Origin of the sequence: Streptomyces sp. NPDC005805, from assembly GCF_040630445.1 — a bacterium.
Classification (GTDB): domain Bacteria; phylum Actinomycetota; class Actinomycetes; order Streptomycetales; family Streptomycetaceae; genus Streptomyces.
The window spans coordinates 1-57,671 of record NZ_JBEXXN010000004.1 but is presented as its reverse complement, the minus strand read 5'-3'; the positions used below and the strand labels follow the sequence as shown (position 1 = coordinate 57,671).

45 protein-coding genes, 1 tRNA gene and 1 riboswitch (1 of these 47 running past the window's edge) are annotated in these 57,671 nt (G+C 74.4%); of the genes, 29 read left to right on the top strand and 17 right to left on the bottom strand.

Going from position 1 to position 57,671, the window contains the following annotated elements; translation table 11 throughout:
• A protein-coding gene (locus tag ABZ457_RS03905) for a GMC family oxidoreductase (protein ID WP_359153578.1) crosses the window boundary here: on the top strand, positions 1-1,276 show its 3' portion. The gene continues 551 nt to the left of window position 1, outside the view; 1,276 of the gene's 1,827 nt are visible here — the last part of the coding sequence; the start codon falls outside the window, past its left edge; the stop codon is at positions 1,274-1,276.
• A gap of 827 nt (positions 1,277-2,103) precedes the next feature.
• Here the strand turns inward: ABZ457_RS03905 and ABZ457_RS03900 are convergent.
• Positions 2,104-2,388 carry a chorismate mutase gene (locus ABZ457_RS03900; protein WP_359153576.1) on the bottom strand — a complete coding sequence of 95 codons (285 nt, stop codon included), beginning with the start codon at positions 2,386-2,388 and terminating at the stop codon, positions 2,104-2,106.
• A gap of 306 nt (positions 2,389-2,694) precedes the next feature.
• Between ABZ457_RS03900 and guaA the strand changes: the two genes are divergently transcribed.
• On the top strand, positions 2,695-4,293 hold the full coding sequence (gene guaA, locus ABZ457_RS03895; RefSeq protein WP_359153574.1) for a glutamine-hydrolyzing GMP synthase: 1,599 nt from the start codon (positions 2,695-2,697) through the stop codon (positions 4,291-4,293).
• 186 nt (positions 4,294-4,479) lie between these two features.
• Complete coding sequence (locus ABZ457_RS03890) at positions 4,480-5,001, top strand: DoxX family protein (protein ID WP_359153572.1); 522 nt, start codon at positions 4,480-4,482, stop codon at positions 4,999-5,001.
• Here the strand turns inward: ABZ457_RS03890 and ABZ457_RS03885 are convergent.
• Both ABZ457_RS03885 and ABZ457_RS03880 read right to left on the bottom strand, forming a co-directional pair.
• Complete coding sequence (locus ABZ457_RS03885; RefSeq protein WP_359153570.1) at positions 4,908-5,189, bottom strand: hypothetical protein; 282 nt, start codon at positions 5,187-5,189, stop codon at positions 4,908-4,910. The two genes, ABZ457_RS03890 and ABZ457_RS03885, sit on opposite strands and share 94 nt — an antisense overlap.
• The gene (locus tag ABZ457_RS03880; protein WP_359153568.1) at positions 5,176-6,495 is read right to left on the bottom strand and encodes a PspC domain-containing protein; all 1,320 of its coding nucleotides are present in this window, start codon (positions 6,493-6,495) and stop codon (positions 5,176-5,178) included. The genes ABZ457_RS03885 and ABZ457_RS03880 overlap by 14 nt, the downstream gene beginning before the upstream one ends.
• 311 nt (positions 6,496-6,806) lie before the next feature.
• Here ABZ457_RS03880 and ABZ457_RS03875 point away from each other — a divergent pair, with 311 nt between their 5' ends.
• On the top strand, positions 6,807-8,081 hold the full coding sequence (locus ABZ457_RS03875) for a PspC domain-containing protein (RefSeq protein ID WP_359153566.1): 1,275 nt from the start codon (positions 6,807-6,809) through the stop codon (positions 8,079-8,081).
• Positions 8,078-8,806: a response regulator transcription factor gene (locus ABZ457_RS03870; RefSeq protein ID WP_359153563.1), complete on the top strand. Its 729-nt coding sequence runs from the start codon at positions 8,078-8,080 to the stop codon at positions 8,804-8,806. Before ABZ457_RS03875 ends, ABZ457_RS03870 begins: the two co-directional genes overlap by 4 nt.
• 48 nt (positions 8,807-8,854) lie before the next feature.
• Here ABZ457_RS03870 and bla read toward each other — a convergent pair whose 3' ends face one another.
• A complete protein-coding gene (gene bla, locus ABZ457_RS03865) occupies positions 8,855-9,802 on the bottom strand; it encodes a class A beta-lactamase (protein WP_359153561.1) in 948 nt (315 codons plus the stop codon).
• A 159-nt stretch (positions 9,803-9,961) separates the two neighbouring features.
• On the opposite strand from bla, the gene ABZ457_RS03860 reads away from it, so the two are divergent.
• Both ABZ457_RS03860 and ABZ457_RS03855 read left to right on the top strand, forming a co-directional pair.
• Positions 9,962-10,849, top strand: coding sequence for a LysR family transcriptional regulator (locus ABZ457_RS03860; protein WP_359153558.1), 888 nt, complete (start codon positions 9,962-9,964; stop codon positions 10,847-10,849).
• Positions 10,846-11,913, top strand: coding sequence for a serine hydrolase (locus tag ABZ457_RS03855; RefSeq protein ID WP_359153556.1), 1,068 nt, complete (start codon positions 10,846-10,848; stop codon positions 11,911-11,913). The genes ABZ457_RS03860 and ABZ457_RS03855 overlap by 4 nt, the downstream gene beginning before the upstream one ends.
• Before the next feature lie 121 nt (positions 11,914-12,034).
• Here the strand turns inward: ABZ457_RS03855 and ABZ457_RS03850 are convergent, their stop codons facing one another.
• Entirely contained in the window at positions 12,035-13,150 is a 1,116-nt protein-coding gene (locus tag ABZ457_RS03850) for an NlpC/P60 family protein (RefSeq protein ID WP_359153554.1), read from the bottom strand.
• Positions 13,151-13,376: 226 nt separating this feature from the next.
• On the opposite strand from ABZ457_RS03850, the gene ABZ457_RS03845 reads away from it, so the two are divergent.
• Positions 13,377-13,730 carry a hypothetical protein gene (locus tag ABZ457_RS03845; protein ID WP_359153552.1) on the top strand — a complete coding sequence of 118 codons (354 nt, stop codon included), beginning with the start codon at positions 13,377-13,379 and terminating at the stop codon, positions 13,728-13,730.
• Positions 13,731-13,794: 64 nt separating this feature from the next.
• Here ABZ457_RS03845 and ABZ457_RS03840 read toward each other — a convergent pair whose 3' ends face one another.
• Positions 13,795-14,991, bottom strand: coding sequence for a C40 family peptidase (locus tag ABZ457_RS03840; RefSeq protein ID WP_359153550.1), 1,197 nt, complete (start codon positions 14,989-14,991; stop codon positions 13,795-13,797).
• A gap of 1 nt (position 14,992) precedes the next feature.
• Positions 14,993-15,157: riboswitch (cyclic di-AMP (ydaO/yuaA leader) on the bottom strand.
• 233 nt (positions 15,158-15,390) lie between these two features.
• On the opposite strand from ABZ457_RS03840, the gene pcrA reads away from it, so the two are divergent.
• Positions 15,391-17,874, top strand: coding sequence for a DNA helicase PcrA (gene pcrA / locus ABZ457_RS03835; RefSeq protein WP_359153548.1), 2,484 nt, complete (start codon positions 15,391-15,393; stop codon positions 17,872-17,874).
• 77 nt (positions 17,875-17,951) lie between these two features.
• On the opposite strand, the gene ABZ457_RS03830 is transcribed toward pcrA, so the two are convergent.
• Together ABZ457_RS03830 and ABZ457_RS03825 are read right to left on the bottom strand one after the other, a co-directional pair.
• Positions 17,952-19,625 carry a M23 family metallopeptidase gene (locus ABZ457_RS03830; protein WP_359153546.1) on the bottom strand — a complete coding sequence of 558 codons (1,674 nt, stop codon included), beginning with the start codon at positions 19,623-19,625 and terminating at the stop codon, positions 17,952-17,954.
• A gap of 219 nt (positions 19,626-19,844) precedes the next feature.
• On the bottom strand, positions 19,845-20,705 hold the full coding sequence (locus tag ABZ457_RS03825) for an alpha/beta fold hydrolase (protein WP_359153774.1): 861 nt from the start codon (positions 20,703-20,705) through the stop codon (positions 19,845-19,847).
• Between the two features lie 461 nt (positions 20,706-21,166).
• On the opposite strand from ABZ457_RS03825, the gene ABZ457_RS03820 reads away from it, so the two are divergent.
• Positions 21,167-21,574, top strand: a complete 408-nt coding sequence (locus ABZ457_RS03820; protein WP_359153544.1) for a cobalamin B12-binding domain-containing protein — start codon at positions 21,167-21,169, stop codon at positions 21,572-21,574.
• A gap of 196 nt (positions 21,575-21,770) precedes the next feature.
• On the opposite strand, the gene ABZ457_RS03815 is transcribed toward ABZ457_RS03820, so the two are convergent.
• Complete coding sequence (locus tag ABZ457_RS03815; protein WP_359153542.1) at positions 21,771-23,387, bottom strand: DUF5691 domain-containing protein; 1,617 nt, start codon at positions 23,385-23,387, stop codon at positions 21,771-21,773.
• A 61-nt stretch (positions 23,388-23,448) separates the two neighbouring features.
• On the bottom strand, positions 23,449-24,510 hold the full coding sequence (locus ABZ457_RS03810) for a hypothetical protein (protein ID WP_359153540.1): 1,062 nt from the start codon (positions 24,508-24,510) through the stop codon (positions 23,449-23,451).
• A gap of 265 nt (positions 24,511-24,775) precedes the next feature.
• Here ABZ457_RS03810 and ABZ457_RS03805 point away from each other — a divergent pair, with 265 nt between their 5' ends.
• The 5 genes from ABZ457_RS03805 to sucD all read left to right on the top strand — a co-directional run bounded on the left by ABZ457_RS03805 (position 24,776) and on the right by sucD (position 32,263).
• Entirely contained in the window at positions 24,776-25,888 is a 1,113-nt protein-coding gene (locus ABZ457_RS03805; RefSeq protein WP_359153538.1) for an AAA family ATPase, read from the top strand.
• Positions 25,885-28,452 (top strand): DUF5682 family protein, encoded by a 2,568-nt coding sequence (locus tag ABZ457_RS03800; protein WP_359153536.1) that lies wholly within the window; start codon positions 25,885-25,887, stop codon positions 28,450-28,452. Before ABZ457_RS03805 ends, ABZ457_RS03800 begins: the two co-directional genes overlap by 4 nt.
• Positions 28,453-28,769: 317 nt before the next feature.
• Complete coding sequence (locus tag ABZ457_RS03795; RefSeq protein WP_359153772.1) at positions 28,770-29,957, top strand: VWA domain-containing protein; 1,188 nt, start codon at positions 28,770-28,772, stop codon at positions 29,955-29,957.
• Between the two features lie 218 nt (positions 29,958-30,175).
• The gene (sucC, locus tag ABZ457_RS03790; protein WP_359153534.1) at positions 30,176-31,357 is read left to right on the top strand and encodes an ADP-forming succinate--CoA ligase subunit beta; all 1,182 of its coding nucleotides are present in this window, start codon (positions 30,176-30,178) and stop codon (positions 31,355-31,357) included.
• A gap of 21 nt (positions 31,358-31,378) precedes the next feature.
• Positions 31,379-32,263, top strand: coding sequence for a succinate--CoA ligase subunit alpha (gene sucD, locus ABZ457_RS03785; RefSeq protein ID WP_359153532.1), 885 nt, complete (start codon positions 31,379-31,381; stop codon positions 32,261-32,263).
• A gap of 234 nt (positions 32,264-32,497) precedes the next feature.
• Here the strand turns inward: sucD and ABZ457_RS03780 are convergent, their stop codons facing one another.
• Positions 32,498-33,832, bottom strand: a complete 1,335-nt coding sequence (locus ABZ457_RS03780; RefSeq protein ID WP_359153530.1) for a helix-turn-helix domain-containing protein — start codon at positions 33,830-33,832, stop codon at positions 32,498-32,500.
• Positions 33,833-33,959: 127 nt separating this feature from the next.
• Here ABZ457_RS03780 and ABZ457_RS03775 point away from each other — a divergent pair, with 127 nt between their 5' ends.
• Complete coding sequence (locus tag ABZ457_RS03775) at positions 33,960-35,609, top strand: DUF6350 family protein (RefSeq protein WP_359153528.1); 1,650 nt, start codon at positions 33,960-33,962, stop codon at positions 35,607-35,609.
• Between the two features lie 423 nt (positions 35,610-36,032).
• Here ABZ457_RS03775 and ABZ457_RS03770 read toward each other — a convergent pair whose 3' ends face one another.
• Positions 36,033-36,863, bottom strand: coding sequence for a hypothetical protein (locus tag ABZ457_RS03770; RefSeq protein WP_359153526.1), 831 nt, complete (start codon positions 36,861-36,863; stop codon positions 36,033-36,035).
• 312 nt (positions 36,864-37,175) lie between these two features.
• Between ABZ457_RS03770 and purN the strand changes: the two genes are divergently transcribed.
• From purN to ABZ457_RS03755, 3 genes are all read left to right on the top strand, one after another.
• Positions 37,176-37,793 carry a phosphoribosylglycinamide formyltransferase gene (gene purN, locus ABZ457_RS03765; protein ID WP_359153524.1) on the top strand — a complete coding sequence of 206 codons (618 nt, stop codon included), beginning with the start codon at positions 37,176-37,178 and terminating at the stop codon, positions 37,791-37,793.
• A complete protein-coding gene (purH, locus tag ABZ457_RS03760) occupies positions 37,780-39,357 on the top strand; it encodes a bifunctional phosphoribosylaminoimidazolecarboxamide formyltransferase/IMP cyclohydrolase (RefSeq protein WP_359153522.1) in 1,578 nt (525 codons plus the stop codon). Before purN ends, purH begins: the two co-directional genes overlap by 14 nt.
• Positions 39,358-39,552: 195 nt before the next feature.
• Positions 39,553-39,948: a peptidase inhibitor family I36 protein gene (locus ABZ457_RS03755; RefSeq protein WP_359153520.1), complete on the top strand. Its 396-nt coding sequence runs from the start codon at positions 39,553-39,555 to the stop codon at positions 39,946-39,948.
• An 88-nt stretch (positions 39,949-40,036) separates the two neighbouring features.
• Here the strand turns inward: ABZ457_RS03755 and ABZ457_RS03750 are convergent, their stop codons facing one another.
• Both ABZ457_RS03750 and ABZ457_RS03745 read right to left on the bottom strand, forming a co-directional pair.
• Positions 40,037-41,434 (bottom strand): protein kinase, encoded by a 1,398-nt coding sequence (locus ABZ457_RS03750; RefSeq protein ID WP_359153770.1) that lies wholly within the window; start codon positions 41,432-41,434, stop codon positions 40,037-40,039.
• A 131-nt stretch (positions 41,435-41,565) separates the two neighbouring features.
• Positions 41,566-42,327 (bottom strand): FHA domain-containing protein, encoded by a 762-nt coding sequence (locus ABZ457_RS03745; RefSeq protein WP_359153518.1) that lies wholly within the window; start codon positions 42,325-42,327, stop codon positions 41,566-41,568.
• 197 nt (positions 42,328-42,524) lie between these two features.
• On the opposite strand from ABZ457_RS03745, the gene ABZ457_RS03740 reads away from it, so the two are divergent.
• Positions 42,525-43,160 (top strand): methyltransferase domain-containing protein, encoded by a 636-nt coding sequence (locus ABZ457_RS03740; protein WP_359153516.1) that lies wholly within the window; start codon positions 42,525-42,527, stop codon positions 43,158-43,160.
• A 95-nt stretch (positions 43,161-43,255) separates the two neighbouring features.
• Here the strand turns inward: ABZ457_RS03740 and ABZ457_RS03735 are convergent, their stop codons facing one another.
• Positions 43,256-43,804 carry a hypothetical protein gene (locus ABZ457_RS03735; RefSeq protein ID WP_359153514.1) on the bottom strand — a complete coding sequence of 183 codons (549 nt, stop codon included), beginning with the start codon at positions 43,802-43,804 and terminating at the stop codon, positions 43,256-43,258.
• A 257-nt stretch (positions 43,805-44,061) separates the two neighbouring features.
• Between ABZ457_RS03735 and ABZ457_RS03730 the strand changes: the two genes are divergently transcribed.
• The 3 genes from ABZ457_RS03730 (at position 44,062) to ABZ457_RS03720 (ending at position 47,085) form a co-directional block, all read left to right on the top strand.
• Positions 44,062-44,931 (top strand): bifunctional methylenetetrahydrofolate dehydrogenase/methenyltetrahydrofolate cyclohydrolase, encoded by an 870-nt coding sequence (locus tag ABZ457_RS03730; protein WP_359153511.1) that lies wholly within the window; start codon positions 44,062-44,064, stop codon positions 44,929-44,931.
• A gap of 17 nt (positions 44,932-44,948) precedes the next feature.
• A complete protein-coding gene (locus tag ABZ457_RS03725; RefSeq protein ID WP_359153509.1) occupies positions 44,949-45,638 on the top strand; it encodes a DUF3017 domain-containing protein in 690 nt (229 codons plus the stop codon).
• A gap of 457 nt (positions 45,639-46,095) precedes the next feature.
• Positions 46,096-47,085 (top strand): malate dehydrogenase, encoded by a 990-nt coding sequence (locus ABZ457_RS03720; RefSeq protein WP_359153507.1) that lies wholly within the window; start codon positions 46,096-46,098, stop codon positions 47,083-47,085.
• A 109-nt stretch (positions 47,086-47,194) separates the two neighbouring features.
• Here the strand turns inward: ABZ457_RS03720 and ABZ457_RS03715 are convergent, their stop codons facing one another.
• The gene (locus ABZ457_RS03715; RefSeq protein WP_359153505.1) at positions 47,195-49,519 is read right to left on the bottom strand and encodes a hypothetical protein; all 2,325 of its coding nucleotides are present in this window, start codon (positions 49,517-49,519) and stop codon (positions 47,195-47,197) included.
• Between the two features lie 3 nt (positions 49,520-49,522).
• Positions 49,523-49,596: transfer RNA gene (locus tag ABZ457_RS03710), tRNA-Pro, on the bottom strand.
• An 85-nt stretch (positions 49,597-49,681) separates the two neighbouring features.
• On the opposite strand from ABZ457_RS03710, the gene ABZ457_RS03705 reads away from it, so the two are divergent.
• The 6 genes from ABZ457_RS03705 to ABZ457_RS03680 all read left to right on the top strand — a co-directional run bounded on the left by ABZ457_RS03705 (position 49,682) and on the right by ABZ457_RS03680 (position 57,606).
• Positions 49,682-50,293: a GNAT family N-acetyltransferase gene (locus tag ABZ457_RS03705; RefSeq protein ID WP_359153503.1), complete on the top strand. Its 612-nt coding sequence runs from the start codon at positions 49,682-49,684 to the stop codon at positions 50,291-50,293.
• Positions 50,294-50,410: 117 nt separating this feature from the next.
• Positions 50,411-51,898, top strand: coding sequence for an aldehyde dehydrogenase family protein (locus tag ABZ457_RS03700; RefSeq protein WP_359153501.1), 1,488 nt, complete (start codon positions 50,411-50,413; stop codon positions 51,896-51,898).
• A gap of 22 nt (positions 51,899-51,920) precedes the next feature.
• On the top strand, positions 51,921-53,486 hold the full coding sequence (locus ABZ457_RS03695; RefSeq protein ID WP_359153499.1) for a GMC oxidoreductase: 1,566 nt from the start codon (positions 51,921-51,923) through the stop codon (positions 53,484-53,486).
• On the top strand, positions 53,483-54,568 hold the full coding sequence (locus ABZ457_RS03690; RefSeq protein WP_359153497.1) for a glycine betaine/L-proline ABC transporter ATP-binding protein: 1,086 nt from the start codon (positions 53,483-53,485) through the stop codon (positions 54,566-54,568). Before ABZ457_RS03695 ends, ABZ457_RS03690 begins: the two co-directional genes overlap by 4 nt.
• 70 nt (positions 54,569-54,638) lie before the next feature.
• Positions 54,639-56,642, top strand: coding sequence for an ABC transporter permease subunit (locus tag ABZ457_RS03685; RefSeq protein WP_359153494.1), 2,004 nt, complete (start codon positions 54,639-54,641; stop codon positions 56,640-56,642).
• 1 nt (position 56,643) lies between these two features.
• Positions 56,644-57,606 (top strand): ABC transporter substrate-binding protein, encoded by a 963-nt coding sequence (locus tag ABZ457_RS03680; protein WP_359153492.1) that lies wholly within the window; start codon positions 56,644-56,646, stop codon positions 57,604-57,606.
• Positions 57,607-57,671: the final 65 nt, after the last annotated feature.

The window sequence follows — 57,671 nt, the reverse complement described above, 5'->3', positions numbered from 1 at the left end:
GGACGCCGACGGCTCGGCCCGGGCCCGCTCCGGCCAGGAGGTGCCCGACCCGTACTTCGGCGGGGCTGGTCCCGCCCGCAAGGCGTGCACCGAGTGCGGCGAGTGCATGACCGGCTGCCGGCACGGCGCCAAGAACACCCTCAACGAGAACTACCTCTACCTCGCCGAGAAGGCCGGGGCGACCGTGCACCCGATGACCTCCGTCGTCGCCCTCACCGAGGACGCGCGCGGCGGCTACGCGGTGAAGACCGTCCCCAGCGACAACCGCCGCAAGGGGCCGGGCCGTACGTTCACCGCGCGCCGGGTCGTCCTCGCGGCCGGCACCTACGGGACGCAGACCCTGCTGCACCGGATGAAGGACACCGGGCTGCTGCCCCGCCTCTCCGGCCGGCTCGGGGAGCTGACCCGGACCAACTCCGAGGCCCTGGTGGGCGCGCAGACCGACGACCGGCGCTACCGCAGGCGCCACGGCACCCCGAAGGTCGACTTCACCCGGGGGGTCGCGATCACCTCCTCGATCCACCCGGACCCGGCCACCCACATCGAGCCGGTGCGCTACGGCCGCGGCTCCAACGCGATGGGCGGGATGACGGTCCTCCAGGTGCCGTACCGGGTCCGCGGGCGGGTGCGCGGCTGGTTCGGGAACATGGCCCGGCACCCGTGGCCGGCCCTGCGGGCGCTGTCCAACCGGCGCTGGTCGGAGCGGACCATCATCGGCCTGGTGATGCAGTCCCTGGACAACTCGCTGACGACGTACCGCAAGCCCGGCGGCATCGGCAAGGGCCTGCTGACCGCCCGGCAGGGGCACGGCGCCCCCAACCCGAACCAGATCCCCGAGGCGACCCGGGCCGCGTCCCTGCTCGCGGAGGAGATCAACGGCTTCGCGGGCTCCAACATCGGCGAGCTGATGGGCACTCCGCTGACCGCGCACTTCCTGGGCGGCTGCCCGATCGGCGCCTCGGCGGAGGCGGGTGTCATCGACCCGTACCACCGGCTCTGGGGGCACCCCGGTGTCTCGGTCGTGGACGGGGCGGCGGTCTCCGCGAACCTCGGTGTGAACCCCTCGCTCACCATCACGGCGCAGGCGGAGCGGGCGATGTCCTTCTGGCCGAACAAGGGCGACGAGGACCCGCGCCCGGCACAGGGCGCGGCGTACGCGCGGCTGGCGGCGGTGGAGCCGAAGTCCCCGGCGGTGCCGGACGGGGCGTTCGGCGCGCTGCGGCTGCCGTTCCTCGGGATGCCGGCCGTGCCGCCGAAGAAGCCGCAGGACGCCTGACGGGCCGGCCGGCCCCGCGACGGAGGACGGGCGCGCGGGCCGGGAAGCCACCGGGCGGGCGGATGCGCGCCGGGAACGACGAAGGCCGCTGCACCCCCCTCCGAGTGCAGCGACCTCCTGGCATACGCACGGCTCCCGACCGCGCCCGGCGCGGGTGAAGCCGTTGTTCCGCATACATGACCTGTGACCCCTGGGGATGGTTGTCCCCGGAGACGGGAATCCCGGTGTGATGTGGATCACTCTCGTGTCGGTGACCGGTGGCGAAGGGGGTGCCACCGGGCAGCAGAGAAGGCGAAGGGCCCCGCGGGCAGTGGTCGCGGGGCCCTTCGGGCAGCACCGGCGTCAGGGCTTCACCGGTGCCGGGCACGGCGCCGGGGGCAGCGCCGCGTCGGGAGGACAAGGGTGCGGGGACAGGGAGCGGGGGAGCGAGGGGCGGGCCGTGGGCGGGCGGGACCGTATGCGGTCGGCGCCGGGCGTCCCCGGAGCCGACCGCCCTTGGGGTGACCGGGCTGCTGTCCCCTGCCGACCGGTCACGCGCGCTGGAGCGAGGTCCCACGACACACCTGCGGTGCGTCACACGCCCCAGCGGAGCCACGCGTGGATTCCTTCGGGCCCGCCCCTGGCTGGCACGGACAACGGGAACAACGAGGGGTCGCCGGGGGCGTCACGCGCCGTACGGGTGAGGGCGCACCCGAACGCAGGTGCACGCCGTACGCCCCGCCGGGAGCCGCCGCCCGGGCCCGCGCCCCGCCGGACGGACCCGCCCCGAGCCTCACCGGCCGGCTCCCACCGGGCGGACCCGGCCGCCGCCGCAAGCCGGGCCGCCGTCAGATCCGGCCCCGGCACAGCTCCAGCAGCGTCATCGCCAGCGCGGTGCCCGGCCTGCCCAGCGCCTCGCTGTAGTGCCCCAGCACCTCCATCTCCCGGGCCAGGTTCACCCGCCGGCCGCCGGAGGCGATCCGGGCGTCCTGGATGACGGCCGAGACGGCCATCCGCTCCTGGATCAGCCCGATGATCCGGTCGTCCAGCGCGTCGATGCGCTCACGGGCTCCGCCGATCACCTGCGCGGCGTCCTCGGTGCGGGCGCCGGTGCGGTCGAGTACCTCGGTCACGGGGGTCTCCTCTTCGGTTCGAGGGGCCCCGGACCGGCACGACCCGGAAAAGCCGAAGCGCCCCGGGCCTTGTCGGCCCGGGGCGCCTGGGAAGTCGCTTGTCAGTTGCTCAAGCAGCACGACCATGGCACCGGACGGGCCGGATGCCATAGGTAAAGACGACGGTGCGCTGCTGCATGGCGCCCAGTATGCCCCCCGCCCCCGCCCGGAGCGGAACCGGTTCGGATGGTGAGACGAAAAGCGCCCGCACCCGCCCCGGTAGAATCGACAAACACCGACCCTCTCCCCATCGCCGGAAGGCCGCCAGTGTCATCAGCGTCTCCCGCTGCCGCGCCCGCAACGCAACCGGACACCGTCCTCGTTGTCGACTTCGGCGCCCAGTACGCCCAGCTCATCGCCCGCCGCGTCCGTGAGGCCCGGGTCTACAGCGAGATCGTCCCGTCGACGATGCCCGTCGCGGAGATGCTGGCCAAGAACCCCCGCGCGATCATCCTCTCCGGCGGCCCGTCCTCGGTGTACGCCGAGGGCGCCCCGCGCCTGGACCGCGCCCTCTTCGAGGCCGGTGTCCCGGTCTTCGGCATGTGCTACGGCTTCCAGCTGATGGCGACCGTGCTCGGCGGCACCGTCGACAACACCGGCGCCCGCGAGTACGGCCGCACCCCGCTGCACGTCAGCAAGCCCGGCTCCACCCTCTTCGAGGGCACCCCGGCCGAGCAGCCCGTGTGGATGTCCCACGGCGACGCCTGCTCCGAGGCGCCCGAGGGCTTCACCGTCACCGCGTCCACCGACGTGGTGCCGGTCGCCGCCTTCGAGAACGACGAGAAGAAGCTCTACGGCGTGCAGTACCACCCCGAGGTGATGCACTCCACGCACGGCCAGCAGGTCCTGGAGCACTTCCTCTACCGCGGTGCCGGCATCGAGCCGAACTGGACCACGGGCAACGTCATCGAGGAGCAGGTCGCGGCCATCCGCGAGCAGGTCGGCACCAAGCGCGCCATCTGCGGCCTCTCCGGCGGCGTGGACTCGGCGGTCGCCGCCGCCCTCGTCCAGAAGGCCGTCGGCTCCCAGCTCACCTGCGTGTACGTCGACCACGGTCTGATGCGCAAGGGCGAGACCGAGCAGGTCGAGAAGGACTTCGTCGCGGCCACGGGCGTCCAGCTCAAGGTCGTCGACGCGGAGGAGCGCTTCCTCACCGCACTCAAGGGCGTCTCGGACCCCGAGGAGAAGCGGAAGATCATCGGCCGGGAGTTCATCCGGGTCTTCGAGCAGGCGCAGGCCGAGATCGTCGCCGAGTCCGCGGGCGCCGGCGAGGACGTCGCCTTCCTGGTGCAGGGCACCCTCTACCCGGACGTCGTGGAGTCCGGCGGCGGCACCGGCACCGCCAACATCAAGTCCCACCACAATGTGGGCGGGCTGCCCGAGGACCTGGAGTTCCAGCTCGTCGAGCCGCTGCGCCAGCTGTTCAAGGACGAGGTCCGGATGGTCGGCCAGGAGCTGGGCCTGCCCGAGGAGATCGTCCAGCGCCAGCCGTTTCCCGGCCCCGGCCTCGGCATCCGCATCGTCGGCGAGGTCACCAGGGAGCGCCTGGACCTGCTGCGCGAGGCCGACGCCATCGCCCGCGAGGAGCTGACCGCCGCCGGTCTGGACCGCGAGATCTGGCAGTGCCCGGTCGTCCTGCTCGCGGACGTCCGCAGCGTCGGCGTCCAGGGCGACGGCCGCACCTACGGCCACCCGATCGTGCTGCGCCCGGTCTCCTCCGAGGACGCCATGACCGCCGACTGGACCCGGATGCCGTACGACGTCCTGGCCCGCATCTCCACCCGCATCACCAACGAGGTCGCCGACGTCAACCGCGTCGTCCTCGATGTGACCAGCAAGCCGCCGGGCACCATCGAGTGGGAGTGACCTCCGGGTCCCCCTCCCGCACCATCTGCCGGTCCGTGCCGCCGTCCACCTCCGTGGGCGGCGGCACGGCCGTTCCCGGGCCCGGGGCCGTGTCACAGAATGCGCCGCTCGGCTGGTGAGCGGGGCGCGGGCCGCGTACGTATGGTCGGTTGACGGGGCAACCACCGGCGAGGGACGGGACGGGCCATGGCACACACGCACCGGTCGACAGCGGGCTACGGAATCCCCGACGAGCGCCCGGCGGGCTGGAAGGACCAGGCCGCCCGGTACGCCCTGCTGCCGCTGCGCCTCTTCCTGGGGATCACCTTCGTCTACGCGGGGATCGACAAGCTGACCGACAGCGCCTTCCTCTCGGCCACCCGGCCCGGGTCGATCGGCGAGACCATGAACGCGGTGCGGGACTCCTCCGCCGTGCCCTGGCTCGTCGACCTGGCGCTGAAGAACCCCGAGGGCTTCGGGTACGCCATCGCTCTCGGTGAACTGGCCGTCGGCCTCGGGACCCTGGTCGGTCTGCTGGCCCGGCTCGCCGCCCTGGGCGGGGCGCTGATCTCGCTGAGCCTCTGGCTGACCGTCAGCTGGCAGACCGACCCCTACTACTACGGCAACGACCTCGCCTATCTCATGGCCTGGCTGCCGCTGGTGCTCGCGGGCGCGTCCGTGTTCTCGCTGGACGCGCTGCTGCGGGCGCGCCGCCGGCGCACCCCGTAGTGCAGGGACCCGACGACCCCGGCGACGAACAGACCGCCGAAGACGACCGGGAGCGCGGTGAACCAGGGCGTGTGCCAGGCGCCCGCCGCGTCCCCCGCGTAGAGGGCGGCCGTGGCCAGCGCGCACAGGCCCGCGATCAGCCGGCCCGGCAGGAACCGGTGCCGCAGGCGCGGCTCAGGACCCGGCACGTTCCACCACCACCGATCCGATGCTCACGTTCAGTTCCAGTCGCAGGGTGCCCCCGGCCTCGGTGCCCGGGGGCACAGGCAGGGTCCGGCGCACCCGCTGCCCCGGGGCGGCGTCGCCCACCGGGTCCGTGCCCGCCGGCAGTCTGACGTCGCCGATCCCCGTCCGGGCCTCCAGGACGACGGTGACGTCCGCCGGGACGACGGCCCTCAGCTCCCCGAGCCCCAGGTGGGCGCTGGTGGACAGGGTCTCGCCCGCCGGGACCTGCACCGCCGAGAGATCGAGCGTGCCGGCGCCCGAGCCGAGGTCGTAGCGGGGCTCGACCGCGGACACGGAGGCGGGCTTCCACACGGTCTCGCGGAAATCGGTCCCGATCTCGGGCGGCAGCGCCGTCGCCCCCGCGAGGACTCCGGCCGCCGCCAGCGTCGCCAGCACCGTGCCGAGGCCCGTCCGCCCGATCAGGCTGCTGACCAGCAGGCCGGTGCCGAGGACGGCGAGGGCCGCGACCGCGCCGATCTGGAGGCTGTCGCCCAGGGGCCGCCCGTCCCAGGACGTCGCCGTGCCCACGACCGCGGCGATCACCGCGAGCAGCACCACCGGGCCGCCGATACCGCGCCGGCCCCGCGCCTGCTGCTTCTCCGGCCGGGGGGCGGCCGGGCCGCCGCCGGGGGGTCGCCGGTCGCGGGCCGCCTCGGCGACCGCGTCCTCCGGGCCCCAGAGGTACCCGGTCGCCACCGGCCCCGTGGTGCCGTCCTTGTGGATCGGGTCGCGCCACCAGGAGGGGCTGTCGGGCGCGGGCGGGGCCTTGGTCTCGGGCGGGGCCTCGGCCACCGCGTGCGCGGTCGCCGGGTCCAGCCCGGCGCCCTCGTCGGTGGCGAGGGCCCGGCGCTGGGACCAGACCGCGACCCCGGCCGTGGTGAGGGCCAGCATCGAGGCGAAGGCGAGCATGTCCGCGTTGCCGAGGGTCGTGAGGAGGAGCCCGCAGCCGATCAGCGCCAGCAGCACCGCGCTCAGCGAGGCCCGGTCCACCCGGCCGGTGAGCAGCCGGCGGAACTCGGTCTCGTCCTCGTCGGCGGCCGGGACCAGCAGCCAGGCGAAGCCGTAGAAGATCAGGCCGATGCCGCCGGTCGCCGACAGCACGCCGATCACCACGCGGAAGATCACCGGGTCGACGTCGCAGTGCCGGCCGAGGCCGCCGCAGACGCCCGCCACCAGCTTGTTGCGCGTGGAGCGGCGCAGCGGCTGCCGGGCGGGCGCCGGCGGGTCCTCGTGCGTCCCGGGGGGCGGGGCGGCGGTCGGCTGGCTCATGCCTCCATGGTGACGGGCCCGCCGCGCGGGCGGCAGCCGCCCCGACCCTGGACGTCCCCTGATTTCCACCCGGCAGGGGCGTGGGGCGCGCGGGAGCACGGGGCGGGGCGCGGCCCCGGCCGGGTCGGTGCGTGGGCCCGGGCCGGCCCGGGCACAGGCATCGGGCCGGCCGGGCCGGAACGCGGGCGCGGCCCCGGCCGGGTCGGGATGCCGGGACCGGGCCGGGGTGCAGGGCACCCGGGCGCGTCTCAGGGTCGGTTCAGGGGGCGGCCCTGATGTCCCGCCCCGGGCGCCCGTGTGACGATCGGGGCATGCCCGTCGCCGCCGCCCGTCCGACCGAGACCGACGATCCGCCCGTGCGCAGGCTGTACCGCAGCGCCGACGGCCGGCTGCTCGGCGGTGTGGCGCGCGGCCTGGCGGGCCATCTCGGGCTGCCGGTCATCTGGGTCCGGCTGGTGTTCCTGGTCCTGTTCATGGCGGACGGCCTCGGCGCACTGCCGTACGCGGTCCTCTGGATCGTCGTCCCGCTCGGCGTCGGCGGCCGGGCCGCCGAGCACCGTTCCTTCTTCGCCACCGCGTCCGACGGACGGCGCCGGCTGCGCAAGCCGGACCGGGGCCAACTGCTGGCCCTGTGCGCCCTGTTCGCCGGTGGCGTGATCTTCGTCGAGAACCTCCAGCGCAACACCGCCAACCGCTACATCGTGCCCACCCTCCTCATCGGCGCCGGTGTGGTCCTGGTGTGGCGGCAGGCCGACAACGCCCGCCGGGCGAGCTGGATTCCGGCCTCGGGCGGGCGGGGGCGGCTGATCCCGGCGGTCCGGGTGGTCGCGGGGGTCGCCCTGGCCGCCGCCGGGCTGACCCTGTTCGTCGTCGTCCGGGGCTCGGCCGCGCAGCTCGGCAACATCCTCACGGCGGTGATCGCGGTCGTCGCCGGGGTCGCCCTCCTCGCGGGCCCCTGGCTGGTGCGGATGACCCAGGACCTCTCCGAGGAGCGCACCATGCGCATCCGGGCCCAGGAGCGCGCCGAGGTCGCGGCCCATGTCCACGACTCCGTCCTGCACACCCTCACCCTGATCCAGCGCAACGCCGAGGACCCCGGCGAGGTCCGCCGGCTCGCCCGCGCCCAGGAACGGGAGCTGCGGAACTGGCTCTACCGGCCCGAGGGCACGGGCAAGGACGAGGACGCGGAGCCCGACACCTTCGCCGAGGCGGTCAAGCGGGCCGCCGCCGAGGTCGAGGACCAGCAGGGGGTGCCGGTCGAGGTGGTCGTGGTCGGGGACTGCCCGGTCGACGAGCGCCTCGGCGCCCAGCTCCAGGCCGCGCGCGAGGCGATGGTGAACGCCGCCAAGTACGGTGGCACGGGAGGGCCCGTCCAGGTCTACGCGGAGGTCGAGCCGGGGTCGGTGTTCGTCTCGGTACGGGACCGGGGTCCGGGCTTCGATCTGGACGCGGTACCCGATGACAGGATGGGCGTCCGGGAGTCGATCATCGGGCGGATGCAGCGCAACGGCGGCACGGCGCGGCTGCGGCAGGCGCCGGGCGGCGGGACCGAGGTCGAGCTGGAGATGGAGAGGGCGGACGGATGAGCGAGCCGGGCGGAACGGGCGGCGCGGGCGCCGAGGGGCAGGGCGCGGGGGAGGCGGCGGCCGGGCGGCGGGTGCGGGTCGTCCTCGTGGACGACCACCGGATGTTCCGGGCCGGGGTGCAGGCGGAGATCGGCCGGACCGAGGAGACGGGTGTCGAGGTCGTCGGCGAGGCCGCCGACGTCGACCAGGCCGTCACCGTCATCACCGCCACCCGCCCCGAGGTCGTCCTGCTGGACGTGCATCTGCCGGGCGGCGGCGGGGTCGAGGTGCTGCGCCGCTGCGCGACCCTGATGGGCGCCGCCGAGCACCCCGTCCGCTTCCTCGCGCTCTCCGTGTCGGACGCTGCGGAGGACGTGATCGGCGTGATCCGCGGGGGCGCCCGGGGCTATGTCACCAAGACCATCACGGGCGCCGACCTGGTGGACTCGATCTTCCGGGTCCAGGAGGGGGACGCGGTCTTCTCCCCGCGCCTGGCCGGGTTCGTCCTGGACGCGTTCGCCTCCACCGACGCGGTCCCGGTCGACGAGGACCTGGACCGGCTGACCCAGCGGGAGCGGGAGGTGCTGCGGCTGATCGCCCGGGGCTACGCGTACAAGGAGATCGCCAAGCAGCTCTTCATCTCGGTGAAGACGGTCGAGTCGCATGTGTCGGCGGTGCTGCGCAAGCTCCAGCTCTCCAACCGGCACGAGCTGACCCGGTGGGCGACGGCCCGGCGCCTGGTCTGAGCCTTCCCGGAGGGCGGGCCCCGGCGCCGGGGCCCGCCCTCCGCGGAGTCAGCGGCGGCCGAGTCCTTCCAGGGCGACGGTCGCGGCCCGGGCGATCAGGGCGTCCCGGCGCTCGGCGTCCTTCTCGTCGCGGCTGGACAGCACGGTGAAGAGGATCGGGTTGCCGCCGTCGTCGGGCCACACCACGGCGATGTCGTTCCGGCCGCCGTAGCCCGCGGTGCCGCTCTTGTCTGCCACCGTCCAGTCGCGGGGGAGGCCCGCCGCGATCAGGGTCTCGCCGGTGGTGTTCGTCGCCATCCAGGTGCGCAGCAGGTCCCGCTCGCGGCGCTCCAGGGCGTCGCCGAGGAGGAAGGCGCGCAGGCCGGCGGTCAACGCGCGCGGGGTGCTGGTGTCCCGGATGTCGCCCGGCTTCCCCTCGCTGAGGTCCGGCTCGATCCGGTCCATCTCGGTGACGTCGTCGCCGAGTTCCTCCAGCACCTTCTCCAGGGCGTCGGGGCCGCCGAGCTCCCTCAGCAGCACGTTGGCCGCCGTGTTGTCGCTGTACCAGAGGGTGGCGGCGCACAGTTCGCGCAGGCTCATCCCCGTGTCGGTGAAGTCCTCGGTGACCGGGGAGTAGGTGACGAGGTCGGCCTCGGTGTACCTGACCACCTTGTCGATGCCGTCCATGCCGTGGGTGCGCAGGATCGCGCCCGCCAGCAGGGCCTTGAAGGTGGACGCGTAGGCGAAGCGGCGGTCCGCGCCGTGAGCGACCTCGCGTCCGGTGCCGGTGTCCACGGCGTGCACGCCGAGCCGGGCGTCGAACTCCTTCTCCAGCGCACGGAACCGGCGCTCGGTGGTCTTCGCGGACGGGGCGGGGGCCGTCGACGACGCGGTGGCGGCGGCCGGGGCCGGGGTGCCGGGCGGGGTGGTCGCCCGGCCGCAGCCCGACAGCACGGCGAGGGTCAGGGCACCGGCCACCAGAGCGGTGGCCGGGCGGTTGCGCAGTCGGTGCGGCATGGCGGAATCCTCCGGATCGTCGGAACACGGCAGGGCGGAGCCGGGCCGGGCACACGCGCGGGGCGGGTCCTCGGCGGCGGCCACCACTCTCCGCCCGGGCGTCCGCCGCCGTCCAAGACGCGCCCGCACGCTCCCATGCTGTTTTGGCATAGTGGGTGCGTGGATCTGGTCGCGGCCTGCCGGGCGTTCGTCGGAGTGAGCGAGCACGGCAGCTTCACGGTGGGGGCCGCGGCGGTGCGCACGGCGCAGTCCGTCGTGAGCCGCCGGGTCGCCGCGCTCGAACGGCATCTGGGCGAGCGGCTGCTGAACCGGTCCTCCCGCGCGGCCACACTGACCCCCTTCGGCCGCGACATGCTGCCCCTGGCCCGCCAGCTGGTGCGGCTCGCCGACCGGCTGGAGCACGAGGCGGAGGCCGTGCGCCATCGCCCGCTGCGGCTCGCGGTGCCCGCCGCCCCGACCGGCGCCCTCGCCCGTCTGATCGCCGACGCCCACGCGGCGGAGGTGCTGATCGACCCCCGGCCCGCCGCGCCCGCGGAACGCGCCGACCTGGTCCGGTCCGGGCAGGTGCGCGCCGCGCTGCTGGCGGCGCCCCGCGCCGAGGCGGAGTGGACCGTGCCGCTGGGCGTCGCCGCCGCCGGTGACCCCGGCGGGCCCGTCCATCTGGACACCCTGCGGCCCGGCCGGGCGGATGTCGGGCGGCGGCTGCGCCGGCTGTGGCTCCAGCCGGAGGACGACGTCCCCCATGTCCGGGACCCGCTCGCGCGGCTCGGGGACGCGGTCGGGCTGCTCCCGGCGCAGCTGGCCGTGGCCCGGAGCGAGGCGGCCGCGGCGGCGGACGTGCTGAGCCGGGACGACCTGCTGCTCTGCTCGCCGGCCGAGGCGCGGGAACTCGGGCTGTACTGGCGGCCGTTGGGAGATCTGGACCGGGGCCTCGCGCGCGGGTTCGTCCTCACCGCGGCGGACGCGACGGACCCCGGCGCGGCCCGCGTCCGGGAGGTCTGCGGCCCGGGTATCGCCCGCTGCCTGGGTGCGGAGGAGCACGTATGAGCAGGACAGACCCCGCCCGGCCCGCCCCGGCGACCGCCTCCGGTCCCGCCGCCCCGCCCGGGGCCGGGTCCGCGCCGTCCGGGACCCGGGCCACCCCGCCCGGGACCGGGTCCGCGCCGCCCGTCGGGTCCGCCACCTCCCGGCTCCTCGCCGAGCTGCGGCGGAACCTGCGCGACGGCGGGCTGCACGGCTCCTTCCTCGTGCGCGACCTGGACACCGGCGAGGAACTGGGCATCGACCCGGACGTCGAACTGCCCGTCGCATCCCTGGTCAAGGTGCCCCTCGCGCTCGCCACCCTGGAACGCATCCGGCTCGGCGAACTCGACGGCGCGACGGCGGTCGAGGTGGCGCCGGGGCGGATCACCACCCCGGGGCCGACCGGCCTGAGCCGCTTCCGGCACCCGGCGCGGATCTCCGTCGACGACCTCCTCTACCTCAGCACCTGCATCAGCGACGGGGTGGCCGCCGACGCGCTCTTCGAGCTGACCCCGCCGTCCCGGGTCGCCGCGATCGTGCACGGCCTCGGGCTGCGCGGCATCTCCGTCCGCCACACCATGCGCCGGCTCAGCGAGACACCGGAGGAACGGTTCGACCGGGCCGATGTGCACCTGGCGCACGCCCTCGCGATCGACGCCGGGACCGCCGGACGCGGCCACCGGGTGCCGCAGCTCGACGTCTCCCGCGCCAACACGGGCACGGCCCGCGCCTGTGTGGACCTCCTCCAGGCGATCTGGCCGGCCTCCGCCGAGGGCGGGGACCCGCCGCCGGGCGGGGTGCACCCGGAGGTGGCCGCCCGGCTGCGCACCCTGCTCGCCGACAATGTGCTCCGCCACCGTCTCGCCCCGGACTTCGCCTCCGACGCCGCGACCTGGTCCTCCAAGACCGGCACCCTGCTCAATCTGCGCCATGAGGCGGGGGTGGTCGAGCACGCGGACGGCCGCCGGTACGCGGTGGCCGCGCTCAGCGAGTCCCGGGTGGCGGCCGGGGCCCAGCCCGGGGCGGACGCGCTGCTGGGCCAGGTCGCCCGCCGGCTCCGCGACCGGCTGCGCGCGGGGCTGGTCTGAGCGGCCTGGAGTGGCCCGCCCCGGCGGCCCGTGTCAGGCGACCCGCCTCGGGCGACCGCGCCGGGCCGGGGGTGGGCCGTGTCGGACCGGACCCGGGCGTGGCCCGCCTCGGCACCCCCCGTCAGGCGACCCGTGTCGCGCCGGCGAACGGCATCTCGGTGATGGGAGCGATGCGCACCGGCGCACCCGGCCGGGGCGCGTGGATCATCTTGCCGCCGCCGATGTAGAGGCCCACATGGGTCACCCCCGGGTAGAAGAACACCAGGTCGCCCGGGGCGAGTTGGGACCGCGAGATCCGCTGACCCGCGTTGATCTGGGTGTACGTGGTGCGCGGCAGCGAGACACCCGCCGCCTTCCACGCGGCCTGCGTCAGCCCCGAGCAGTCGTACGCTCCGGGGCCCGTCGCGCCCCACACGTACGGCTTGCCCAGCGCGCCGTACGCGTACGAGATCGCCTGTGCCGCGCGGCCGCTCGCCGGGGCGACGGGCCCCCGGGGCGCCTCGGCCCGGCCCGCGCGGTCCGGGGCACGCTCGCCGCCGGAGGCCGTGGAGGTCCCGCCGCTCCGGTAGGCGGCGCGCTCCTCCGCGGTGAGGCGGGCGAGCAGCCGTTCCGCCGCGGCGAGCCGCTTTCGCACCTCGGTCCTGTGGCGGGAGACCTCGTCCCGCTGCCGCTCCAGCTCCCGTGTCCGCTCCCCGGCGCGGGCGCGCAGCCCGGCGAGGTCGAGGAGTTGGCGGCGCACCTCGGCGACGGCGGCGGCCTGGCGGTCCCCGACCCGCTCGGCGAGGGAGGCGCGCTCCAGGTACTCCCCGGGGTCGGAGGTGAGGGCGAGCCGCAGGCCGGGGTCGATGCCGCCGGCGCGGTACTGTGCCCCGGCGAAGGAACCGAGGGCGTCGCGCGAGGTGTTGAGGCGCTCGGTGCGCCGGGCGGCCTCGTCGCGCAGGGCGTCCAGCTGCTCGCGGGACCGGGTCGCCCGCTCCTTCGCGCCGTTGTACTTCTCGGTCGCCGCCTCCGCCTCGCGGTAGAGGGCGTCCACCTTCGCCTTGATCTGCGCGGGGGTCTGGCGGGGCTCTGCCACGGCGGGGGAGTCCAGCGCCGTGGTGGTCGCCGCGCCCGCGAGGGCCAGGGTGGCCGCGGCGCGGACGGCCGGGCCGGTGAGCGGACGCTGGGTGGGTTTTCGGTGCGCTGCCACGGTGGCGCCGTTCCTTCCGTCGTACGTCGTCGGTCGTACATCCGTCATCCGTCGCACAGCCGTCGTCGGTGGTGCGTGCGGCAGGACGTTAGACCCGAAGGTCACGGGAAGGTGACGCAAGATGAGGAACTGTCCGAACCCGCCCGGTCCTGTGCGTTCCGGCCGGGTGTTCCGACCGTTCGATGATCGACAACCGGCGGTCCGGCGACCGAAGACGGAGCTGAGGGTTACCTGACCAGGGGGCGGCGGTACGGCCCCGCATAGGCTCCGGCCCATGGACGTACTGATCAATGTCTTCGTCGCCCTGCACATCATCGGCATCGCGTCGCTGCTGGGCGGTTTCCTCACCCAGATGAAGGCGATAGGCGCCGGCACCGCGCGCTTCACGCCGGCGATGCTGCACGGCGCCGTCACGATGCTGGTCACCGGCGTCGCGCTGGTGGGCCTGAACCAGGCGGACGACCAGACGGTGAACAACCTCAAGATCGGCATCAAGCTGGCCGTCCTGGTCGTGATCCTGGGCCTGGTCTATGTGAAGCGGGACGAGGAGACGGTCGACAAGGCGCTCTTCGGCGCGGTCGGCGGCCTGACGGTGGCCAACATCTTCATCGCGACGCTCTGGACCTGAGCGGTCCCCGCGCCCCCGCCCCGCGCCCGTGGGGTGCGCGCGGGGAGCAGGGGTGCCGGTCCGGTCAGGCCGGGCGGACGCTGCCGTGGATCGGCATGGAGTAGATGGACTCCTCGCGGACGTTCGCGCCCGGCTTGGGCGCGTGGATCATCGTGCCGTCGCCGATGTAGATGCCGACGTGGCTGATGTCGTCGTAGAAGAACACCAGGTCACCGGGGCGCAGATCGGCCGTGGCGACCCGGGTGCCGACCTTCACCTGGTCCCAGGTGGTGCGCGGCAGGTCCACGCCGGCCGCCTTCCACGCGGCCTGGGTGAGCCCGGAGCAGTCGAAGGAGCTGGGTCCCGTGGCGCCCCAGACGTAGGGCTTGCCGATCTGGGCGCGGGCGAAGGCGAGGACCTTGTCGGCCTTGGCCGCGTACCCGCCGTCCTCCGTGCCGGAGCCGGAGCCGGTGCCCGTCCCGGTGCCCGTCCCGGTGCCCGGGTCCGTGCCGGTCCCCGGCTGCCGGGTCTCCTGCTCGCGGCGGGCGGCCTCCGCCTCCTCCTTGGCGCGGGCCTCCGCCTCGGCCTTGGCCTTGGCTTCCGCCTTGCGGCGGGCCTCCGCCTCCTTCTCGCGCTCGATCGCGGCGAGCCGCGCCTTCTCCTCGGCGGTCAGCCGGGACAGCAGCGAGCGCGCCTCGGCCAGCTTGGTCTGCACGGTCTGCTTGCTGGTGCGCAGGGCCTGCTGCGACTCGGTGAGCGACTGGAGCCGCTTGCCCGCCTCCGCGCGCTGCTTCGCCGCGGCGGCCCGCTCGGTCTCGTAGGCCGCGATCGCCGACTGCTGCTGGTCGGTCATGCGGTCCATCAGCCGCGACTGGTCGAAGTAGTCCTGCGGGCTGTCCGCGAACATCAGGGCGGCCGTCGGGGTCACGGCCCCGGTGCGGTACTGGGCCGCGGCGTAGGTGCCGAGCGCGCGGCGGGACTCGTTGAGCTTCTCGGTCCGGTCGGCCGCCTGGTCGAGCAGGGTGTCGACCTCGCGGCGCTTCTCCGCGGTCGCCTCGCGGGCCTTGTTGTACTCCTGGGTCGCGCTGCCGGCCTGGCGGTAGAGGTCGTCGACCTTCTTCTGGACGTCCTCGATCGAGGGCTTCGGCTCACCGGGGGCGGCCGTCGCGCTCTGTGTCGACAGCAGCGTGACGCCGGCGAGCGCGGCCGTCGTGAAACCGACGGTGGGGGAGGGCTTGATGGTGCGTGTGCGGGTCCTGCGATGCGACGCCAAGGCCGGCATCTCCTTCTTCCGTGGACCGCCTACCGGGTTAGCTGTCGGGTTCGGGCGAACGGAAGACGCCCTACGGGCGCGAGGAACGCGGCCCGATTCACCCCGGTTTGATGCGTTTTTGGGTCCCCGGTTCCGAACTGCCCTGCGAGGAGTACGGATTCGGCGCAGCCGGCCCGTCCGACGCGGTTCGCCGGGAGGGTTGCGGGCCGTCTGATCGAGCACGCTAACCAATTCGTGTGTGTGCTGTGAAGGTTGGTGTTCGATATGTCCGATACATTTTCGTGACCTTTCTCGGGGTGTGTCGTTGTGACCCCGTCCCGGAGGCGTCCGGTCACACACCGTGCACCGGCGGGCATTCCCGGAAGCGCGGCCCGGAGTGTCCGTCCCTCCGCCTAGACTCGGTAGGCGATGAGCAGCCTCTTTGACGACAGCTTCCTGACCGGCCTGACGCCTCCCGACGAGGAGCCGCACGGGGACGAGCACGCTCCGCCGCCGCCCGAGGAAGCGGCCGCGGAGCCGATCCCGGACGACCTCTTCCAGGGCGCGTACGACGTGCCGCCCGCCCGCGACGGCTACTACCGCGACGGCGCCCCCCGCCCCGCCGTGGACGCCGCCGCCCTGCTCGAAGGGCTGAACGAACAGCAGGGCGCGGCCGTCGTGCACACCGGCTCCCCGCTGCTCATCGTCGCGGGCGCCGGCTCCGGCAAGACCCGGGTGCTCACCCACCGCATCGCCCATCTGCTGGCCACCCGGCACGTCCACCCCGGCCAGATACTGGCGATCACCTTCACCAACAAGGCCGCCGGGGAGATGAAGGAGCGCGTCGAGCAGCTCGTCGGCCCCCGGGCCAACGCGATGTGGGTGATGACCTTCCACAGCGCCTGCGTGCGCATCCTGCGCCGCGAGTCGAAGAAGCTCGGCTTCACCTCCTCGTTCTCGATCTACGACGCGGCCGACTCCAAGCGCCTGATGTCCCTGGTCTGCCGCGATCTGGACCTCGACCCGAAGAAGTTCCCGCCGAAGTCCTTCAGCGCCAAGATCTCCAACCTGAAGAACGAGCTGATCGACGAGGAGACCTTCGCCGACCGGGCCCTTGGGGGTACCTCCCAGGCCGAAGGCTCTGGGGGAGGCTTCGAGAAGACTCTGGCCGAGGCGTACCGGATGTACCAGGCGCGGCTGCGCGAGGCCAACGCCCTGGACTTCGACGACATCATCATGACCACCGTCCATCTCCTCCAGGCCTTCCCGGACGTGGCCGAGCACTACCGCCGCCGCTTCCGGCACGTCCTGGTCGACGAGTACCAGGACACCAACCACGCCCAGTACACGCTCGTGCGCGAACTGGTCGGCGAGGGCTACGAGGACCTGGCGCCGGCCGAGCTGTGCGTCGTCGGTGACGCGGACCAGTCGATCTACGCCTTCCGCGGCGCGACCATCCGCAACATCCTCCAGTTCGAGGAGGACTACCCGGACGCGACCACGATCCTGCTGGAGCAGAACTACCGCTCCACGCAGACGATCCTGTCCGCCGCCAACGCCGTCATCGAGCGCAACGAGTCCCGCCGCCCGAAGAACCTGTGGACCAACGCCGGTGCCGGTGCCCGGATCACCGGCTATGTCGCGGACACCGAGCACGACGAGGCGCAGTTCGTCGCCGACGAGATCGACCGCCTCACGGACGCGGGCGAGGCGAAGGTGGGGGACGTCGCGGTCTTCTACCGCACCAACGCCCAGTCCCGTGTCTTCGAGGAGATCTTCATCCGCGTCGGCCTGCCCTACAAGGTCGTCGGCGGGGTGCGCTTCTACGAGCGCAAGGAGGTCCGGGACGTCCTCGCGTATCTGCGCGTCCTGGCCAACCCCGAGGACAACGTCCCGCTGCGCCGCATCCTCAACGTCCCCAAGCGCGGCATCGGCGACCGCGCCGAGGCGATGATCGACGCCCTGGCCCTCCGCGAGAAGATGACCTTCCCGCAGGCGCTCCGCCGGGTCGACGAGGCGTACGGCATGGCCGCCCGCTCGGCGAACGCGGTCAAGCGCTTCAACGTCCTGATGGAGGAACTGCGCACCATCGCCGAGTCCGGCGCCGGCCCGGCGGTCGTCCTGGAAGCGGTGCTGGAGCGCACGGGCTACCTCGCCGAACTCCAGGCGTCCACCGACCCGCAGGACGAGACCCGGATCGAGAACCTCCAGGAACTGGCCGCCGTGGCCCTGGAGTTCGAGCAGGACCGCGCCCAGGAGGACGGCGCGGGCACCCTCGCCGAGTTCCTGGAGCAGGTCGCCCTGGTCGCCGACTCCGACCAGATCCCCGACGAGGACGAGGACGGCTCCGGCGTCATCACCCTGATGACCCTGCACACCGCCAAGGGCCTGGAGTTCCCGGTGGTCTTCCTGACCGGCCTGGAGGACGGCGTCTTCCCGCACATGCGGGCCCTCGGCCAGACCAAGGAGCTGGAGGAGGAGCGCCGGCTCGCCTATGTGGGCATCACCCGAGCCCGGGAGCGGCTGTATCTGACGCGCTCCGCGATGCGCAGCGCCTGGGGCCAGCCCTCGTACAACCCGCCCTCGCGCTTCCTGGAGGAGATCCCGGCGGCGCACCTGGACTGGAAGCGCACCGGGCCGATGGCCGCGCCCGCCGGGCCGACGGCCGGGATCACCTCCTCCCTCTCCTCGTCCCGCTCGCGCGGCGGCGCCTCGGGCTTCGCGACCCGGCGCGCCAACGACAAGCCGGTGATCGCGCTCTCGGTCGGGGACCGGGTCACCCACGACCAGTTCGGCCTGGGCACGGTCGTCGGCGTCACGGGCTCCGGCTCGGACGCGCAGGCGACGATCGACTTCGGCGACGAGAAGCCGAAGCGGCTGCTGCTGCGGTACGCGCCGGTCGAGAAGCTCTGACGCCCTGACGGACACGACGGAGGGGGAGGGCCCGGGTGCGGCCCTCCCCCTCCGTCGTGCGTGTGCGCGGGTGTCCGTCAGGTCGGTTCGATCCCGTGGCTGCGGAACCAGGGCAGCGGGTCGATCGCGGAGCCGCCACCGGGACGCACCTCGAAGTGGAGGTGCGGGCCGGTCGAGTTGCCGGAGTTGCCCGAGTAGGCGATCACGTCGCCGGCCTTCACCGAACCGCTGCGGATCTTGGTGGTGCTGAGGTGGCAGTACCAGGTCTCGGTGCCGTCGGCCGCCGTCACGATGGCCATGTTGCCGTAGGCGCTGTTCCACTGGGTGCGCACGGTGCCGTCGGTGGCCGCCATGACCGGCGTGCCGTACTGGACGGGGAAGTCGATGCCGGTGTGCAGGGACATCCAGTTGACGCCGGACTGCCCGTAGTAGGCGCTGAGGCCGTCCTGCTTCACCGGGAGGACGAACTTGGGGCGCAGCGCCTCGCGGCGGGCCGCCTCCTCCTCGCGCTTCTTCTTCTCGGCGGCCTGGCGCTCCTTCAGGTCGATGCGCTCCTGGGTGCGGGAGGCGCGGTCGCCGAAGTCGCGGGCGTCGGCGCTGAGGGCGGCGAGCTGGGTGTCCATCTTGCTGTTGGCCTCGACCGCCTTCACCGCGCCGGGGTCGGCGGCGGCCAGGTTGGTCTTCTCGTCCGCCTTCTTCTCGGTGCCGCCGAGGTCGCCGACCGAGGCGGCCGCGATACCGGCGGCGCCGAGGACGCAGACCGAGGGGACGGCGACGGTGAGGAGGGCGGAGCGCTTCGCGGGCGTCCGGCGCCGGCCGCGGCTGCCGCCGGAGCGGCGGACCGGGCGGGCGGCCACGGAGGCGGTGGGGAGCGCGGTCATGGTCTGGGTGAGGGCGCTGTGGTGCTCGGCGTCGGCCTCGTCGTCGTCCTCGTGCGTCGCGTCGTGGGCGTGGAGGTCGTGAGTGCCGTGGGCGTCGTCCGCGAGGTGTGTCTCGGGGGCCTCGTAGCCCTCGTACGCGTCACCCTCGTACGCGTCGTACGTCTCGTGCGCGTCGGCGGCGGGGCCGGGGGCGTCCTCGTCCGTGTCGCCGTTGCCGGCCGCGTAGTCGGCGTCGTACTCGGTCTCGTACGCGTAGCCGGAGTCGTAGGCGGCGGGGTCGACCTGGCCGAGGTCGTAGGCGTCCGCGTCGTAGGCCGTGGCCTCGTGGTGCGCGGCCTCGTGCGGTGTGCCGTACTCGGCGGAGGTGAACTCGTGCTCCGGCGTGAACTGTTGGGGCACCAGGGCTTCCGGTGCGACCGTGCTCTCCGCGTTCCACGCGGTGGCGTCGTACGCGCCCGTCTCGAACGAGGCGTCGAGGGAGGTGGTGGCCCACTGGCCGGTGGTGTCGTACTGGCCGGTTGTGTCGTAGCCGAACGCGGCGGCCGCGGTCTCGTACTGGCCGGTGCCGGTGGCCTGGTTCCAGGCGGTGGAGTCCCACTGGCCGGTGGCGTCGTACTGCGGGTACTGCTCGTACTGCTGCCCGTACGCGGCCTGTTGCTGCACCTGCTGGTACTGCTGATGCTGCTGGTCCGACGATCCGTAGACGTCGTGTGCCGCGGTCGTGTGTGCGCCGGTGTCCCACTGGGAAGAGTCGTACTGGCCGCTGTGGCCGGACTCGTAACTGCCCGGGAGGGCCCCGAAGAGCGGGTCGGAGTCGTAGCTGCCGGTGGTGTAGCCGGCGTACCCGGCGTGGGCGTGCTGGTCGTTCACCAACTTCTCTCTCGCCTCGGCAGCAGGACCTGCGTCCGGGGCGGGCCGCGTGCGGAGCCCCGGGGGGAAGCAGTGGGCGCGACTGTACCCGGCGGTATGCGATGGCGACAATCTTCGGCGGTATCTCCGCCATGAGGAAACGGGCATTCGGCCGCCTTTCGGCGGACTGCGGGCGCAGCTTTGGCTCTACGTTCGATAACCGTTCGATGAACGGTTCGCCTAGGCGACCGAAATGGCGTCCCCGTGGCGAGAACCGGGCGCTGCCGGGCCGGGTGTCAGGTACTCGCGGATCCGGGCCGCGACCGCCGGGTGCACCGGCAGGGCGAGATGGCCGATCCCCTGGACGGGGACGTTCTCCACAAGCAGGTCGGGGTGGTCCAGGCGGGCGGTCTCGACCGGGACCATGATCCGGTCCAGGTCGCTCCAGAAGCTCACGAACCGGGTGCGGCAGCCCGGGGCGGGCTGCCGCAGCTCCTCCATCACCGGGGAGCCGGGACGCATCTGGCGCACGATCGGATGCACCCCGGCGAACGGCGCGACGGCCGTCCCGGCGTGCGGGGTGCCCAGGGTGACCAGGGTGCGCACCCGGCGGTCGCCGCCGAGCCGCTGCACGTAGTAGCGGGCGATGAGCCCGCCCAGGCTGTGGCCGACGATGTCGATCTCCGGCCGGCCGGTGCGGGCGCACACCTCTTCCACATGGCGGCCCAGCAGATCGGCGGCGGTCCGGATGTCGCAGGTCAGCGGCGAGTAGTTGAGACAGGCGACCGGGCCGCCGCCGTGGCGCGCGAGGGCGCGGCGCAGCAGGACGAAGACGGAGCGGTTGTCCACGAAGCCGTGCAGGAGGACGGTGGGGACGCCGCCGTTGCCCGTGTCCGTCCGGAGGGGGACGGGGGCGGGCGTCCCGGGCGTGTCGGGGGCGCCGGTCCGCTGTGGTGCGGGGGTCGCGGGGGTCGCGCGCAGTCTCCGTTCCGGGGCGATGCCCGTGGGATAGAGGACGAGATGGCCCGCTAGGACCAGCAGTTCCAGCGCGGTCGCCCGCAGCAGCGCGCCCGTCAGCACGGCCGGCAGTGGGTTCGGCAGGTTTGTCAGTGGGTTTGTCAGTGGGTTCGGCAGGCTCGTCAGGAGGGAGGGCAGCGGAGGAAAGGGGAACGGTGGAGCCTTCACGGCGACCTCCCGACCGGCGCGGCGGAGGCGGCTCTGCCCCGCGCGCCCTTGATGGGAGGCGCAGCGTGACCCGGGCCGGGGATGTGCCGTACCGCCGTGCCGTGCGGCTCTCGGCGCGGTGGTACGGCAGGCTCCGTGGACCTGCGGCGGCTCCCCTCGCGCCCGTGCCTCGGGGGCTCCGCGCGTGGGGTGCGCGGGGTCCCGCCGGTACGGCGCTCAGCGAAAATGTCCCATGTGTGATTTCCCCCTCGCCGCCCACCGCGAAACGGCGGCTTGCGGGATGCTGGACACCGGGAGATAACGTTCGTTCACTTCCGCGCCCGCCCGGGCCCGCGGAACCCGTGCCGGAGGCGGCGCATCGGTAGGTGGAGGCAGTGATGGGTGTGACGGGTCCGATCCGCGTAGTGGTCGCCAAGCCGGGACTCGACGGGCACGACCGCGGGGCCAAGGTGATCGCGCGGGCGCTGCGCGACGCCGGTATGGAGGTCATCTACACGGGGCTGCACCAGACCCCCGAGCAGATCGTCGACACCGCGATCCAGGAGGACGCCGACGCGATCGGGCTGTCCATCCTGTCCGGGGCGCACAACACCCTCTTCGCGAAGGTCCTGGAACTCCTCAAGGAGCGGGACGCGGAGGACATCAAGGTCTTCGGCGGCGGGATCATCCCGGAGGACGACATCGCGCCCCTGAAGGAGAAGGGCGTCGCGGAGATCTTCACGCCGGGCGCGACGACGACCTCCATCGTGGAGTGGGTCAACGCGAACGTCCGCGCGACGGTCTGACGCAGCGGGGGCGCGGCAGGGCCGCGCGGGCGGGCGCGGGCCACTGTGGGCCCGGGCACGCCGGGGCCCGGGTGGCTGCCGGCCCTGGCCGCCGCGGGGTCGCCCACGGCGGTACGGGCGCTCCCGGTCGCAGGCCGAGGTGCCGGGCCCGGGCGCGCGCCCGTGGCAGGGCGAGGCCGGGGGCCGGGCGGGGGTGCTACTCCTCGGCCGGCGGGAGGAGTTCCGCCCGTATCGTGGCGCGCAGGCGCAGCGTCGAGACGAGGCGCTGGAACGCCTCGGACCAGTAGCCGCCCGCGCCCGGTGAGGTGTCCTCCGTCTCGGCCGGGGGCGCGGTCAGGGCCTCCAGATGGGGGGCCTCTGCCGGGTCGAGGCAGCGTTCCGCGAGGCCCATCACGCCGCTGAAGCTCCAGGGGTAACTGCCGGCCTCGCGGGCGATGTCGAGCGCGTCGACCACCGCCCGGCCGAGCGGCGGAGCCCACGGCACCGCGCACACGCCCAGGAGCTGGAACGCCTCGGACAGCCCGTGCGCGTCGATGAACGCCCCCACCCAGCGGGCCCGTTCCTCCTCGGGCAGCGCGAGGAGGAGCTTGGAGCGCTCGGCGGGGGAGGTCGTGCCGGGCCCGGTCGCGGGCGGCGAGGCCGGTGCGCCGAGGAGCGCGCGGGACCAGGCCGCGTCCCGCTGGCGCACCGCGGCGCGGCACCAGGCGGCGTGCAGCTCCTCGGCCCAGTCGTCGCGGACCGGCAGGGCGACGAGCTCCTGCGGGGTGCGGCCCCCGAGCCGGGCGGGCCAGGTGGACAGGGGCGCCGCCTCGACGAGTTGGCCGAACCACCAGGACCGCTCGCCCCGGCCGGGCGGGGCCGTCGGCACGACACCGTCCCGCTGCATCCCGGCGTCGCACTCGTGCGGCGCCTCGACGGCTATCGCCGCGCCGGGAGCGCCGCTGCGGTCGAGCGCCACACAGGAGGCGGCGCGGGCGGCCATCCGCGCGGCGAGCGCGGAGGAGGGGAGCGCCGAGAGCAGTTCCGCCGCCGTCGCCCGGACATTGCGGCTGCGGTCGGCCAGGGCGGCTTCGAGGAACGGCTCGTCCGCGTCGGCCAGGCCCGTCCGCAGGGTGTCGAGGAACATCAGGCGGTCCTCGGCGCGTTCGGCCGGCCAGGTGGCGGCGAGGAGGGCGCGCCCGGCGGCGGGGTCATGGGCGCGCAAAGCCCCCAGCAGGGCGGCGCGTTCGGCGAACAGGCCCTCCTGCCAGAGCAGTCGCACCGCGTCCGCGTCGGACGGGTCCGGCAGGGCGGACCCGGCGCTTCCGCGCAGGGCGTAGCGCCACTCCGGGTTGAGCCGGGCGAGCCAGAGCCCACGGGGGCCGGCGAAGGCCAGGGCCCCCGGCCGCAGATCGGTGCGGGCCCGGGCGGCGTCCAGCAGGGCGGGCAGCAGGGACGGCGGGGCCCGGTAGCCGTGGGCGTTCGCGGCGGCCAGCCACTGAGGCAGCAGCTCGGTCAGATCGGGGGACGAGCCCCGTCGGCCGGCCACGGCGCCACCGGAGGCGCGGTCGGCGAGCAGCCGGCCCAGGCGCAGCCGGGCGGCGTCCGGGAGGCGGGGCCGGGGATCGTCCGGTGCGGGCGCCGGGAGAGCGGCGGCCGGGGCGGGCCGCAGGCCGGCCCGGCGGCGGACCGTCTCCTCGGCCGCCGCGTCGAGCAGGGCGAGGGCCGCGTCCCCGCCCGGCGCTCCGGGCGGCGCTCCCGGAGGGGTGCGCCGGTCCGTGCCCAGGAGGGCCGTGGTGACGAGCTCGTCCCAGGGGGTGGTGGTGTTGTTCATCGGGGGGCCTCCTTCGGGATGTGTCCGGGCTTTCGGGTGCGGTGTCGTGGGCCTGGGGGTGTCAGGTGAGCGGGACGGTCTCCGGCGACTCGGCGGACCACGCGGTGAGCGGCAGGACGCCCCGGTGCCCGACCTCGCCGAAGACGGTGACGGGACGGCCCCCGGAGACCGCGACCAGGCGCCACAGCCCGGACCCGGCCAGGGCGGCGGGTGCCAGGGGCAGTGCCGCGCCCCCGTCCGCGTCGGCGAGCTGCCAGCCGCTTCCGGTGGGCAGCGGGAGGACGCCGGACAGGGTGACCGGCCAGGTGTCCAGCCACGGGTCCTCGCCGAGCGCCCTGCCGTAGGCCGCCAGCGCGCCGGCGCAGTCGGTGCCCGGCGGCGGGCTGCTTATCGGCACCGGCGGGGTGAGCAGCTCGCCGAGGTCACCGCGGAGCTGCCCCGCCCCGCCGTGGCCCACGACCTCGGCCTCGGCCATCAGGCCCACGGGCACCGTCAGTTGGGGAGCACGCCCGGCCGCGCCGTAGGAGAGCAGCAGCACCGCCCGGCCGGAGCCGCGCCCGTGCAGCCAGATCCGCCGGGTGGTCAGCCTGCCGTCCGAGCCGTCGCTCTGTGCCAGGAACAGCCAGGTGTCCCGGACCGGCGCGCCGTCCGCGCGGGAGGGCAGACCTATCCGGGTGCGCACCGTCCGGGACAGGGCGGGCGGCAGCCCGTCACGGCCCAGCCATGCCGTGTCCAGCAGGTGCAGCAGCGCGCACTCCTCCAGCAGCCGGACCGGCCAGCCCGGCCCCGACCCCGGTATCGCCCCCAACTCCCTGGCCCGCGCGGCGAGCCCCGGCGCCTGCGCGTCGACCATCCGCGCGGCCGTCTCCTCCCAGGCACCCTGGCCCGCCGCCCCGGCCGAGGCGAGCCCGGCCCGCACCACGTCGGCGAGCCGCTGCTCCAACTCCGTGGCCCCCGTGCTGATCCGCGCCGCCCGGCGCTCGGCACGACGGCGCGCGGCCTCGCGATCGCCCCCGGCGGCGGGCGGGACGGCGGGCGCGGCGGCAGAGTGCGACGGATCGTCAGGTGTCGCGCCCGGCACCCGCCGACCGGAAGAGTCCCCGTTGATCAGCAGCATGGTCACGACGTTACGACCCCCCACTGACAATCCACCCTGACCTGCGCTTCGACCTCGCCGAGTCGCCGGTCGGCGGGGAGTGGCAGCCGGCCCCCGCCCACCCCGAACCGGCTCACGGACCCCGAACCGGCCTCGTCCCGGGGCCGGTTCGGGGGGCGGACGGCTTCCCTCCGTTCATGCCGCACCCCCTCCGGCCTGCGGCGACGGCCGATTGTCAGTGGCGTGGTGCACTGTGGAACCGCAACGGATCGGACGATCTGGAGGGGGAACCATGACCGTGTCCGGAACGGGGACCGCGAGCGCCGCCGGAGTCCTGCGGCCGCACGCGGAGGACGCGTTCGCCGCCGAACTCGCCGCGCTCGCCGCCCGGGACGACCGGCAGCGCCCCGCCAACTGGCGGCTCTCGCCCTGGGCCGTAGCCACCTATCTCCTCGGCGGCACCCTCGCCGACGGCACCGTGATCACGCCCAAGTACGTGGGTCCGCGCCGGATCGTGGAGGTCGCCGTCAGCACCCTCGCCACGGATCGCGCCCTGCTGCTCCTCGGCGTGCCCGGCACGGCGAAGACCTGGCTGTCGGAGCATCTGGCGGCCGCTGTGAGCGGGGACTCCACCCTCCTGGTACAGGGCACCGCCGGCACCCCCGAGGAAGCCGTCCGCTACGGATGGAACTACGCGCAGCTCCTCGCCCACGGCCCGAGCCGCGAGGCCCTGGTGCCCGGCCCCGTCATGCGTGCCATGGCCGCCGGCGCGACCGCCCGCATCGAGGAACTCACCCGCATCCCGGCGGATGTCCAGGACACCCTGATCACGATCCTCTCCGAGAAGACCCTGCCCGTCCCCGAACTGGGCGAGGAGGTCCAGGCGGTCGGCGGCTTCAACCTGATCGCCACCGCCAACGACCGCGACCGAGGGGTCAACGAGCTGTCCAGCGCGCTGCGCAGGCGGTTCAACACCGTCGTCCTACCGCTCCCCGCCACCGCGGAGGCCGAGGTGGACATCGTGTCCCGGCGGGTCGACCAGATAGGGCGGTCGCTCGACCTGCCGGCCGTCCCCGACGGCCTGGCGGAGATCCGCCGGGTCGTCACCGTCTTCCGTGAACTGCGCGAAGGGGTCTCCGGCGACGGCCGCACCCGCCTCAAGTCCCCTTCCGGCACGCTCTCCACGGCCGAGGCGATCTCCGTCGTCACCGGCGGCCTGGCGCTCGCCGCGCACTTCGGGGACGGCGTGCTCCGGGCCTCGGACCTGGCCGCCGGCCTCCTCGGGGCGGTGGTCAGAGACCCGGCCGCCGACCGGGTGGTGTGGCAGGAGTACCTGGAGACCGTGGTCCGCGAACGGGACGGCTGGCAGGACCTCTACCGCGCCTGCCGCGAGGCGGAGGCGTGACCGGGCGGGCCGGGCCCCTGCTGCTGGGCGTCCGGCACCACGGCCCCGGCTCGGCGCGCGCCGTCCGGGCGGCACTGGACGCGGCCCGGCCGCCCGCGGTGCTGATCGAGGGCCCGCCCGAGGCCGACGCACTGGTGGAGTTCGCCGCGGACGAGGGCATGCGTCCACCGGTCGCCCTGCTCGCGCACGCGGTCGACGACCCGGGCCGCTCGGCGTTCTGGCCGTTCGCCGGGTTCAGCCCCGAGTGGGTGGCCCTGCGCTGGGCCCTCGCCCGGTCCGTCCCCGTCCGCTTCGTCGACCTGCCCGCGGCGCACTCCCTGGCCCTGAGCGGGGGCGAGGAACCGGCCGCCGCCGAGAGCGCGGACGGCGGGGTGCGGATCGACCCCATCGGCGTGCTCGCCCGCACCGCCGGTCACGACGACCCCGAACGCTGGTGGGAGGACGTCGTCGAGCACCGCGGCCCGGCCGCGGAAGAGGCCGCCGAAGAGGCCGACGCCCGGGCCCCGTTCGCCGTGCTCGCCGAGGCCATGACCGCCCTCCGGGAGGAGTACGGGCACGGCGGCCACGAGCACGACCTCGTCCGCGAGGCGCATATGCGGTTGCGGCTGCGCGCGGCCCGCAAGGAGTTCGGCGACGGGGTCGCCGTCGTCTGCGGCGCCTGGCACGTCCCGGCCCTCATGGCGCGGACCACCGCCACGGCGGACCGGGCCCTGCTGAAGGGCCTGCCCAAGGTCCGCACCCAGACCACCTGGGTGCCGTGGACCCACCGCAGGCTCGCCCGCTCCTCCGGGTACGGCGCCGGAATCGCCTCGCCCGGCTGGTACGCCCATCTCTTCACGGCCCCGGACCGGCCGGTCGAGCGGTGGATGGCCCGGGTCGCCGGTCTGCTGCGCGAGGAGGGCCGTGCCGTGTCCCCCGCGCATGTCATCGAGGCGGTCCGGCTCGCCGAGACCCTGGCCGTGGTCCGGGGGCGCCCGCTCGCCGGGCTCGGGGAGACGACGGACGCCGTGCGGGCGGTGATGTGCGACGGCTCCGACATCCCGCTCGGGTTGGTCGCCGACCGGCTCGTCGTCGGCGACGTGCTCGGCGAAGTCCCGGACGGCGCCCCGGCGGTGCCGCTCCAGCGGGACCTGGCCCGGCGGCAGCGGAGCCTGCGGCTCAGACCTGAGGCCGGGGAACGGGAACTCGACCTCGATCTGCGCGGCGACCACGACACGGCCCGGAGCCGACTGCTCCACCGGCTGCGGCTGCTCGGCGTCGGCTGGGGCGAGCCCACCGGCCGGGGCGGCACCGGCACCTTCCGCGAGTCCTGGCGGCTGCGCTGGGAACCGGAACTGTCCGTCCGGGTCGCCGAGGCGGGCGTCTGGGGCACCACGGTGCTCGCGGCGGCCACCGCGAAGGCCGAGTCCGAGGCGGTGTCCGCGACCACCCTCGCCGCGGTGACCGCGCTGGCGGAGCAGTGCCTCCTCGCCGGGCTGCCCGACGCCCTCCCGGTGGTGATGGCGGCCCTCGCCGACCGCGCCGCCCTGGACACGGACGTGGGCCACCTCGCCCAGGCCCTCCCGGCGCTGGCCCGCGCCCTGCGGTACGGCGACGTCCGCGGCACCGACACCGCGGCCCTCGCCGAGGTCGCCTCGGGCCTCGCGGAACGCGTCTGCGTCGGCCTGCCGCCCGCCTGCACCGGTCTCGACGCCGACGCGGCGGCCCGGATGCGCGACCACATCGACGCGGTGCACACCGCGATCGGTCTGCTGCCCGACCCGGCGGCGACGGCCGGGCGCTGGCGGGCGGCCCTGCGCCGACTCGTCGCCCGGGACTCCGTCCCCGGCGGGATACGCGGCCGCGCGGCCCGGTTGCTGCTCGACGACGGCCGGCTCGCCGAGGACGAGGCCGCCCGCATCATGGCCCGCGCCCTGTCCCCGGCCGTGCCCCCGGCCGAGGCGGCCGCCTGGATCGAGGGCTTCATCGGCACGGCCCCGGCCGGCGGCCTGCTCCTCGTCCACGACGAGCGCCTGCTGTCCCTGGTCGACGCCTGGCTGACGGGCGTCCCGACGGAGGCGTTCACCGATGTGCTGCCGCTGCTGCGGCGCACCTTCGGCGCGTTCGAGCCAGGCGCGCGGCGCACCCTGGGCGAACTGGCCCGGCGCGGCCCCGCGCCCACGGCCCCCGGCGGCGACCCGGCACCGCCCGCCCCGGGCTTCGGCCCCGGCCTCGCCGAACGCCGCGCGGCCGCGGCGCTCGGCGTCGTGGGCCTGATCCTGACGGCCGGGCGCGCGGGGGGTGCCGCGCCCGCGCGGGGCACCGTGTCCACGCAGGACGGCGCTCGGGCGAAGGAGGCCGCGCGGGCACCGGACACCGCGCCCGCGCAGGACACGGGCCCTGCCAGGGGTGGCGTACCCGGGCAGGGCCCAGGCCCCGCGAGGGGCGCCGCGCCCGCGGACGGCGCCCGTGCACAGGCCAACGCTCCCGCGCGGGACGGCGCCCGCGCGCCGGGCACTGCTCGCGCGCACGACCCGGTGCGCGCACACGACTGCATCGACGACCCGGCGGGGGTGGCGGGATGACACGGACCACGACGCAGGATGCCCCGGCGGACGGAGGCCCTGTGCGCTGCGTCCCCGCGCGGGGCGTCCCGCTTGGCGGGGACCCGGCGGGCGGTGCTTCGGCGCACGGCGTCGCCGCGGACGGCGTCCCGCCGCACGGCCCTGCAGCGCAGGGCACCCCGGTGGGCGGCGCCGCAACGCGCGGCGCCGGGGTGCACAGCGCCCCGGCGTCCAGCGCGCCTGCGAACGCCGACGCGGACCCCGCGCACGGCGCCACAACGCACGCCGCCCCGGTGCGCAGCGTCCCCGCGCACGGCGCCGCAACGCACGGCGCCCCGGTGCGCAACGCCCCCGCGCCCGTGGGCGCCGACGGCGCGTCCGCGCAGGACGAGCGGCTGCGGCGCTGGCGGCTCGTGCTCGGGGCCGAGGCCGCGGCCGACGGGACCGGTCGCGCGCTCGCCGGGGCCGACGCCGCGATGGACACCGCCCTCTCCGCGCTCTACGGCACCCGCCCCGACGACGGGCGGGGAGCCCGGCGGGCCGGCGGGCTCGGCGCCTCCGCGCCCTCGGCGGCCCGCTGGCTCGGCGACATCCGGACCTACTTCCCCAGCAGCGTCGTCCAGGTCATGCAGCGCGACGCGATCGACCGGCTCGGGCTCGCCGCCCTCCTGCTGGAACCGGAGATGCTGGAGGCCGTCGAGCCCGACGTCCACCTCGTCGGCACCCTGCTCTCCCTCCACCAGGCGATGCCGGAGACCACCAGGGAGACCGCCCGGACCGTGGTCCGCAAGGTCGTCGAGGACCTGGAGCGCCGGCTCGCCACCCGCACCCGCTCCGCGCTGCGGGGCGCGCTCGACCGGGCCGCGCGCACCACCCGGCCCCGCCACCGCGACATCGACTGGAACCGCACGATCCGGGCCAACCTCCGCAGCTACCGCCCGGAGTTCGGCACGGTCGTCCCCGAGCGGCTGATCGGCCACGCGCGGGCGGCGCAGGGCGTCCGCAAGGAGGTCGTGCTCTGCGTCGACCAGTCCGGATCGATGGCGGCCTCCGTCGTCCACGCCTCGGTCTTCGGCGCGGTCCTCGCCTCCCTGCGGTCGCTGGACACCCGGCTCGTCGTCTTCGACACCGCCGTCGCCGACCTGACGGACCGGCTGGACGACCCCGTCGACGTCCTGTTCGGCACCCGGCTCGGCGGCGGCACCGACATCAACCGGGCCCTCGCCTACTGCCAGTCCCGGATCACCCGCCCCGCCGACACGGTGGTTGTCCTGATCAGCGACCTCTACGAGGGCGGCATACGCGACGAGATGCTGAAGCGGGTCGCCGCGATGCGGGCGTCCGGGGTGTGTTTCGTCGCCCTGCTCGCCCTCTCCGACGAAGGGGCCCCGGCCTACGACCGCGAGCACGCCGCCGGGCTGGCCGCGCTGGGCGTACCGGCCTTCGCCTGCACCCCCGACCTCTTCCCGGAGATCATGGCGGCGGCTCTGGAGGGACGCCCGCTGCCGGTGCCCGCCGCCGAATGACGGCCCCTCCGGGCCCGTCCGCTCTGTGACCGTAATCACCGCTCAGGTGTGAGCTGTGATTTAGGTGCCCGACCCCTGCGGGGATAACCTGCCAGGCGGACATGCCGCGCCCACGGACACCGTGTGTGCCTCCCTTGTGACAGTGCTCGTCACGTTGCCCTTCGCGGCACGCCCACGCAGACAACGAACCGCGATCTTCAGAAAAGGGACGGACGCGCGTGGACCTGTTCGAGTACCAGGCGAGGGACCTCTTCGCCAAGCACGGTGTACCGGTGCTGGCCGGTGAAGTCATCGACACGCCTGAGGCGGCGCGCGAGGCGACGGAGCGTCTGGGCGGCAAGTCGGTCGTCAAGGCGCAGGTCAAGGTCGGTGGCCGCGGCAAGGCCGGCGGCGTCAAGCTGGCCGCCACCCCGGACGAGGCCGTCGCCCGCGCGACGGACATTCTGGGCATGGACATCAAGGGCCACACGGTCCACAAGGTGATGATCGCGGAGACCGCTCCGGAGATCGCCGAGGAGTACTACGTCTCGTACCTCCTCGACCGCACCAACCGCACCTTCCTCGCCATGGCCTCCGTGGCCGGCGGTATGGACATCGAGGAGGTCGCCGCGACGACCCCCGAGAAGCTGGCGAAGGTGCCGGTCGACGCCAACGAGGGCGTCTCCAAGGAGAAGGCCGCCGAGATCGTCGCCCTGGCGAAGTTCCCGGCCGAGGTCGCCGACCAGGTCGCCGACGTGCTGGTCACGCTCTGGGAGACCTTCGTCGCCGAGGACGCGCTCCTCGTCGAGGTCAACCCGCTGGCCAAGGTCGCCGACGGCCGTGTCATCGCCCTCGACGGCAAGGTCTCCCTCGACGCCAACGCCGACTTCCGCCAGCCGGAGCACGAGGCGCTGGAGGACAAGGACGCGGCCGACCCGCTCGAGGCCGCGGCCAAGGCCAAGAACCTCAACTACGTCAAGCTCGACGGCGAGGTCGGCATCATCGGCAACGGCGCCGGCCTGGTCATGTCGACCCTGGACGTCGTCGCGTACGCCGGTGAGAACCACGGCGGCGTGAAGCCGGCCAACTTCCTGGACATCGGCGGCGGCGCCTCCGCCCAGGTGATGGCGAACGGCCTGGAGATCATCCTCGGCGACCCGGACGTCAAGTCCGTGTTCGTCAACGTCTTCGGCGGCATCACCGCCTGCGACGAGGTCGCCAACGGCATCGTCCAGGCCCTCGCGCTGCTCGCCGAGAAGGGCGAGGAGGTCACCAAGCCGCTGGTCGTCCGTCTGGACGGCAACAACGCGGAGCTGGGTCGCAAGATCCTCTCCGACGCCAACCACCCGCTCGTCCAGCGCGTGGACACCATGGACGGCGCGGCCGACAAGGCCGCCGAGCTCGCCGCTGCGGCCAAGTAAGGGAAGAGGGACTGTAGAACCATGGCTATCTTCCTGAACAAGGACAGCAAGGTCATCGTCCAGGGCATGACCGGCGCCACCGGCATGAAGCACACCCGCCTGATGCTCGGCGACGGCACCAACGTCGTCGGCGGTGTGAACCCGCGCAAGGCCGGCACCACCGTCGACTTCGATGGCACCGAGGTCCCGGTCTTCGGCTCCGTCGCCGAGGCGATGGAGAAGACGGGCGCCAACGTCTCCGTCCTCTTCGTGCCGCCGGCCTTCGCCAAGGCCGCCGTGGTCGAGGCGATCGACGCCGAGATCCCGCTCGCGGTCGTCATCACCGAGGGCATCGCCGTCCACGACTCCGCCGCCTTCTGGGCGTACGCGAAGGCCAAGGGCAGCAAGACCCGCATCATCGGCCCGAACTGCCCCGGTCTCATCACGCCGGGCCAGTCCAACGCCGGCATCATCCCGGGCGACATCACCAAGCCCGGCCGCATCGGTCTGGTGTCCAAGTCCGGCACGCTGACCTACCAGATGATGTACGAGCTGCGTGACATCGGCTTCTCGTCCGCCGTCGGCATCGGTGGCGACCCGGTCATCGGCACCACGCACATCGACGCGCTCGCCGCGTTCGAGGCCGACCCCGAGACCGACCTGATCGTCATGATCGGTGAGATCGGCGGCGACGCCGAGGAGCGCGCGGCGGACTTCATCAAGGAGAACGTGACCAAGCCGGTCGTCGGCTACGTCGCGGGCTTCACCGCGCCCGAGGGCAAGACCATGGGCCACGCCGGCGCCATCGTCTCCGGCTCCTCCGGCACCGCGCAGGCGAAGAAGGAGGCCCTGGAGGCCGCGGGCGTCAAGGTCGGCAAGACGCCGACCGAGACGGCCAAGCTGGCGCGCGCGATCCTCGCGGGCTGACCCGCGAGCGCACGCACGTCGCACCGCTGAGGGCCCGCCCCGGAACGTTTTCGTTCCGGGGCGGGCCCTCGCGTGCGTTTCGCGTGTGTCTCGCGTGTGTGGGCTGCGGCTATATGGCGCGGGCCTATGTGGGCTGCGCCCATGTGGGCTTGGGCCGTGTGGGGTTGGGCCCGTGTGTGTTCGGTCTGTGTGGGCGGGCTCCATGTGGGCGCGCCCTGTGTGGGCGGGCCCCGGTCAGCCGGGGCCCGGCTGGAGGCGGGCGGGGCCGGCGGCGGGGGCGTCCCGCAGCTTATCGCGCAGTTTCTTGGCCTCCTTGCTCAGCCGCTCGGGGCCGTTCTGCGGCGGCGGTACGCCCTCCACCTGCTGCGTCGGCGGCATCGGCGGTTCGTACCCCCGGGGCGAGGTCAGCAGGGCGAGCACCGTCGCCGCCGCGATCAGGGCCGTCGCCACGACGACGATCCGGGTCCACCGCTCGGCGCGCCGTTCGCAGCCGGTGCGCACCGCCTCGGCGGGGGTGGGCTGCGGTACCGGGCCCGAGGCCGTCACCTCCCGCAACTCCCGTCGCAGGAGCTCCGTGTCCGCGAGGTCGGGCAGCCGCGCGGCGACGGCCTCGCGTGCGTGGAGGACGCGGTTGGCCGTGGCGGGGGTGGTCGCCTCGGTCTCGGCCGCCGTGTCGGGCAGGTCCAGGCCCAGGCCGTCGTAGAGGAGCAGGGTGCGGCGGTGGGGTGGCGGCAACTGGTGCAGCGCGCTGAGGAGTTCGCGCCTGCGGGGCTCCTCCGGCGGGTCGTCCGGGTGCCGGTGGGCGGGGCGCAGGCGGTTCCAGGGGGACATCGCGTACTCGTACGCCGCCGCCCGGACCCAGCCCGCGGGGTCGCGGTCGACCGCGACGTCCGGCCATCTCTGCCAGGCGAGCTGGAAGGCCCGTTCGACGGCCTCGTGGGAGAGCCGGCGGCGGCCCGTGAGCACATGGGTCTCGCGTACGAGTGTGGCGGCGACCCGTGTGTAGAGGAGGTCGAATGCCTCTTCGGGTGTGAGGGCGGGGGGAGCGAGGGGAGCGAGGGGTGCGAGTGGCGCGCCGGAGCCGGCGTCCGGCGCGGGCCCCGGCCCTGGCCCTGGCCCTGGCCCCGGTTCCGGCTCGGGCTCGACGGGTGCCTTCTCGGGCGGGGTGGCGGCGACCACGGGGGCGGGCGCCTCGGGTGACTCCTGCGCCTCGGGTGGTTCGGGGGACTTGTCGAGGACGACGGGCGGCGCGGCGGCGGCGGCCGTCGCGGGGGGAGCCTCCGGCTCCTGGACGGGCTTCTGCTCCCACGTGGGCTTCGGCGCCGGCCTCTGCTTCTGCCCCGCGCCCGCCTCCGCCGCGAACTCGGCCAGCAGCTTCGCGTATGTCTCCCGCCGGCGCCCCCGGGGGTCGGTGCGTCCGGTCTCCCAGGAGCGGAGCGTGGACTTGGTGACGCCGACCACCGCGGCGAGTTGTGCCTCGGTCAGCGCCTTCGCCTCGCGGAGCCTGCGCCGTTCCTTGGGAGGCGGCAGGGGGGACCAGGACGCGGACGGTGCGGTGCTCTGAGTCATACGGGGCGTCATATGGGCTCCATGCGGCGCAGCGTCAATCGGAAAATGGCATAAACGTATCTTGAGCGACACATCGGCCATTCGCCCGTTACACGAATAAAGCGCGTGTCGTTGGCAGCATGGCCGCGTGACCCAGACGACCGAGCAGAGTCCGTCGCTGCCGCAGACCCAGGTCGCCGTCCGAGCAGGCGCGTCCGGCGCCGTCGCCGCGTTCGTGCGCGGTGCGACGGCGGCGGGGCTCGGGCTCGGCGTCCTCACCGTGCTCGTGATGGTGCTGTGGATCAGCTCCCCCTTCCCGGACAGCGGTTCCGGCGGCGCCCTGCACACGGCCGTCGTGCTGTGGCTGTTCGCGCACGGCGCCGAACTCGTGCGCTCCGACACGCTGTCCGGGGCTCCGGCCCCGATGGGAGTGGTGCCGTTGCTGCTACTGGTGCTCCCGGTGTGGCTGGTGCACCGGGCCGCCCGGGAGGCGACGGAACCGGGCGAGGACCGGCCGCGCGCCCCCGCGCGCGTGGCCGTCCCGGCCGTGGCCGCCGGGTATCTGCTGGTCGGGGGCCCGCTGGTGTTCTACGGGGTGCGCGGCGAACTCGCCGTGGCGCCGGTCGGCGCGGCGGTGCATCTGCCGCTGCTGGTCCTCGTGGCCGCCGCGTCCGGGGTGTGGGCCGCGCACGGCAGGCCGACCGGGCCGCTCCCCGGGTGGCTGCCGCGCGGGGTGCGCGTGGCGCTGGCTCGGTCGCGTGTCGCGGTCGCGCTGCGTTCGGCGTGCGGCGCGGCGCTGGTGCTGTTCGGCGGCGGGGCGGCGGTGGCGCTCGCGTCCCTGGTGTGGCACGGCACGGCGGCCCAGGAGTCCTTCCTCGCCCTCGCCGGTGACTGGTCGGGCCGGATCGCGCTCGCCCTGCTGGTCTTCGCGCTGCTGCCGAACGCGGCGGTCTGGGGCGCGGCGTACGGTCTCGGGCCGGGCTTCTCGCTCGGGACGGCCGCGACGGCGACGCCGCTGGCCTTCACCGGGACGCCCGCCCTGCCCGAGCTGCCGTGGCTGGCCGCGCTGCCCGGCCGGGGGCCGGGGACGCCGCTGCACTGGGCGGTGGCGGTGGTTCCGCTCGTCGCCGCGCTCCTGGTCGCGTGGTGGACGGCCGAGGCCGCCGCCCCGCGCTACGGGGACCCGGAGGAGGCGTGGACGGCGGGCGGCACGGTGCTGACCGTGCTGCTCGCGGCGCTGGGCTGCGGGATCGCCGTCGCCGCGGCGGCCGCGCTGGCGGGCGGGCCCCTGGGCACGGGGCGCCTCGCCGAGTTCGGTCCGGTCTGGTGGCTGACGGGGGCCGCGGCGGCGGCCTGGGCGGTGGCGGTGGCGACCCCGGCGGCCCTGGCGATCCGCGGATGGCGGGTCCTGCGGGCCCGGCGTGCGGCGGGGGGCGGGTCGGCCGAGGAGGCGCCGGTCGTGCGGGAACCGGCCGCCGCTCCGGCCCCGGCCCCGGAGCGGGCGGCGCCCGCGAAGGCGCCCGCCGCGGGGGAGTCGGCCCGGGCCGAGGTGCTGGAACTGGACGACGACTTCGACGCGTACGACTTCGAGCCGTACGACTTCCTTCCGGCGGACGCGTGGTCCGCCCGCACGCCCCCGTCGCCGGCCGCGGCCTCGGCGGCCGGGGCCGCGGACGCCGCCGCGGTGGTCGCCGCGGCGCGGGAGCCCAAGCCGGCCCCCGCCGACGCGCCGGAACCCGGTGCCCGGCCTCTCCCGGCCGCCTCCGCCTCCGCCGAGCCGGCGCCCCCCGCCGACTGACCGCCCCTGCCCGCAGACGGGTCGGCCGGCACACACGTGGGCCTGGCACACATGGCCGCGACACACGTGCCCCCCGACCACGGCCACCACCTGAGCCCCGCGAGCGACGAGGCAACGCCACACAGGGCCCCGGCACACAGGGGCCGGCCACGTGTGGGCCCGGCACACCGGCCCCGGCCACACGTGGCCCCGGGACATGTGCGCCCGGCACACCGTCCCCCGGCCACACGTGGCCCCGGGACACGTGCGCCTGCCACACAGGGTCCCGGCACATTTAGCCTCGACATACGTGCCCGCGACACACGCGGTCCGGCGGCCCCACGTGCCCTCGACGCACGCGGCCGGGCGGCCCCACGTGCCCACACAGCTGTGGCCCGGACCCTCACAGGGTCCGGGCCACAGCCGATACGGTGCGCCCCAGGGCTACTCCTGGACGCCCAGGACGTCCCGGAGGGGCTCCGGCAGGAGGTCGTTGCAGGCGACCTGGCCCGACTTGGTCAGGGCGTCGTTCACGCAGGTGTAGTAGTCGCGGTAGACGAGCTGCGCCGCGAACGACGCCGCCACGATCACCAGTGCGAGCCCGGCCATGACCAGGCCGCTCACCGAGGCCGTGATCTGCTGCTTGTTCGGGCTCTTGCGCACGGCCGGTGCGGCCTGTGCCGGGCGCGGCTCCCCGTCGGCCGAGCCCCGACCCGCTCCGGGCGCCCCGCGCAGGGAGCTGATCGCCCAGTAGACGGAGAGGGCGCCCAGCAGGAGGGCGACCTCCGGGAGGTCGAACAGGGAGAAGAAGAACGCCCACATACCGCCGAGCAGCGCGTACCGGGCGCGCCGCTGGGCCGGGTCCGTCGGGTCCCAGCGCAGGCCGCTGCCGGGGCCGTCCTGGCCGTTCTGCCCGCCGCGCGGGCCGCTCGGGCGGCCGCCGAAGCCCCCGCCGGACGAGCGGCCGGGCTGGCGGCTGCTCCACTGGCTGCCCCAGTTCGACGAACCGCTCGACGAACCGCTCGACGAACCGCTCGACGAACCGCTGGACGAGCCGCTCGACGAACCGTCCGAGCCCCCGTCCCCGCTCCCGCTGCCGTTCCCGTCGCCGTCCCGCCCCGAGGAGCCGGAGGGCGAGCCGTCGTTCGAGGGGTGCCGTGGCTGCCACGGCTGGTCCGGCCGGCCCTCGGGCGGCGGCGCGAACGGATTGTCGTCGTCCGTGGACTGGCGCTCCCGCGGCAACAGGAGGTCCGTACGGTGGCGTCGGTCCGGCATGTGGTGAACGTCTTCCCCTCGTCGAGCCCGTCGTCGAGCCCGCCCGGGCGCGGGCTCTGCCCCCAGACGCTACCTGTCGGCCACGCCCCCGTCCCGTGGGGGCCGTGCTGTGTGCCGGTATCGTTGCTGACGGTCGGCCCCTTCGTAGAGTTCCCCGTATCGGGAGCCTCGAAGTATTCGTACGACCGTACAAAGCCGCACGGCCCGGCAGGCGCCGCACGGCAACCGCGTCCGCACCCGCGGACCCCCACACCCGCAGCAAGCCCCGAAGCAAGCCCCACAGCAAGCAACGCAACGCGAAAAGAGTCACCCGTGGCTGCCGCCCGCCTCGTCGTCCTGGTCTCCGGATCGGGGACCAACCTCCAGGCCCTGCTCGACGCCGTCGCCGCCGACCCCGAGGGGTTCGGCGCCGAGATCGTCGCCGTCGGAGCGGACCGGAGCGGCATCGCCGGTCTGGAGCGCGCCGAGCGCGCCGGGCTGCCCACCTTCGTGTGCCGGGTGAAGGACCACGCCACCCGCGAGGAGTGGGACCGCGCCCTGACCGAGGCGACCGCCGCCCATGAGCCGGACCTCGTCGTCTCGGCCGGCTTCATGAAGATCGTGGGCAAGGAGTTCCTGGCCCGCTTCGGGGGGCGCACCGTCAACACGCACCCCGCGCTGCTGCCCAGCTTCCCCGGTGCCCACGGCGTGCGGGACGCGCTCGCCTACGGGGCGAAGGTCACCGGGTGCACCGTCCACTTCGTCGACGACGGCGTCGACACCGGCCCGATCATCGCCCAGGGCGTGGTCGAGGTGCGGGAGGCGGACGACGAAGACGCTCTCCACGAGCGCATCAAGGATGTCGAGCGGTCGCTGCTCGTCGAGGTCGTGGGACGGCTCGCCCGCCACGGCTACCGCATTGAGGGACGAAAGGTTCATGTCGGTGAATAACTCCGGTACGCCCGGGACCAAGCCCATCCGTCGCGCGCTGGTCAGCGTCTACGACAAGACGGGGCTGGAGGAGCTCGCCCGCGGGCTGCACGAGGCCGGCGTCGAGCTCGTGTCCACCGGCTCGACCGCGTCGAGGATCGCCGCCGCCGGCGTCCCCGTGACCAAGGTCGAGGAGCTGACCGGCTTCCCCGAGTGCCTGGACGGCCGCGTCAAGACCCTGCACCCCCGGGTCCACGCCGGCATCCTGGCCGACCTGCGGCTGGACGCGCACCGGGAGCAGCTCGCCGAGCTGGGCGTGGAGCCGTTCGACCTGGTCGTCGTGAACCTGTACCCGTTCCGGGAGACCGTCGCCTCCGGCGCGACCCCCGACGAGTGCGTGGAGCAGATCGACATCGGCGGCCCCTCCATGGTCCGCGCCGCCGCCAAGAACCACCCGTCCGTGGCCGTGGTCACCAGCCCCGAGCGGTACGCGGACGTCCTCGCGGCGGTGCGCGGCGGCGGCTTCGACCTGACCGCCCGCAAGCGGCTCGCGGCCGAGGCGTTCCGGCACACCGCCGCCTACGACGTGGCCGTGGCCTCCTGGTTCGCCTCCGACTACGCGCCCGCCGACGACTCCTCGTTCCCCGACTTCCTGGGCGCCACCTGGGAGCGGGAGAACGTCCTGCGCTACGGCGAGAACCCGCACCAGGGCGCCGCGCTGTACGTCTCCGGCGCGGGCGGCGGCCTGGCACAGGCCGAGCAGCTGCACGGCAAGGAGATGTCGTACAACAACTACACGGACACCGACGCCGCGCGCCGGGCCGCGTACGACCACGACGAGCCGTGCGTGGCGATCATCAAGCACGCCAACCCGTGCGGCATCGCGATCGGCGCGGACGTGGCCGAGGCGCACCGCAAGGCGCACGCCTGCGACCCGCTCTCCGCGTTCGGCGGGGTGATCGCCGTGAACCGCCCGGTGTCGGTCGCGATGGCCGAGCAGGTCGCGGAGATCTTCACCGAGGTCATCGTGGCGCCCGGCTACGAGGACGGCGCGGTCGAGGTACTGGCCCGGAAGAAGAACATCCGGGTGCTGCGCGCCGAGGGCGCCCCGGCGGACCGGTTCGAGCTGAAGCCCATCGACGGCGGTGCGCTGCTCCAGGTCGCCGACCGCCTCCAGGCCGACGGCGACGACCCGGCGAACTGGACCCTGGCCACGGGCGAGGCGCTCTCCGCCGAGGAGCTGGCCGAGCTGGCCTTCGCCTGGAAGGCGTGCCGCGCGGTCAAGTCCAACGCGATCCTGCTGGCCAAGGACAGCGCCTCGGTCGGCGTCGGGATGGGCCAGGTCAACCGGGTCGACTCGGCGAAGCTCGCGGTCGAGCGGGCGGGCGAGGAGCGGGCGCGGGGCGCGTACGCGGCCTCGGACGCGTTCTTCCCGTTCCCGGACGGGCTGGAGATCCTGACCGCGGCGGGCGTGAAGGCCGTGGTCCAGCCCGGGGGTTCGGTCCGCGACGAGCAGGTCGTCGAGGCGGCCGAGAAGGCGGGCGTCACGATGTACTTCACCGGGACGCGCCACTTCTTCCACTGAGCCCGCCGGTCTTCCGCCGAGTCGGCCGCTCTTCGCCGATCCGGCCGGTCCTGCGCCGATCCGGCCGGTCCCGCACTGAGCCGGGGCGGGTCCGGAGCCGACCGCGCCCGCCCCGGCCACCCTCGGACGTACGAGGATCACACGCGCCCTCCGTCTTCCTACGCTCGTGCCGGAATCAGTCACGAGGAGGTAGCGGTGAAGCGAAACATCCTGCGGCGCATGGTGGTCGGTGCGAGCGCCCTCGGTCTGTCGGTCGCGGGGCTGGCCGTGGCGCCCGCCGCGTCGGCCGCGTGGGCCGACTGCCCGCGCGAGTACGTCTGCGTCTGGGACAACACGTCGTACTCGGGGGCGCCCAAGTGGAAGTCGAAGGGCAACCTCTCCAACCTGCGCTCGACGACCGGCCTGGCCATCCGCAACAACGGCACGGCCTACCCGGGCGCGGACCACATCTGGTGGAAGGCCACCTGGTCCGGCGGTTCGACCTCGGGCGGCTGCCTGCACTACCCGGAGAACGGCAGCACCAGCGGCACCGGCCACACGCTCGGCGGCACGGTGACGCTGAACTCCGTGAAGTGGGGCGGCGAGTGCTGACCTGACCGACCCGACCGGGCGGACGGGGCCCGGACGCCACGGGGCGTGCCCGGCGGGATCTCCCGCCGGGCACGCCCCGCGCTCCGTTTCAGCACCGTTTGGCCCAGGTGTGGGACGCGACCACCGTGCCCGGCGGCAGGTCGCGTCGGTCCTTCTGCCGGACGCACCCGACGAGGATGTCCAGCCCGCCCTCGGCGAAGTACTTCACATGGACGAACCCGTTGGGGTCGGCGACACCGTTGTTGAAGACCGACGCCGGGTTCGTGGTGAGAGCCCAGGCGCAGTCGGCCCGGCCGTCGGACCAGTCGGGGTCGTCGCCCGACCACGCGCACATCCGGCCGCGTCCTCCCGGTTCCGAGAAGAAGCACACGGAGCCGGGGGCGCAGCGTCCGTACCCTCCTGCCCCTTCTGCCCCTCCTGCATCGGCGTCCGGCCCGGTCGCGGCGCCGGGTGCCGGGGGGCCGCTCCGCCCACCGGGCGCCGGGAGCCCGCCGCCGCCCCGTTCCCGCTCGGTCGTCAGATGGACGACCGACCCGGCCGCCACCAGGGCCAGGACGGCCGCCGCCAGGACCACGCGCAGCCGGCGCGTCCGGCGCGGGAAGGACGGGCGGCGGCCCCCGGCCGCGGCCGCCGCCGTCGTCCGGCGCAGCAGTGAGGCCGCGTCGTGCCGGGCGCGCTCCTCGTGGGTGGGCGCGAGGCAGTCCGCCACGATCTCCCGCCACACGGGCGGCAGTCCGGGGGAGAGCCGGAGTTCCTCCGTCCCCCGGGCGTAGCGCACGGCGGCGTCCCGGCGGGCCGCGGCGGTGGGGCCCGGCAGCGGGTGGGTCCCGGTCAGCACCCGGTGTGCCAGCACACCGAACGCCCAGATGTCCGCGCTGGGCCGGACCCGCATCCCGCGTTCGCCGATCTCGGACCACAGCAGCTCGGGCGGGGTGTGGTCGACGGTCAGGAACGCGGGCGCGTAGGCGTGCGTGCCCTCCAGTTCGGCCGCCCTGCCGAAGTCGGCGAGCCGGACCGAACCGTCCGCCATCAGCAGGACGTTGGCGGGTTTGAGGTCGCCGTGCACCCAGCCCGCGGAGTGCAGCTGGTGCAGGCCCTCACAGATCCGGGCGAGCAGTTCCGGGCCGTGCTCGGGCCGGGGGCCGGCCCTCAGCAGGGCGTCGAGGGAGCCCCGGGCCTCCTCCAGGACCAGGACGGTCGCGCCGTCCAGGCCGGGGCGTGCGGGGTCGTCGACGGTGAGCGTGTCGTAGAGCCGGATCAGGCGCGGTGAGCGCAGTCGTCGCAGCAGGCCGACCTCGCGCTCGGCGAGTTCTCGCAGGTGGCGCAGTTGTCGCGGGGTGTGCGTGCCCGTCGGCAGGAACTTCAGCGCGGCCCGGGCGGGCCGGGCGCCGGGGGTGTCGTCCCGGGCCGCGTAGACATGGCCGAAGGCGCCCGAGCCGAGTTCGTGCTCCACGGTCCAGGGTCCGACGCGGTAGCCCGCCGGGATGTCCGCGACACCGTGGGGGCCGCGGCCCGGTAAGCCGCCGGGTCCGTGGCCGGGGCCGTCGTGGGGTCGGTGGCCCGGGCCACCGTGGGGTCCGTCGCCGGGCGTCTTGTGCGGCATGTCCCCGTCCCGGGTCATCGCGGCCCCCCTCCGGGTCGGGGGAGCGCGCCCAGGTCGTCCTCGCGCACCAGGTCGAAACGGAGCGCGAGGGAGACCATCAGGTCCTTCTTGCCGTTCAGCCGGGGGCCCGGATCGCAGACCTCGGGGGCCGGTTTGAGGCGGAGTTTGACGGCGAGGTAGTCGATGTTCCACTGCACGGCGGCGCGGTTGGCCGCGGGCCACCGGGGGCGGAGCCGTTCGACGACCTCGTCGGCGGTGGGCGGCGCGGCGTGCGGCGTACCGCGCAGCCGGGGCTCGCACAGGGCGACGAGGACCAGGAAGTAGCGCTTGGTGCGGTCGAGCGGGAAGGCGAGCGCGGTCGGTTCGCCGTCGGCGCCCGCCCCGGCGTCGGCGGGGTCGTGGTAGTCGTGGCAGGGCGCCCAGACGTCCAGGCTGAGCAGTTCCCCGGCGGCGGGCAGCACCAGCCGCGAGAACTCGAAGGGCACGGGGGCGTCCAGCCGGCCGGGCGCGACCTTGATGTGCTCGCCCGCGCCCTCCGGGTTCTCCACGACATAGGTGGTGGAGCCGCTGAAGTTGCTGAGCGACCAGTGGGTGCCGGTGGCGGTGATCTCACCCGCGCTGCGGGACACCCCGGGGTGGGTGAGGGTCAGCCCGTCGGGACGCCCCCGGGCGGGTGCCCTGCCGAAGTGGAGCCGTTCCCCGGGGCCGAGCCGGATCTGCTCGGACGCGGTACCGCACGTGGCACCGGACGCGGGCACGACGATGATGGTGTGCACTTCATTCCCTCCCCCGACGGAATCAGCGACAACGGCAACAGCGTAGAGAGCGCTGTCCCTCGGGGGCACGGCTTTGGGGCGGTGTGGCCCGAAAGTGGTAAGCGGGGGATCCCGCCCGGTGCGGGCGGGCGGCCCGGCCAAGGGCGTTTCCCGGAAACCGCCCTTGTGCAACGGCCATGGCCTAGAGTCCCCTGCTTGTGACCGGCACCCATCCGACAGAGACCGCGACCGCCGACGCCTATGACGCCGTCGCCGTCCGCTATGCCGCCCTCGACCGGAGCGATCTCGACAGCCACTCGCCGGACCGGGCGGTGCTCGCCGCCTTCGCGGAGCTGGTGCGGGCGGGCGGCCCCGGGCCCGTCGCTGAACTCGGCTGCGGGCCGGGGCCGGTGACCGCGCACCTGCGGGACCTGGGGCTGGAGGTCTTCGGCGTCGACCTGTCACCGGCGATGATCGCTCTCGCCCGCGCCGCCTACCCGGACCTGCGGTTCGAAGTCGGTTCCATGGCGGCCCTCGACCTGGCGGACGGCGCACTGCGGGGGATCGTGTCCTGGTACTCGGTCATCCACGTCCCGCCGCCGGAACTGCCCGCGTACTTCGCCGAGTTCCGGCGGGTCCTCGCGCCCGGGGGCCAACTGGTGCTCGCCTTCTTCGAGTCGGAGGGCGGGCCGGTGACCGCCTTCGACCACCAGGTGCTCACGGCCCACCGGTGGCCGATCGACGAGCTGGCGGCGCGGGCGCGGGCGGCCGGTTTCACCGAGGTCGGCCGGCTGCTGCGTGAGCCGGGGCAGGGGGAGCGGTTCCGCCGGGGGCATCTGCTGCTGGCCGGCTGACCGTAGGCCCGCCTCCCCGCGCAGCACGAAGGCCGTGCCGTCCGCGGGGAGCGGAGGGCACGGCCTTCGGCGTGCGCCGTGACGGCGCGGGTGGATCAGACGCGCGGGCGCTGGAACCAGGCGGCGCCGTCGGACTTGCCGACGAACACGGCGACCAGGATGGCGAGAACGGTGTGCACCAGACCGATCAGGACGAACGGGTAGATACCGAGCACCGCGGTGATGATGCCGAAGACCAGCGCGGCCACGCGGATGCCGTTGCCGCCGCTGCCGAACTTGGCGCCCAGCACGATCGCGAAGACACCCCAGCCGAGGATCAGCAGGGTCACGAACCACACCGCGCCCACGGACATGTCGGCGAGCTGCTGGAACTGGACGTCGTCCTTCAGCGCCGGGTCGTCCTGCGCGGCGCTGATGGCGAAGGCGCTCAGACCGGCGAGGATGGCGCCGATCACCTGGAAGCCGGCGATGACGAACAGCATGACGCGCGCGGCCTTGACGCCACCCGGCATCTCGGTCGGGCCGGCCGGGTAACCGCCGCCGCCGTACGGCTGGACCGGCGGGGCCTGCGGGTAGCCGTAGCCGGGCTGGCCCTGGGGCTGGCCCTGCTGGGCGTAGGGGTTGTTCGGGTCGCCGAAGCTCATGTCTGGTATTCCTCCGTTTAAAATGCGGGGACGACGCGGTCCGAGCGGAGGATCTGCGCTTCTCTGCCGTTTTGCCCCCCGGCACTGCCCGCGGCACTGCGCGGCTCATAGTCGTATCAACGTCGACTTTTTGTCCAGTCGTTATGCACAGGTGTTGTGCAAGTGCAACCTCCCGTTGAGCGGGTGGAAAGCTCACCTGCCGGGACGGCGCCGGTCCGGATTGGTACCGGGGCGGGTCCATCCGGGAGGATGGGGCCATGACTGCCCAGATTCTCGATGGCAAGGCCACCGCAGCCGCGATCAAGTCCGATCTGACCGCCCGCGTGGCGGCCCTCCGGGAGCGGGGGATCACCCCGGGGCTCGGCACCCTGCTGGTCGGGGACGACCCGGGCAGCCGGTGGTACGTCAACGGCAAGCACCGCGACTGCGCGCAGGTCGGCATCGCCTCGATCCAGCGGGAGCTGCCCGCGACCGCCACCCAGGAGGAGATCGAGGCGGTGGTCCGGGAGCTCAACGAGAACCCCGAGTGCACCGGTTACATCGTCCAGCTCCCGCTTCCCGAGGGCATCGACGCAAACCGGGTCCTGGAGCTGATGGATCCGGCCAAGGACGCGGACGGGCTGCACCCCATGAGCCTCGGCCGGCTGGTGCTGGGCATCGAGGGCCCGCTGCCCTGCACCCCGTACGGCATCGTGCAGTTGCTGCGCCACCACGACGTGCAGATCAAGGGCGCGCATGTGGTGGTCGTGGGCCGGGGCATCACCATCGGGCGGCCGATGCCGCTGGTGCTGACCCGCAAGTCGGAGAACGCGACGGTCACGCAGTGCCACACCGGCACCCGGGACCTCTCCTCCCACCTGCGTCAGGCGGACATCATCGTGGCCGCCGCCGGTGTGCCGCACCTGGTCAAGCCGGAGGACGTGAAGCCGGGCGCGGCCGTCCTGGACGTGGGCGTCAGCCGGGACGAGAACGGCAAGATCGTCGGCGATGTGCACCCGGGTGTCGCCGAGGTCGCGGGCTGGGTCGCCCCCAACCCGGGCGGTGTGGGCCCGATGACGCGGGCGCAGCTGCTGGTCAACGTGGTCGAGGCGGCGGAGCGCGCAGCCGCCGCCGGGTCCGAGGGCTGACGGAAGGAGCCGGGGCCATGGGCGCAGGCACGAACGAGCACCCGGGGGTGGACGCCGCCGCGCCGGTCCCGGAGCGCACGCGGGAGGACGCCGGGGCCGGCGACTCCAGCGGGACGGCTGGTCCCGGCAACCCCGGCGGTGCGACGGCCGACTCCGGCCGGACGGCAGCGGACTCCGGCCGGACGACGGCCGACTCGGGCCGGACGGCAGCCGACTCGGGCCGGACGACGGCCGACTCGGGCCGGACGGCAGCCGATTCCGGGGACACCGCCGACGCGGCCGGCGGCGACAAGGCGGCGGGCCCGGGTTCGGGCTCCCGCCGCCCGCCCGCCGTCACCCTGGACACCGCCCGTCCCGAGGGCGGCGGCCGGGCCGCGCCGGGTGACGCCCCCGCGCCCGCGCGCCAGTGGCCGCTGCTCACCGTCCTCGGTGCGACCGGCGTGGGTCTGCTGATCGTCGGCACGGACGCGTTCGCCGACGCCTTCCGGGTCGGCGCCATCGTCATCGGGGTCGCGCTGCTGACCGGCGCGGTCCTGCGCCGGGTGCTCCCGTCGGTGGGGATGCTCGCGGTCCGCTCCCGTTTCACGGACATGATCACGTACGGCGTGCTGGGCGGGGCGATCGTTCTGCTCGCGCTGGTGGCGCAGCCCGAACCGTGGCTCGACATCCCGATCCTGGAGGACGCGGTCCACTTCACGATCCGCTAGGTGTATCGACCCGCAGGGTTGTTGACGCGGCTGATGGGCGGGGGTCCGCACCGGAGCGCGCGGCACGGCTCCGACCTGGTACGACGACCCGGCCGCCGGATGTGGACGGCGCCCGTCCTCTCCCCCGAGGGATGACGGGCGCCGTCGTGTGTCCAGAGTCATGGACGCGCCAAGGGTGTTCAAGGGACGGCCGTCCGCTGTGGCACGGAAGTGACCATTCCGCCATCGTGTGATCGTTCGGCTACCGAGCGCGCCGCCCGGCGCGCGGACAACCCGGGCCGCCGGGCCGCCCCGTGCCGGTGAGCCGCGCCACACGGGGGCGCGGGCGACCACCCTGCCGTGTCGGATAGCCTGACCGCTGGAAGTCTCTTCACGTCAAGATTCAGCCGGCGTGGACCGGACATCCCGTACGAGGGGCAGCGCTGCCCCCACCGCCAGCTCGCATACGGAGATCGCCATGACCCGCACTCCCGTCAACGTCACCGTGACCGGCGCGGCCGGCCAGATCGGCTACGCGCTGCTCTTCCGCATCGCCTCCGGGCACCTGCTCGGCGCGGATGTGCCGGTCAAGCTGCGTCTGCTGGAGATCCCGCAGGGTCTCAAGGCCGCCGAGGGCACCGCGATGGAGCTCGACGACTGCGCCTTCCCGCTCCTCAAGGGCATCGACATCACCGACGACCCGAACGTGGCCTTCGACGGTGCGAACGTGGCCCTCCTCGTCGGCGCCCGTCCCCGCACCAAGGGCATGGAGCGCGGCGACCTGCTCTCCGCCAACGGCGGCATCTTCAAGCCGCAGGGCAAGGCCATCAACGACAACGCGGCGGACGACATCAAGGTCCTGGTCGTCGGCAACCCGGCCAACACCAACGCCCTCATCGCCCAGGCCGCCGCGCCGGACGTACCGGCCGAGCGCTTCACCGCGATGACCCGCCTCGACCACAACCGCGCCATCTCGCAGCTCGCCGCGAAGACCGGCGCCGACGTGGCCGACATCAAGCGCCTGACCATCTGGGGCAACCACTCGGCGACCCAGTACCCGGACATCTTCCACGCCACGATCGCCGGCAAGAACGCCGCCGAGGTCGTCAGCGACGAGAAGTGGCTGGCCGACGAGTTCATCCCGACCGTCGCCAAGCGCGGCGCCGCGATCATCGAGGCCCGTGGCGCGTCCTCGGCCGCCTCCGCCGCCAACGCGGCCATCGACCACGTCCACACCTGGGTCAACGGCACCGCCGAGGGCGACTGGACCTCCATGGGCATCCCGTCCGACGGCTCCTACGGTGTCCCGGAGGGCCTGATCTCCTCCTTCCCGGTCACCACCAAGAACGGCACGTACGAGATCGTCCAGGGCCTGGACATCAACGAGTTCTCCCGCGCGCGCATCGACGCCTCCGTCAAGGAGCTGGAGGAGGAGCGCGCGGCCGTCCGCGAGCTCGGCCTCATCTGACGTACCGCTCACGTCATCTGACGCACCGCGCACGTCGCGTCGAACCGCGTACGCACGTCCCGCCCCCGGCGGCCTTCCCGGCCGCCGGGGGCGGCGCCGTCCCACCGTCTCACCGGGCGGTGGCGCGCCCCGCGGCCGGCTCCTCCCGCAGCCAGTGGCGGCCCGTCGTCCAGCCGAGCAGCCGCCGCGCCCGTCCGCCGTCCGCCGTGCCGTCCGGCCCGAACGCGCCGCCGGCGGCGACCAGTCGCAGGCCCGCGAGCGCCGGTGCCAGCCGGGCCGCCACATGTGCCGGGTGCCGGGCGGCGCGTTCCGGCAGCCCGGCCAGCGCCTGCGCCCGCTCCTCGTCGGCGCAGAGCGACAGATGGAACACCAACTGCCGCCACGCGTACGCCGCGTCCTTGATCGTGGCGAGCGGGCGCGGGTTGCCGTGCACCCGGCCGGTGAGCCGGCACACCGCCTCGAAGCAGCGCACGGCCAGGTCGTCGAAGCCGGGCCGCGGGGCGATGCCCACCCGGCCGACGAGCACGGCCAGATTGTGCGTCGTCAGGATCTGCGCCTGCTCGATCACCGTGCCGTTGGCCGCCACCGGGGGACCGGTGCCGCTTCCCGCCCGGTCGACGCACAGGCGCGCGAACTCGGGCGAGGTCCGGGCGCGGTGGGTGTGCCGGGCGGCGCGGCCCGCCTCGGTGATCGCCAGGTTGCGCACCGCCGTGTAGTCGATGCCGTAGTACCGCTCGTACAGGGTGCCGTGCAGCAGCTCCGCCGCCACCCGCGCCGCGACCAGGAACTTCGGGCCGAAGGTGCCCATGAAGATGTCCGCCGCCAGTTCCTCGGTGAACGGCACGCCGAGATCCGCCTGCCGGGCCAGCACGGACAGTTCCCGCACCAGCGGGTTCGGCAGGATCGTCGCGGGGAACGCCTGCACCGCCAGTTCCCCCAGCTCCCGCAGCGCGGCCCGCGCGGGCTCCTCCGCCGACGCCCCGGCGTTCCGGTGCCCGGCCACCGCCCGCACCCACGGCAGTTCCTCCGGGCGCACCTGCCGCTCCAGATCGAGCAGCAGCAGGGAACGCCGGTTGCGGAACGCCCGGTACCCGGCGGCCATCAGGGCGCGCAGGGTCTCGTCCCCGTACGCCTCCGCGGTGGTGACGGCGACGAGCTGGGGCACCAGCTCGGCCAGCACCTCGGCGGACGGCACCACGCCCCGCTCCACCAGGGTGGCGACGGGCGCGCTGAGGGCGGACTCGACGGTCGCGCGGATGCCCGGCGGGATGGCGGCGCCGGCGGGCAGGCCGCACTGTGCCGCCTCCTCGTCGCTCACGGGCGCGAGGAACGGCGCGGTGTCGGGGACGCCGGACCCCGGGGGCACCTCGGAGAGCCGGCGGACCACGAGCCCGGCCAGCAGATGGTGCGCGGGCAGCGCGGCCTGCCGTGCCTGCTCGCCGCGGAGCGTGCCGTGCCGGGCCGAGCCGGGGACGCCCCGCTTGCGGACCATGGACGCGACGGCGTGCCGCAGCAGTCCGGCGCGCCGGGCGTCCAGGGGACGGCCCGCGACGGCCTCCGCGAGCGCCGCGCGGAGGATCGCCGGGTTCTCCTCGGGGCGGCGGTGCTTGGTGCACCGGGTGTGCTCGGCGGCCAGGACGCGGTAGCGGCGCAGGAGTTCCGCGCCGCGCTCCCGCCACTCGGCGCCGTACTCGGGGGAGCGGGCGCTGCCGTCGGGGTCCAGGACCTCCAGCCAGTGGGCGAGCAGCTCGTCGGCGAACGGCTGCCAGACCGCCAGGGATTCGCGCTGCGTCTCGATCCGGGCCCGCGGGCCCCGGGAGGCGAGCGCCCGGCCCGCGTCGTCCGCGCTGATCCGGTGCACCGCGCGGGCGCCGGGCAGGGGCGCGTCGGACGGGCGGGCCAGGAAGCGCAGCCGCCCGGCGAACGGCTCCAGGGCGCGGACGAGTTCGAGCGCCGCGTCGGTCTCGCCCGCGCGGACCAGCCAGGCGACGGTGAGCAGCGCGGCCTCCTCCGGCAGCGCGACCGTGTAGCGGCCGGTGTCCAGCAGCCGCCACAGCTCGGTGAGGCCGTCCCCGGTCAGGTAGTGGGCGAACAGGGACCGCCGGTCCGCCGGGACGCCCGCGCGGCGGGCCGCCTCGGTCTCGTACGGCAGCAGGGGGCCGCCGGCGGCGGGCTCCCCGGTGGCGAAGCCGCCGCGCAGGACCTGCGGGGTGACCCAGGCGGGCAGACCGGCGACGGGCGTCCGGGAACCGATCCGCAGGCGTCCGTCCGCCATACCCGCGAGGACCTGGCGCCACCGCTCGACGCGCGTCTCGGCGCGGTCCCGTGCGGCGGGGTCGCGATGGGTCAGCGCGGTCGTGAAGGCGCGGGCCAGTTCGTTCTGCGCGTACGACGTCGACGCGCTCGGGAGCTGCTGGTCAGCGTGGTTGTCCATAAGCCGACGTGGCGGGTTCCGCCCCCGCGCCCTCCGGGTCCCGAGCCCGGCGCTCTGACTGACTGAGCTACACGTCGATGCCCGGGACGGTAGACGGCGAACACCCGGCCGGGCAACGTGAATTCGCCGCCACCGCGCGGGTCGTACAAAGGGCGAGGACGAGTGGAGCGACGCATGGAGGACGGCCGGATGGACGCCCAGGAGACCGCGGACGCGATCGTGGTGCGCGGCGCCGGGGAGGCGGACCGGGCGGTGCTGCAGCGGCTGTGGCAGCTCTTCCGGCACGATCTCGCCGCGTACCAGGGAGGGTTCCCGCCCGGACCGGGCGGGCTGTACGGCACCGAGCGGCTGGACGCGGCCTTCGGGAATCCGGACCGGGCGCTGTTCCTGTTCCTGAGCGGCCCGAGTCCGGTCGGCTTCGCGTTGGTCCGGGTGCTGGACGGAGGCGGGGCCGAGGACGGCTCCGGCTCCGGACCCGCTTCCGGGGCCGTGCTGAGCGCCTTCTTCGTGGTGCGCGGGCTGCGCCGGGGCGGGGTCGGGATGCGGGCGGTGCGGGAGGTGCTGGCGGCCCATCCGGGCCGGTGGGAGATCCCGTTCCAGGAGGCGAACACGGGCGCGGCCCGGTTCTGGCGGCGGGTCGCGGAGGGCGCGGCTCCAGGGGCGTGGACGGAGGAGCCCCGGGGTGTCCCGGTCCGGCTAGGGGTGCCGCCGGACCGGTGGATCGCGTTCCGTGCGGGCTCGGGCGGACTGGTCGGTTCCGGTATCCGAACGTGAGGAGGGCCACTTTCCGTCAATCATTGCGCATGGATTTTCGCCCCGGGGGCAGGTGGCCAAGCCGCCGGGTTCGCGCCCGGTTGGGGGACGTAAAGGAAACGAAAGGCCATAAGCGACGTGTCGGCAGCACAACAGACCATCCACGTGGGCGGAGAGTGGCGCGCAGCCGTCTCCGGCGCCACGCGCGAGATCATCGACCCTGTCGACGCGACCGTGTTCGCCGTCGTCGCCGAGGGTGATGTCGCGGACACCGACGACGCGGTGGCCGCCGCCCGCGCCGCCTTCGACGACGGCTCCTGGCCGCGCACCCCGGTCGCCGAGCGCGCCGCCCTGCTGCGCCGGGTCGCCGGTCTGCTGGAGCGCGACCGCGAGCGGATCGGCGCCCTGGAGAGCCGGGACGCGGGCAAGACCCTGGAGGAGGGCCGGGTCGACGTCGACTGCGTGCGCGACGCCTTCCTGTACTTCGCCGACCTCGTGACGAACGAGAGCGGCGGCCGGGTCGTGGACGCCGGCTCCGAGGAGATCCACAGCGTCGTCGTGCACGAGCCCGTTGGCGTGTGCGCCATGATCACGCCCTGGAACTACCCGCTGCTCCAGGCCAGTTGGAAGATCGCACCCGCGCTCGCCGCCGGCAACACTTTCGTGATCAAGCCCAGCGAGATCACCCCGCTGACCACCGTCGCCCTGATCGAGCTGCTGATGGAGGCCGGACTGCCGCTCGGCGCCGCCAACATCGTGACCGGTCCCGGCGCCACCGTCGGCGCCCGCCTCGCCGAGCACCCCGACGTCGACCTGGTCTCCTTCACCGGCGGGCTCGCCAGCGGCACCAAGGTCGCCAAGGCGGCCGCCGACACCGTCAAGAAGGTCGCCCTCGAACTCGGCGGCAAGAACCCCAACGTGGTCTTCGCCGACGCCTGCGCCACCCCCGAGGGCTTCGACACCGCCGTCGACCAGGCACTCAACGCCGCCTTCATCCACAGCGGCCAGGTCTGCTCGGCCGGCTCCCGGCTGATCGTCGAGGAGTCCCTGCGGGACCGTTTCGTCGCCGAACTCGCCCGCCGCGCCGAGAAGATCCGGCTCGGCCGGGGCACGGACGAGGGCGTCGAGTGCGGCCCGCTGGTCTCCGCCGCCCAGCTCGCCCGCGCCGAGGACTTCGTGGCCTCCGCCCTCAAGGAGGGCGCCGTACTGCGGGCCGGCGGCGAGAAGCCCGACGGGCCCGGCTACTTCTACCGGCCCACCGTCCTCGACCACTGCCACCGCGAGATGCGCGTGGTCCGCGAGGAGGTCTTCGGCCCGGTCCTCACCGTCGAGACCTTCACGACCGAGGACGAGGCCGTCGCCCTCGCCAACGACACCGAGTACGGCCTCGCCGGGGCCGTCTGGACCTCCGACGCCGGCCGCGCCCGCCGCGTCGCCGGCCGGCTGCGTCACGGGACCGTCTGGATCAACGACTTCCACCCCTACCTGCCGCAGGCGGAGTGGGGCGGCTTCGGCAAGTCCGGCACCGGCCGCGAACTCGGCCCCACCGGTCTCGCCGAGTACCGCGAGGCCAAGCACATCTACCAGAACCTCGCTCCGCGCCCGGTGCGCTGGTTCGCGGGCTGAACGGGGAGAGGGACAACCGCACATGAGCACCACGGACACGTCCGCGAACACCCCTGCGGACGCACAGCACCCCGAGGTCTACGACTATGTGATCGTCGGCGGCGGCACCGCCGGTTCGGTGATCGCCTCCCGGCTCACCGAGGACCCGGAGACCACCGTCGCCGTCATCGAGGGCGGCCCCAGCGACGTCGGCCGCGACGACGTCCTCACCCTGCGCCGCTGGATGGGCCTGCTCGGCGGCGAACTGGATTACGACTACCCCACCACCGAGCAGCCGCGCGGCAACTCGCACATCCGCCACAGCCGCGCCCGCGTGCTCGGCGGCTGCTCCTCCCACAACACCCTGATCGCCTTCAAGCCCCTCCCCTCCGACTGGGACGAGTGGGCCGAGGCCGGCGCCGAGGGCTGGGACGCGGCCGCCATGGACCCGTACTTCGCCCGGCTCCGCAACAACATCGTCCCCGTGGACGAGGCCGACCGGAACGCCATCGCCCGCGACTTCGTCGACGCCGCGCAGGGCGCCCTCGGCGTGCCCCGCGTCGAGGGCTTCAACCGGCAGCCCTTCCACGAGGGCGTCGGCTTCTTCGACCTGGCCTACCACCCCGAGGACAACAAGCGCTCCTCGGCCTCGGTCGCCTATCTGCACCCGTTCCTGGACCGCCCCAACCTCCATATCGCCCTGGAGACCTGGGCGTTCCGCCTGGAGCTGGACGGCACCCGGGCGACCGGCGTGCACGTGCGCACCAAGGACGGCGCCGAGCGCCTGGTGCGCGCCCGGCGCGAAGTCCTGGTGTGCGCCGGGGCGGTGGACACCCCGCGCCTGCTGCTGCACTCGGGCATCGGCCCCCGCGCCGACCTGGAGAAGCTGGGCATCCCGGTGGTGCACGATTTGCCGGGCGTCGGCGAGAACCTGCTCGACCACCCCGAGTCGGTCATCGTCTGGGAGACCCACGGGCCGATCCCGGAGAACTCCGCGATGGACTCCGACGCGGGCCTGTTCGTCCGCCGGGACCCCGAGTCCGAGGGCCCTGACCTGATGTTCCACTTCTACCAGATCCCCTTCACCGACAACCCCGAGCGCCTGGGCTACCAACGGCCCCCGCACGGCGTGTCGATGACCCCCAACATCCCCAAGCCGCGCAGCCGCGGCCGCCTCTACCTCACCAGCGCCGACCCCGAGGCCAAGCCCGCCCTCGACTTCCGGTACTTCACCGACGAGGACGACTACGACGGCCGCACCCTCGTCGACGGCATCCGCATCGCCCGGGAGATCGCCGCCCGCGAACCGCTGGCCGGCTGGCTGAAGCGCGAGGTCTGCCCGGGGCCGGAGGTCACCTCCGACGAGGAGCTGAGCGAGTACGCGCGCAAGGTCGCGCACACCGTCTACCACCCCGCCGGCACCTGCCGGATGGGCGCGGCCGACGACGAACTCGCCGTCGTCGCCCCCGACCTCACCATCAGGGGCCTCACCGACATCCGGATCGCCGACGCGTCCGTCTTCCCGACCATGACCGCCGTGAACCCGATGATCGGCGTCCTCATGGTCGGGGAGAAGTGCGCGGACCTGCTGGGAGGAACGAACCGATGAGCAGCACCACGACCGCACCCGACGCACCCGCGGCGGCGCCGTCCGTCTTCACCGTCCGCAACCTGTGGAAGGTCTTCGGACCCAAGGCCGACCGCGTCCCGGGCGACCCCGCCCTCGCCGCCCTGGACGCCACCGAGCTGCGCGAGCGCACCGGCTGCACCGCCGCCGTCCGGGACGTCTCCTTCGACGTCCGCAAGGGCGAGGTCTTCGTCGTCATGGGCCTCTCCGGCTCCGGCAAGTCCACCCTGGTGCGCTGCCTGACCCGGCTGATCGAGCCCACCTCCGGCGCCCTCGCCATCGACGGCGAGGACGTGCTCTCCATGGACGCGGGCCGGCTGCGCGAACTGCGTCGCCACCGCGCCGCCATGGTCTTCCAGCACTTCGGCCTGCTGCCGCACCGCTCCGTCCTGGACAACATCGCCTACGGACTGGAGATCCAGGGCGTCGGCCGCGCCGAACGCCGTTCGCGGGCGGCCGAGTTCGTCGCCAAGGTCGGCCTGGAGGGCCTGGAGGACCGCCGCCCCGGGCAGCTCTCCGGCGGCCAGCAGCAACGCGTCGGCCTCGCCCGCGCCCTCGCCGTCGACCCCGAGGTGCTCCTCTTCGACGAGCCGTTCAGCGCCCTCGACCCGCTGATCCGGCGGGACATGCAGGAGGAGGTCGTCCGCCTGCACCGGGAGGAGGGCCGCACCATGGTCTTCATCACCCACGACCTCAACGAGGCGCTGCGCCTCGGCGACCGGATCGCGCTGATGCGCGACGGCCGGATCGTGCAGCTCGGCACCCCCGAGGAGATCGTCGGCTCGCCCGCCGACGACTACGTCCGCGACTTCGTCCGGGACGTGCCGCGCGAGCAGGTCATGACCGTCCGCGCGGCCATGCGCCCCGCCTCGGCCGGCGAGAGCGAGACCGGCCCGGCCCTCGCGCCGGACGCCACCGTCCACGAGGCCATCGAGGCGGTCGCCCGCACCGGCGAGTCCGCCCGGGTCGTCGAGGGCGGACGCTGCCTGGGCGTCGTCGACCACGCGGGCCTGCTCGGCGTGGTCGCCGGTGTCCCGGCCCCGACCGGGAAGGCGGCCGCCTGATGCACTCCCATACGACCTGGCCCCCGCCGGGCCGCCCCGCCCCCGTCCCCGGCACCGGGCGGTGGGGCCGATGAGCGCCACCGCGACCCCCACGCCCACACCGGCCGCCGCCACCGGGACCGCCGCGGGAGCCCTCGGCTCCCTGGCCCGGCACCGCACCCGGCTGATCGGCGCCGGCCTCGCCGTTCTCCTGCTCCTCGGCGCCGTCCTCGTCGGCGGCGGCACCTGGCCCGGCCGGATGGCCGTCGACCTCTCCGGCCCGCTCGGCAGCGCCAGCGACTGGATCATCGACAACAGGGACAGCCACCCCCTCTTCCTCTACGTCCTCGGGCACATCAGCAACGCCGTCGTCCTCGCGGTCCGCGCCGTCTACCTGGTGCTCCTCGCCGCCGGCTGGGCAGGCGTCACGGCCGCCGCCGGTGTGATCGCCTGGCGTGTCGCGGGCGTCCGCCTCGCCCTCACCTCCATCGCCGCGTTCGCCGCCTGCGGACTGCTCGGCATGTGGGTGCCCACCATGCAGACCCTTGCGCTCATGGTGGTCGCGGTGACCGCGTCCGTTCTGCTCGGCGGCCTCCTCGGGCTCGCCGCGGGCCTCTCCGACCGCACCCACCGCACGTTGCGGCCGGTCCTCGACACCATGCAGGTGCTGCCCGCCTTCGCGTATCTGCTGCCCGTCGTCCTGGTCTTCGGCATCGGCGTGCCCGCCGCCGTCCTCGCGACCGTGATCTACGCGGCCCCGCCCATGGCCCGCCTCACCGCCCTCGGGCTGCGGGGCGCGGACGCCGGGGTGATGGAGGCCGCCGCCTCGCTCGGCGCGACCGCGCGCCAGCGGCTGCTGACCGCCCGGCTGCCGCTCGCCCGCAAGGAACTCCTCCTCGGGCTCAACCAATCGATCATGATGGCCCTCTCCATGGCCGTCATCGCCTCCGTGATCGGCGCGGGCGGCCTCGGCGACCGGGTCTACCAGGCCCTCGCCTCCGTCGACGTCGGCGCGGCCCTCGCCGCCGGCATCCCGATCGTGCTGCTCGCCGTCGTCCTGGACCGCGTCACCGGCGCGGCCGGGGAACGCCTCGGCGAGGCCCCGGCCCGGGGTGCCCGGACCGGCTGGGTGATCGCCGCGGCCGTGACCCTGGCCGCCGCCCTCGCCGGACGGTTCGCGGACCGCCTCGCCTGGCCGGACGCCTGGACCGTCGCCATCGCCGAGCCCGTCAACCGTGCCGTCGACTGGATGACCGCGCACCTCTACACAGGGGTGCCCGTGATCGGCGGCACCGCCGACTGGGCCGCCCGCTTCACCACCTGGGTCCTCGACCCGGTGCGCGACGGGCTGACCTGGCTGCCCTGGTGGTCCGTGCTGCTGCTGGCCGGCGCCCTCGCGCTGCTGATCGGGACGTGGCGCACGGCGGCCACCGCCGTCCTCGCGATGGCCGCGATCGGCGTCCTCGGCGTCTGGGAGCCCGCCCTGGACACCCTGTCCCAGGTGCTGGCCGCCGTCTCCGTCACCCTGGTCATCGGCTTCGCCACCGGTATCGCCGCCGCGCGCAGCGCGCGGCTGGGGCGTGCGCTCCGCCCGGTCCTGGACGTCTTCCAGACCATGCCGCAGTTCGTGTACCTGATCCCGGTGGTGGCGCTCTTCGGCGTCGGCCGGGCCCCGGCGGTCGCCGCCGCCGTGGTGTACGCCCTGCCCGCCGTCGTCCGTATCACCGCGCAGGGCATGGCGGCCGTGGACCCGGCCGCGATGGAGTCCTCGCGCTCCCTCGGCGCGACCGGGCGGCAGCAGCTCCTCCAGGTCCAACTTCCGCTGGCCCGGCCCGCGTTGCTGCTCGCCGTCAACCAGGGCGTGGTCCTCGTCCTCGCCGTCGTCGTCATCGGCGGCCTGGTGGGCGGTGGCGCGCTCGGCTACGAGGTCGTCTTCGGCCTCGCCCAGGGCGACCTGGCCACGGGTCTGGTCGCGGGCGCGGCGATCGTCTGCCTGGGCCTGATGCTGGACCGCGTCACGCAGCCGACCGAGCGGCGGGAGGCGGGGCGTGCGCCTGCCGCGACCGCCGGGTCCGCTGCCGGAAAGGGGGCCTGACATGGCTCGTATCCCGGACCGCCTCCGGGTCGCCGCGGCGGCCCTCGGTCTGACCGTCCTCACCGGCTGCGGCGCGGCCGACATGACCAAGCAGACCTCGCCCTACGCCGCCGCCGAGGGCGCCCGGACGGTCACGCTGTCCGTGCAGTCCTGGGTGGGCGCGCAGGCGAACGTCGCCGTCGCGCAGTACCTGCTGGAGAAGGAACTCGGCTACCGCGTCGACACCGTCCAGATCGACGAGGTCCCGGCCTGGGACGCGCTGAGCCAGGGCCGGGTGGACGCCATCCTGGAGGACTGGGGCCACCCGGAGCAGGAGCAGCGCTACATCGAGGACAAGGGCACCATCACCCGGGGCGGCGACCTCGGCGTCACCGGCCACATCGGCTGGTTCGTGCCCACGTACTTCGCCGAGAAGCACCCGGACGTCACCGACTGGAAGAACCTCAACAAGTACGCCGACCAGTTCCGCACGGCGGAGAGCGGCGGCAAGGGCCAGCTCCTGGACGGCTCGCCGTCCTATGTCACCAACGACAAGGCCCTGGTGAAGAACCTGGACCTGGACTACCAGGTCGTCTTCGCCGGCTCCGAGGCGGCGCAGATCACCCAGATCCAGCAGTTCGCCAAGGCGAAGAAGCCGTTCCTGTCGTACTGGTACAAGCCGCAGTGGCTCTTCGAGAAGGTCCCGATGACGGAGGTGAGGCTCCCGCCGTACAAGGAGGGCTGCGACGCCGACCCGGACAAGGTGGCCTGCGCCTACCCGCACACCCCCCTCCAGAAGTTCTTCAACACCCGCTTCACGGAGAAGGGCGGCGACGCGGCCGCGTTCCTGGAGAAGTTCCGCTGGACGGAGAAGGAGCAGAACGAGGTCTCCCTCATGATCGCGGAACAGAAGCTGGCTCCGCAGGAGGCGGCGAAGAAGTGGGTCGACGCGAACGAGCCGACGTGGCGCGCGTGGCTGCCGTGACGCTGCGCTGAGCCCCTGACATTCGCCCGTCCCTTGGCCCGCCCTCGCGCGCTGCGCGGGGGGGG

Excerpts from the sequence above, each read along its gene's own strand:
- ABZ457_RS03890 (WP_359153572.1), top strand. The coding sequence starts at position 4,480 with ATGGCACACACGCACCGGTCGACAGCGGGCTACGGAATCCCCGACGAG.
- ABZ457_RS03875 (WP_359153566.1), top strand. The coding sequence starts at position 6,807 with ATGCCCGTCGCCGCCGCCCGTCCGACCGAGACCGACGATCCGCCCGTG.
- ABZ457_RS03815 (WP_359153542.1), bottom strand. The coding sequence starts at position 23,387 with ATGAACAACACCACCACCCCCTGGGACGAGCTCGTCACCACGGCCCTC.
- ABZ457_RS03725 (WP_359153509.1), top strand. The coding sequence starts at position 44,949 with ATGGGCGCAGGCACGAACGAGCACCCGGGGGTGGACGCCGCCGCGCCG.
- purH (WP_359153522.1), top strand. The coding sequence starts at position 37,780 with ATGTCGGTGAATAACTCCGGTACGCCCGGGACCAAGCCCATCCGTCGC.
- ABZ457_RS03690 (WP_359153497.1), top strand. The coding sequence starts at position 53,483 with ATGAGCAGCACCACGACCGCACCCGACGCACCCGCGGCGGCGCCGTCC.
- ABZ457_RS03845 (WP_359153552.1), top strand. The coding sequence starts at position 13,377 with ATGGACGTACTGATCAATGTCTTCGTCGCCCTGCACATCATCGGCATC.
- ABZ457_RS03770 (WP_359153526.1), bottom strand. The coding sequence starts at position 36,863 with ATGCCGGACCGACGCCACCGTACGGACCTCCTGTTGCCGCGGGAGCGC.
- ABZ457_RS03720 (WP_359153507.1), top strand. The coding sequence starts at position 46,096 with ATGACCCGCACTCCCGTCAACGTCACCGTGACCGGCGCGGCCGGCCAG.
- ABZ457_RS03820 (WP_359153544.1), top strand. The coding sequence starts at position 21,167 with ATGGGTGTGACGGGTCCGATCCGCGTAGTGGTCGCCAAGCCGGGACTC.
- ABZ457_RS03870 (WP_359153563.1), top strand. The coding sequence starts at position 8,078 with ATGAGCGAGCCGGGCGGAACGGGCGGCGCGGGCGCCGAGGGGCAGGGC.
- bla (WP_359153561.1), bottom strand. The coding sequence starts at position 9,802 with ATGCCGCACCGACTGCGCAACCGCCCGGCCACCGCTCTGGTGGCCGGT.
- ABZ457_RS03850 (WP_359153554.1), bottom strand. The coding sequence starts at position 13,150 with ATGACGGATGTACGACCGACGACGTACGACGGAAGGAACGGCGCCACC.
- ABZ457_RS03735 (WP_359153514.1), bottom strand. The coding sequence starts at position 43,804 with ATGAGCTTCGGCGACCCGAACAACCCCTACGCCCAGCAGGGCCAGCCC.
- ABZ457_RS03840 (WP_359153550.1), bottom strand. The coding sequence starts at position 14,991 with ATGCCGGCCTTGGCGTCGCATCGCAGGACCCGCACACGCACCATCAAG.
- ABZ457_RS03855 (WP_359153556.1), top strand. The coding sequence starts at position 10,846 with ATGAGCAGGACAGACCCCGCCCGGCCCGCCCCGGCGACCGCCTCCGGT.
- ABZ457_RS03715 (WP_359153505.1), bottom strand. The coding sequence starts at position 49,519 with ATGGACAACCACGCTGACCAGCAGCTCCCGAGCGCGTCGACGTCGTAC.
- ABZ457_RS03730 (WP_359153511.1), top strand. The coding sequence starts at position 44,062 with ATGACTGCCCAGATTCTCGATGGCAAGGCCACCGCAGCCGCGATCAAG.
- sucD (WP_359153532.1), top strand. The coding sequence starts at position 31,379 with ATGGCTATCTTCCTGAACAAGGACAGCAAGGTCATCGTCCAGGGCATG.
- pcrA (WP_359153548.1), top strand. The coding sequence starts at position 15,391 with ATGAGCAGCCTCTTTGACGACAGCTTCCTGACCGGCCTGACGCCTCCC.
- ABZ457_RS03685 (WP_359153494.1), top strand. The coding sequence starts at position 54,639 with ATGAGCGCCACCGCGACCCCCACGCCCACACCGGCCGCCGCCACCGGG.
- ABZ457_RS03805 (WP_359153538.1), top strand. The coding sequence starts at position 24,776 with ATGACCGTGTCCGGAACGGGGACCGCGAGCGCCGCCGGAGTCCTGCGG.
- ABZ457_RS03680 (WP_359153492.1), top strand. The coding sequence starts at position 56,644 with ATGGCTCGTATCCCGGACCGCCTCCGGGTCGCCGCGGCGGCCCTCGGT.
- ABZ457_RS03880 (WP_359153568.1), bottom strand. The coding sequence starts at position 6,495 with ATGAGCCAGCCGACCGCCGCCCCGCCCCCCGGGACGCACGAGGACCCG.
- ABZ457_RS03780 (WP_359153530.1), bottom strand. The coding sequence starts at position 33,832 with ATGACTCAGAGCACCGCACCGTCCGCGTCCTGGTCCCCCCTGCCGCCT.
- ABZ457_RS03695 (WP_359153499.1), top strand. The coding sequence starts at position 51,921 with ATGAGCACCACGGACACGTCCGCGAACACCCCTGCGGACGCACAGCAC.